Origin of the sequence: Psychroflexus salarius (assembly GCF_900129035.1) — a bacterium.
Classification (GTDB): domain Bacteria; phylum Bacteroidota; class Bacteroidia; order Flavobacteriales; family Flavobacteriaceae; genus Psychroflexus; species Psychroflexus salarius.
On record NZ_FQTW01000006.1, the window covers coordinates 115,344 to 173,014 of the forward strand.

The following is a 57,671-nucleotide window of genomic DNA, read 5'->3' on the forward strand; positions in this document are numbered from 1 at the left end:
TGTTAAATTTAAAGATTTAGGCTTATTGATTATTGATGAAGAACAAAAGTTTGGCGTCTCTGTTAAAGACAAACTTAAAACCATTAAAGCTAATGTAGATACTTTAACCTTAACCGCTACACCTATTCCGCGGACGCTTCAATTTAGTTTAATGGCCGCTAGAGATTTATCGACTATTAAAACACCACCACCTAATCGCTACCCGATTGAAACCCATGTAATTCGCTTTACAGAAGACCAAATACGGGATGCGGTAGCTTATGAAATTCAACGTGGCGGTCAAGTGTTTTTTATCAATAACCGCATCGAAAATATTAAAGAAGTCGCTGGGATGATTCAACGACTTGTACCTGATGCCAAAATTGGTGTCGGGCATGGCCAAATGGATGGTAAAAAACTCGAAAAACTCATGCTGGCGTTTATGAATAATGAGTTTGATGTATTGGTCTCTACCACTATCATAGAAAGCGGTTTAGACGTGACCAATGCCAACACCATTTTAATCAATGATGCGCATAATTTTGGAATTTCAGACCTGCACCAGATGCGTGGTCGTGTAGGCCGAAGTAATAAAAAGGCCTTTTGTTACTTAATTACGCCACCAACAAGCTTAATGACGCCAGATGCCCGTAAACGCATTACTGCTTTAGAACAATTTTCAGAATTGGGTAGCGGCTTTAATATTGCCATGAAAGATTTAGAAATTCGTGGTGCTGGCGATTTATTAGGTGGTGAACAAAGTGGCTTTATTGCAGATATTGGCTTTGATACCTACCAGAAAATCTTAAATGAAGCCATTGAAGAATTGAAAGAAAACGAGTTTAAAGAGGTGTATGAAGATGAAGCAAATGAAGTTGACCGCGTATTTGTAAAAGATGCCCAAATAGATACTGATTTTGAAATTTTGTTTCCTGACGATTACATCAATAGCGTTAAAGAACGCTTAAGCCTTTACACCAAGCTTAATAAAATTACAACTGAAGCCGACTTACAAGCTTTTGAAGCCGAACTTACCGACCGTTTTGGTGCGCTTCCAGTACCAACCCAAGATTTACTCGATTCGGTAAGATTAAAATGGATTGCTGCTAGTATGGGCTTAGAAAAGTTAATTTTAAAACAAAACCAGTTAATCGGGTATTTTATCGCCGACCAACAATCGCCTTTTTACCAAACCTCACGCTTTAGAGAAGTCTTACAGCATGTGCAAACGCATCCTCAACAATTTGTCTTAAAGGAAAAAGAAACCCGACAAGGTTTACGTTTATTACTCAAAAGCAAAGGGATGGACAGTATTAAAAAAGTGTACGAACTTTTACAGGTTTTTGAAACTGATTCCGCTACGCTTAAGGCATAAATGCTGAAACACCAAACACATGATTATAAATGTATTTAATTTGAAAAGCAGCAATTTTCGTTTCTAAAACAGGATAAAAAAAGCTTTGTTTTTTAAAAAACAAAGCTTTTGATTTTAGATATAGGCTTTACTTATTTGAAGCCGGCGTAACGGTTTGATTATCATTAACCATAAGCGGCGTTTTACCATCGGTTATAATTACTTTGGCGTTGTTAGATTTAGATAATTCTCTAAAAGCTTCAATGGCTTTGATGCGTATAATGCCATTGGTTAATCCTTCTGCAATAATTAATTGGGCATCTCGTTCGCCTTTAGCATTAATAATTTTTCTTTGAGCTTCTAAGGTTTCTTGCTTCAGTACAAACTCCATTCGCATGGCATCTTGCTCGGCTTGCAGTTTACGTTCAATAGAACTCGCTAAGCCTGGTGGCAGCTGTATTTGCTTCATTAATACCGCTATTAATTCAATTCCATCAGCTTGTTTTTCAAGATTAGTTCTCATCTTATTTAAAATTTCATCTTCTATCACGGCACGCATCCCTGAGTGCATATCTTTCGCAAAAAATTTAGCACATACATCTGAAGCAGCTGAACGGAATACACTGGTAATAACCGACTCATAATCTTGACCTAAGTTTTTAAGTACCGAGGCTACTTTGTTACCATCTAGACGATAAAGAATAGAAATTTCAGAATTAACACTTAAGCCTTCTTTACTAGGTAAGCTTAAAAAGAGTTTAATGTTTTTAGTTTGGGTAGACTCTTTAATCACCCGACTTGTGAGCGGATTAAAATAAACGGTTCCTTCAGTGTTGACCTCATCAGATAATTGACCTAATTTTTGTTTAATCCCAACTTCTCCAGGCCTGATGACCGCACAACTGCTCGTTAGTACAACGGCTAATTCTGCTAAAAAAATGTGTTTTGTTTTCATGATCTAATTTTTTTAGCTAAAAATAAACCAGAAACACAGTTGCTAATTTCTGATTTACAAATAGTTAACTATTAATAATTTAAATATAGTTTATAAGTATTTTTTTGGGATGAGGAATAAGTAAACTTTTAAAACAAGTTTTTCTTGTAACTGAAGGCTTAGCCTTAACCGATGTATCATTGAGATTGTAATGATGATGTGATGATATATGCTAGCTTCAAAAGTCTGAGCTAATTTGAGTACAGTTGAGTTACAAAAACGTTTTCTCAAAAAAACAAGCACAAACCTAGGAAAAGCCCTTGTAATCACTTATTTTGCTAAGACTTTTAAATAGCCTTCAAATGCAACTTGAACCCTTTATAGCCAATTCAGATTTAAAGCTTGACCAATATCCTACGCTACCCGAGCAGCAAATACGTAAAAAAACACTCAAAAAGCAATTGCGGAAAGAACGCCGACAACTTGGTGAGATGCAAAATACACTGTATGCGCATGGCAAATATTCGGTCTTAGTTTGTATTCAAGGTATGGATACGTCTGGAAAAGACAGCTTAATTAGAGAGGTGTTTAAAGATTTTAATGTGCGCGGTGTGGTGTCTCATAGCTTTAAAAAACCTTCAAGCCAAGAACTTCAGCATGACTTTTTATGGCGACACTATAAAGCCTTGCCTGCGCGCGGTAAATATGCGGTGTTTAACCGTTCGCATTACGAAAATGTTTTAATTTCAAGGGTAAAACCCCAAATTGTACTACATGAAAACTTACCACATATTAACAGCTTAGGCGATATAACACCAGATTTTTGGGAAACGCGTTTACAACAAATCAATCATTTTGAGCAAAACATTCATCAAAATGGCTGTATTATCTTTAAGTTTTTTCTGCACATCTCTAAAGATGAGCAAAAACACCGACTGCTCAGACGCCTCAACAATCCGAATAAACAATGGAAGTTTTCGCCAGAAGACTTAAAAGACCGCGCGCTATGGGACGATTATATCAGCTGTTATGAAGAAGCCATATCGGCCACCTCAACACCACATGCGCCTTGGTATATCATTCCTTCAGACTCTAAGCATCATGCGCGCTTACTCGTGGCTCAAATTATCAAAGCAAAGATGCAAACCTATACTGATATTAAAAACCCGCGTTTACCGCAAGAGCTTCAGCAGCAGATTGATCATTACAAAGCCGAGTTGCATCAATCTTAAGCATTTGCCCTCTTATTGGTCAGGTTTAAACAGGGCAAAACCATTAACTTCAACTGGGTTGATCTTCATAAATAAAAATCGCTTCAATGTCCGTTTTAAACAATCGGGCCAGTTTAATGGCCAAGACTAAACTGGGGTCAAATTTTCCTTTTTCAATGGCATTAATGGTTTGTCGAGAAACTTCAACCGCTTTAGCCAATTGGTCTTGGGTGTAGTCGTGTTCAGCCCGTAAGACTTTCAATTTGTTTTTCATGCGTAGCGTTTTCTGTTAATGAGTAGCGCCAGCATATAAGTAATGCCAATAAAACCAACTAAAAAGCCAATTTCTGCATTAAAGCTAATGAGGTTGGTTTGGTCGAGTAACGAAAAGCTTAAGCCTACAATCACGCTTAAACCTAAGGTAATGGCTAGGGCTTCTGTGTGTATTTTTCGCTGTAGCTCGTCCATGGCATTAAAATAACGGCGGTTAGCAATAATCATCATCACGCCATTCACTAAATTAACCGCAATGGCTAAGGTGGTGAGAACTTGATGCTCGTCCCAAATAAATTTTGGACCAAAGGTCGCTAAAGCTAAGGTAGCCACCCAAGACCAGGTCCAGCCGGCTAATTTTAAAGTGTGTTGTTTTAAATTCTTCATCATCAGTTGAGATTAAATGTGTAAAAATGTAAATAAGACTTTACAAATATACAATAAAACTTTACAATGTCAAGTTTATTTTACATTTTTATAGAATTAAGGCTTTTTGTAAACCCTGTTTTAATACACTCTTAATACATTAGCTATACTTTAGCTATACTGAAGCCCTACTGAAGCTTTAAAAACAAATAGATTAAAGTTTAGGCTAAAAATAATTTATACCATTTTTGTTAAAATTTAAATTTTATTTTCTTGAAACACCCATTATAACAGAGATTTCGCGATTGTTAATAACTATTTGTCTATCATAAGCTAGTATACGTCAATAAGGCTTATTATAGTGAGCACACTTTTTATAAGTGTAGATGGTAACAGGATGCTAGCTGACTGCTATTCTTTATCAACCAAGACCTTGCTAGCGGGCAAAATAATTTAATAATATGGTTAATTTAAAAGTTAACAGCAGAAAGAACCCTCAGGACAATCAGGCGCCTGAGTTGTTTTACTTACGAGCTATTAAAAAAGGGCTTGTTGATTTTGAACGCCTGGCCTATTTAATTTCTAACCAGTCTACGGTGCGAGAGCCCGACTGTTTAGCGGTGTTGCGTGCTTTAGAGCATAATATGCTAGACCAGTTAGGCCAAGGTCATGTGGTGCAGTTAGGAAGTTTAGGTAATTTTCAAGTGGGTGTACGTTCTGAAGGCACAGCAACCGCCGAAGAACAAAGCCCTGCTAATGTACGCAGTGTGCATTTAAACTACCGCGCTGGTAAGCGCATAAAAAAAGCGCTTAAATCGCTAGATTATACTTTGATTACGACCCAAAGCTAGCAGTTTAAAGCACTTTTTTAAGTTTGTTATGGCCCGAAGATACACATCTTCGGGCTTTTTTTGTCATTTTTTTAAAAAAAATTTGTCTTGTTGTTGGCTTAAAACATAACCTAAGTTTTTAAAAACTTATGCTATGTTTGGCCAAACTTATGATAAGTCTACGAATACTTATGCTAAGTTTTTAGGTTAGCGCCGCTTATTCATAAAAATGCCCTTGATGTGGACACTCATCGGGTTTTTTGTTTTGCCATTGCCAATTATCAATGTACTCTACCAAGTTAGGGTACTTTACACTGCTTTCGTCATTATCAAAATAAAGTTTAATACCGTCTTCCCTATCTGTTTGCCCATTCATTTCGGCTAACAATTCATAAAAATCTTTACCACCAAACATACCGTAACCGTTGTAATTTGACTCTTCCCAGATATTGCCTTTATCGTCTAGCATAAAAACAGTAAAAGCGCTCCCAGAGTAGCAATTAGCAATACTTTTGTTTGTGTCTTGTGTCATCCAACTAAAAAATCCCATAATTTTATTATTTTTAAAAAATGAGAGACCTTTCGGTCCCTCAAGTTTTGGCAATTAAATTAGCGTACAAGTAATATGATCATTATCTTGCATAACTGAATTTTGTATTGCCTTCTTAACGTGTCGATACAAATATATATCATTATTGATATATAAACAAATAATTTTTATCAAAAATGATAGATTTTTTTGAAAGATTAGATAAATACATGATTTACAAAGGTTTAAATGATAATAAATTATCTAAAGAAACTGGTATATCTAATGGTCTTATTGGTAAAGCAAGAAAAAGAGGGTCGCTTTCAGGTCAAAATATATCAAAATTGATAAACACTTATCAAGATTTGTCAGCCGACTGGTTGTTTCGTGGTGAAGGAGAAATGATTAAGGTAAATGAAAAAAACGACAATCATATTGAGGACAAAGACTATGTGATAAAATTACAAAAGAAAACTATTGAAGCCTTAGAAGATAAAATTAAACGATTGGAAAAAGGTAAGAAATAGAAAACCATTAACGTGTCATGTCAAAAATAAAATTAAAAAAAGCTGAAGAAATTATTGATGAAATAATTGATCAGTATGCTTATAGTGGCGACTCTAATAGACCATGGATAATTGGTTTTAGTGGTGGCAAAGACTCTACCGTTTTATTAACCTTAGTTTGGACAGCCTTAAAACGGTTCAAAAAGCAAGCACCAATGCCATTTCAATTAAAAAGGCCTGTGCATGTGGTTTGTAATGATACTATGGTAGAGAATCCTATTATTTCTAATTACGTTGATGATGTTTTATCAAAAATAGATCATGAAGCTCGTGAACAAGGACTCCCCATTTTTGTTCAAAAAACAACACCTAAATTAGAAGAATCGTTTTGGATCAATGTTTTAGGAAAAGGTTATCCCGTCCCAAATAATACGTTTAGATGGTGTACAGATCGGTTAAAAATTAAGCCTACTTCAAACTTTCTTTTAGAGCAAATTGATAAAATGGGTGAAGCTATCGTTTTACTCGGTACACGATATGAAGAAAGTGCCACGCGTGAGCGTTCTATGAAAAAGCATGAAGTAGAAGGAAGCCGTTTATCTAAGCACGGAACCACACCAAACACCTATGTTTATGCACCAATAAAAAGCTTAATGCTTGAAGAAGTTTGGTATATCATTAATGCTGTGCCTTCGCCTTGGGGTTTTGATAATTCAATTTTATTTCAAATTTATGCGGACGCTAGTGCTGATGACTATGAATGTCCGACAGTAGTGACCAATAAAAAACATTCTTCTTGTGGTCAATCACGTTTTGGTTGTTGGACATGTACCGTTGTAAAACAAGATAAATCTATGTCTGCTCTTATAGAAAACGGACAAGAATGGATGGCACCACTTTTAAAATTTAGAAACAATTTAGTTGACAATAGAAATATAGGCGAGAACCGAATGCCTAAAAGAAGAAACGGTGCTCCTGCAGTAGATGATGATGGACGAAACTTTGGACCTTATACTCCAAAATATCGTGCAGATACTTTAAAAGAACTTTTAAAAACACAAAAAGAAGTACAAAAAGACCGACCACATATTACCTTAATTAATAACCAAGAATTAATTGCCATTCAAGTCATCTGGAATAGAGATATGATTTTTGAATATAGCGTTTCTGAGATTTACAAAGAGGTGTACGGTAAAAATATAAGCACAAACAACATTAAATCTTTAGATGATACTGAGCGAAGAATCCTTAAAGAAACTTGTGAAGATGATGCCAATTACTATCATTTGATTGATAATTTAATTTCCCTGCAAGAATCAAAAACTTTAATGCTTTCTAAATACGGATTGCATAATGATGTAGAACGAAGAATCGAAGAGTTTGTAAACAAAAGCTTATAATGCGAATTGACCAGATTGAAATAAAAAACTTTAGAATTTACAAAGGGAGCAATCTTATAGATTTTAAGAAAAAAAAGAAATCAAATATTTACTTGATTGCAGGTAAGAATGGCTTTGGTAAAACCAGTTTTTTAACTTCCTTAGTCTGGGTTTTTTACGGTAAGCTAATCGCTCAAGTAGAAGATAAATACCGCAAAGACATCAAAAAAGCAGGTGGTTATCAAGATTACCTTGATACACAGTTCAATAATGAAATAAAACTAAGCTCAGCGCCTAAAATCATGGAAGTGAATGTCACTTTAAGTGATGTAGTTATACCGTCAGTACCCTGCAAAAAGGTGGAAATAAAAAGAACTTACAATTTTGAAACCAAGGAAGAAACTTTACAATTGCTTATAGATGGTAGCGAAAATGAATTAACAAAAGATGTGGGTTATGAAGTTTTTATTAATGATTTTCTTCTACCTAGAGAAATTGCTAAGTTTTTCTTTTTCGATGCCGAAAAAATTGTTTCGTTAGCAGAAGCTAAATCTAAATCCGAATTAAGAAGTTTAAGTAAAGCTTATTCTGAGGTACTTGGGATCAAAAAATACGAAGAGCTCAAACGCAACTTAGAAGTGCTACTTTCTAACTTAAGAAGACGCGGTGTTTCTGAACAAGAAAAAGAGAAACTCAACCAACTTATTGCTAAAGATCAAGAGCTTAGCAAGCTCATTGATTACAATCAGGAACAGCAAGATGACCTTGACATTAGAGCGTCTAATTTAAAAGCAAAATCTGATGCACTTCAAGAAAAATTAATTAGAGAAGGAAACGCTATTACTTTAGAAGAACTCAAAGCTTTAAAAAAGGAACGTGAAGACCTTAAAAAAGCAATTGAAGTCACTAAACAAAAGCTTAAAAAACATTACGAACTTTTACCATTCTTAATCGCAAGTGAACAAGTAGAACAACTTAAAAATCAATTAGAGCTTGAAAGTAAGGTACAGAACCACCATTTTAGTTTAAGTATTTATAAGTCTAAACTGGAAACATTCAGCCAAGAATTAATTAAAGATTTATCTGGAATAACAGATGATAAAAAGGTACAGCAACAACTCGAAGAGCTCACAAAAAAAGCCTATAAACGTGAACTTAAAAAGGAAGAAAAAGCAAATGCTTTAGATCAATCTAAAGTATTACTTGACTTTACAGAAGAAGAACACCGTGAATTTTTAGCTTTATATAAGCATTTGCAAACCAGTTTTAAGTCACAGATTGAGCAATTAGTTCAAGAAGAAAAAAACAACCGAATTAATTACAGCCGTGTTAGCCGAAAAATAAAACAAGGTGAAGCTAGAAAAGATAATCACTTAGCCAAAAAACTGAGAGATGAGAAACAAAAAATTGACCAAGCTTTAAACCAAATTAAAGAAGATAAAAATAAGTTAGCTGAAGAGTTTGGCAGTTTAAATTCTCAACACACATCCCACAAAAAAGTTTTATCTGAATTTGAGAAGAACTTTAATTTAATTGAACAAGACCTTAAAAAGTATCAAGTCACAGAGAAGTTACTTAATAAAATTAAAACGGTTATTGGTCGTATAAAAGAAGAAAAAAAGTTTGCCCTACAAAAAACTATTGTGTTAGGCTTAAAGCGTTTGATGCACAAAGACAATTTTGTAAAAGATGTACAAGTAAACATCCGAGAAGATGTGATGGATATTGATTTAATTGGTGAAAACAACAATATTATTGATAAAGATAACTTGTCTAAAGGTGAGCAACAATTATATGCTACTGCTTTACTAAAAGCTTTGGTAGATGAATCTGGCATTGAATTCCCCGTATTTATAGATAGTCCATTGCAAAAATTTGATAAAGACCACTCTAAAAATATTATAGAAGAGTTTTACCCTAATATTTCTAATCAGGTAGTTTTATTCCCACTGCTTGAAAAAGAGTTGACAGAAAAAGAATATAACTTGATGAAACCAAACTTAAGCCAAGTATATATGATCCAGCATAACGAAACTGGCTCAGCCTTCCAGCAATACAAATTAAACCAATTGTTTAAAGCTTTTAAAGAAGAAGACCATGTTTACGCACGTTAGAACTAGTAAAGCCAATAAAGAAGTGGTATCTCAATTGACCAGAAAACTTAATTTGGGTGCAGAAAACGTGATTGCCCGCATTGCTTTGGCTTACTCTTTAAAAACCAATAAAAAACTTGATTTAAGCGACATCCAAGATTCTGGTGGTAAAGAATATTCTCGAAAAGTTTTATTTGGCGATTATGATAAATACTATTTAGCTTTAGTGGCTCAACATTATCAATTACATATTAGCAATCAAGATTTGGGGAAATATGTGAAGATGCATGTTGATGATGGGTTGGATTTAATAAAAGATAAAAATCATTTTAAAGATACGCTTAACCTTTTTACTTAAAAACAATTATGGATAAAGAAAATAAATTTAGAAAGATAAATTATTCTAAGATAAAACTAGATCCTGAAAACCCGAGACTACCTGGTTCATTTAGAAGAGGTAGGAAAGAAGAAAAAGATCTAATTAACTGGATGTTATTAGAGGCAGCTACAGTTGAGCTCATGTACGCAATCGGACAAAATGGTTACTTTATTGGAGAACAACTATTAGTCGTTGAAGATAAAGAAAACCCTGAAAATTATATAGTAATTGAAGGGAACAGAAGATTGACTGCGGTGAAGCTTCTTAACGAACCTGAGTTAGCAAATGTTAAGAAATCTGCTATTAGTGAGGTTATTGAAAATACTGAAGAAAGACCACAAGACATACCTTGTCTTGTTTTTGAAGATAAAAGTGAAATTTTAAAATATCTAGGCTTCAGGCACATAACTGGTATTAAGTCGTGGAAACTTCTGCAAAAGGCAAGTTATTTGTATGATGTTTATCATAATGAGTTTGATGATAAAAACTTTATTACTAAATGTAGAAATATTGCAAAAAATATTGGAAGTTCATCAAACTATGTTAGGAGGTTAATCACAGCCTTTAATATTTTCAAAAAGGTAGAAGACGAAGGGTTTTATTCAATTTCAGGATTAGATGACACTAAGTTTCACCTTAATTATCTCGTAGATGCTCTTAATAAAAAGAATATCAAAGAACATATTGGAGTTAACATCAATTCTAATACTCCTTTGAAAGATTTAAATCAGAAAAATTTAAAAGAATTAATTTTTTGGTGGTTTGAAAAAACTGAAGGGCTTCCTAGAGTAATTGGAGATAGTGATGGTTTAAAAAAATTGGATTTAATTTTAGGAAGTGAAAAAGCACTAGAAGCATTTAGAGATGGTAAAAGTATAGACGATTCGGTTGAACTAACTAAGGATATAGATTCAATATTTAGGACAGAAATAATAAAATCACTTGAAAGACTTGAAAGTGCTGATAATTTAACTCATAAGGTAGAAGATTTTTATTCAAATCTATATGAAGATTTAAAAATGATAAGAAAGCTAGCACTTAAAATAAAAGAATACAAAGACCAAATTGAAGATTCAAAAGATGAGTTTTAAAAGTAATATTAATGAAGCATACACCAACTATAAGGGTATCGACAAGCCAGATTACAAAAGACATGACTTAACTGCTTATACTGATTTTTTGGAGCTGATGTCTCTTTTTTCAAATTCAGATGGTGTCACAAGAGGAGATTTTCAAGATAGATTATTTGGAACAGATGATTATGATAAAGCCGAAATTAGGGATAAAGATGAAATCTTTGTGAATAATATTTTTGAAAAGGCTATTCAAAGGTCAGTATTATACTCTGATAACTACCCATTCTATATTGAAAAAAATCAATCTGAAATATTGAGATTAAAAAATGGATTAAATGACTCGAGAAAGTTATATCTTTTATTACTGGTTTGCTCTAACTTAAACATTTTCAATTCATTTCAAAACCTCCTTACTAGTGAATTTGAGAAATTATCTGCAATAACTTTAAAAGACTTTTTACCAAAAAATGCTGTCGTAAAAGAATTTGGGGAAAACTCTGATTATAGAGGTAATACAATTACAAAAATCACAAATCTTGCTAATGATGCTGGGCTAAAACTAAATGATGAAGAAATTGAAGATATTAGTCCTTATAATTCTAAAGAAAAAGGATGTGACATTTTTTCATGGATTAATTTCGATGATTCGAATAAAAACAAATTGGTCTTTATTACACAATGTACTTGTCAAAAAATATTTGAGTCAAAGCTATCGGAAGTAAATAGATTCGCAGAATATTTTAACTTTTATAAAAAAGAGCCAATTCAGTTATTTTTTATACCCTTCAGTTACGTAAATCGTGAAAAAAAATTTGAGAACACTAATAAATTCATAAAAGACTACCTATACTTCGAAAGATTCAGAATCATAACTACTTGCAAAAGCTTGAATTTTTCCGAATTTCAAGCTTCCAAAATAATAGATGAACTTATTGAATATCAAGAAAATTATATTGAATGAATCTTACTCATTCATCAAATCCACAAACAAATAACTAGAATTAATCAAGTTATCATTTTCCCATTCTTCTTGGAGATATTGTAAACCACCATTAGCATAGCTTTCAATAAACTCCACAATATTGCTAACAACAACGTTAAGTTCTTTTTCGTCCATATCTTCCAAATCATTCCAGTCAAACCCAATTTCTTCACTATGACTAAAAACAATCATCAATAAAAAATCGACCAGACTAGAATCACGTTTCCATTTGCCTATTTCTACAAAATCTTTGGTTGAGTTTCTGGGTGGTAAGGGTAGTTTTAAACCTTTTTTTAAGCCCAACCTAAAGGCATAAATATAGAGCTCATAAATAGGTCCAAATTGACTGTATTCTGATTTTGATTGTCCTTTGTTAGCAAAAGCTTCAATAACAGGAATCTTACTTTTTGCGTATCTTGGTTTTTTTACTAATATATTATTCCTAAATTCTTGTGCTGTCATAACTTCTTATTTCAACTTTGTTTTTGTGGTTACTAATTCAATTTGTTCGGCATTTTCAGGAACGTGATTTACATACATGGTTTTTACTCTTTCGTCTTTTAATAGTCGTTTACCAAGTTCATTAATTTTCATATCGTCTTCTTGCTTGTATAATTCTTTGACTAATACAATACTTTGCGGAAAGACATCTCCGATAGCTTCAAAAAAGCCTTCCGTAAAGCCTTCACCAAAAGCAGAAATAGGGGCATCAGCTAATAAAGGATAATTATATTCGGCATTATTAGCAGAGATAATTGCCATAACCACAGAGAATTTTTTCATGCGTTGGAAACCTTCAGAACTTCCATATACAGAATTACCTTTACTATCTAAGTAATTAAAATTAATTGAGCCATTAGGATTTTTCTCAAATTTTAAAATCCCACCAGATAAATCGTTGTTCTTGATAAGATTTTTGAAGTGAATATTAGCATGTTCTTCCAGCAAATTAATCATCCCATCAAAAACTTTATCCTTTGCTTTACTTGCTGCTTCTTCTAAGTCGCTAAGTACTTCGTAATTTTCATTATATCCATCTGGAATATTATTAGATTTATTTAAGCTCTTAACTTCTTCATTAATCAATTTTAAATCTTTCTTTAGCTGATTTATTTTAGGTATAATAATGTCATTAATTTTATTTTCTGCACTAGAAATTCTACGGACAGCGCCATTATAGCTACTTATGACATCTTTTGCTGATTGATCCTGATCATGCCCAGCAATCATTATAGAATTACGATCATCTTCTAAAGACTTTATTCTCTTTTTTAAACGTTCAATACTATCTTTTAATTCAACCTCTTTTTCTTTGGTTTTAATAATCGAATCTTTAATACCATCAAGTTTATTATAAAAGGGCTGAGCATTAATTTGTAAGTCACCAAAGAAATTTTTTAAATCATTTTTTACAAATGGTTTCTCACTTTGTTTATCTTTAGTTCTATTCTTTAACTTTACTAAGTTTTTATATTCAGGAGTCCCTTCTTTTGCCTCTCTATTACAAACATAACAATGCTCATCATCTATCATATTTTGAAGTGATACCGAATCGGGAGAATTTTCAGGTAAGAAATGGAAATACTCGTTTGGATTCTCTTCTACATTCTTAAGTGCTTTTTTCTCGTATCGCTTCTCAATAAACTCATCATTAAGTTCTCTAAACTTTTCAACTTCTTGCTCAAACCCTAAAGCAATCCAAGCAAAATTTCCGTCAAAAAAACGATTATTAATTCGATCTAAAAAGGTTTCAAATTCTTCTTGTTTTTCCCGTAACCTTTTTCTTAAGGGCTTTAATTTATCGTCAAATTCTTTCCTTTTCTCTGCATTTGCATATAGCTTGTCTAATTCATTTTTTTCAGCTTCTGCATTAGCTAAAGTCTCATTAAACTGTTTGAGTTTTAATTGTTCTTGCTCGAGCGCTTGTTCAATTTTTTCTTTTTCTTCAACTGCATTGTTGAAGCGTTCATTTTGGGAGTCGTTCGCTTTTATTTGTTTTTGCACATCTTTAAAAGCCTTTTCTTTAAACTCTTCTAGGAGTTTATGTATTTGCTCGTATTTCTTTATATCGGTTAGATTCTCAACAGCCTTTTCTATACTTTCTTTTTTACTGAAATCTATAATATCGTCAACTTCTTCACCTTGTAGAAAAGAATATTGCCTAAATGCAGGCATGATCAGTTTGTCTATGATTTTTTTCTTTTCATTTTCATCATAGACAGGTTTGTACTTATGTAAAACTAACTCAGTTCTATTGACTTCTAATTCGTTCATCACGAACTGCCAACTGTTTTCATCTGTTATATTCTCATCTAAGCGTGTTGCCGTAAATGATTTTATGATTTGATATTTATATCTTGTTCCACTTGTATATTCTACACAAACACCACAAGTTAGATAATCATTTACAGCGGTTTCGTTCTTTGCTTTATCGGAGATGATTTTTACTCCAGCATTTTTAATATTTATTTTCTGTTTTGTATCAGAATCTAAAATTTGATCGTAAAACAGCCATAAAAAAGCATTGAAAAATTTTGATTTACCAGCACCATTATCTGCTACTATTATATTTATGCCTTCTTCAAGTTTATAAGTATTGTCTTCAAAATCACCATAGTAATTGAAGAAGTTCTTAAAACTAATACTATTAATAATTGATGCCATAGCTAAATTTTATGAATATTTTTAATTGTTGGGTAGATTTGTCTAGCTGTTCTACCATTATCATTTTCATTAATAATGGTTTCTAGTACATCAACTATTTTTTTACGATGCATACCTGATAAGTCATCTTCTGTTAGTTTATACTTTTTTTGAATTTCCGGCTCAAATAAAATGTCCTTGATTATTTTGGTTCTTTTGTTTAGCATAATTCATTTATAATTTGGTCAATGTTCAATTCATATTTTTCACAAATTGAATTGAGTTCATTTTTAGTGTCATAGTAATTCATAGATAAGCTTGAAAAATGTGCAACACGTTGTAATTCTGTTTTAACTTGGCTTCTTTCCATTCGGTAGGTATCTGCGCTAGCATCATTTAATGGCGGCACTACTACCATATCATAAATAATAGCATTAGCTTTATCTTTGTGCTTTCTCAAAAGACGTCCTCTACGTTGTATAAATTGTCTAGGATTACCTGTACTACTTGCAAAAACACCTACCTCAGCTCTAGGTACATCTACACCTTCATCGAGCATTTTCATAGCGAAAAGCATTTCAATTTTTCCTTCAGAAAAGCCTTTTAAAATTCCGTTTAAATCTTCATCATCGGCAGTGTAGGAATTGAGCTTTAAATTTGGTTTAACATCTATTGAAGCGCGTATAAAGTCATTTAGCATTCTTTCGCCATCACCAGATTCATCGTACACAAAACCTTCAGGCACATAGGTAAACACATATTTTAATTTTTCTTTATTGTTCAGCTCTTCAACAATTTCTTTAAAACACTCTATTTTATTTTGGGCTTTATGAATAATATTTTTCCTTGATAAAAGTAGTTTTTCAACCATAGGGTCATTTTTAAATTGCCCTTTATCAAAATCAAAATAGATCAATAACTTCTTAGAGATTTCTATGTATTTCTCTAGTTCTTCACTCTGTAGCTCAACAATCTTAGGGTAATATTTATATTCAGTGAGTCGTTCTTCTTCAAGTGCGCGCTCCATACTAAATGAATAAATGTAAGGTGGCTTATCCTCAAAAAATAAATCGATTGCATCAGTACCTTCTGGATCATAAACTCGTTTAGGTGTTGCAGACAGGCCGATTTTTTTCTTAACGCCTACATCTTGTAAGATTTTTTTTATTTGACTTGCACCCATATTATGAGCCTCATCAGCAATCAATAAAAATTGTTCTTGTATTTTATTAAAATACTTTTGGAAACGCTTTGTAACAAAACTGCCATAGGTAGCAATCATTACTATATCTTTATTAATGCCCCAAGAAAGGTTACTTGTAAAATTAGCGACATCTTTTTCCCATTTGTTGCCTCCGCCAATTTTGATGATATTTTTAAAATTAAATGCTTTAACTTCTTGTTCCCACTGGTTTAATAAAGCAATTGAAGGCACTAAAACAATAAATTGGTAGGTTTTGTTTTTTTTATATTCTTCTAAGGCACAATTAAGCGACGTTATGGTCTTCCCTGTACCTGTCGCCATAGCAAAAATCCCTTTATAGTCGTTTTCAACCCAATTTTTATAAGCCTGCTTTTGATAATCTCTTGGCTCGTCAAATGGAAAACGAGGCTCGTTTTCTATTTTCTCAATGATAATTTCAAATCGTTCTTTTTTGGTTTGATAAATTTCTTTAAGTTTTTTGGTATAACTCTCAGAGCTTAAATTAATGCTTATTTGCAGTAATTCAGTTATGGGCCTTTCAACACCTACTTCATCAATAGCTTGTTGAATTTCATTTTTGCTTAAATAGGTATATTCAGAGTGTTGTTGGTTAAATACTTTTTCAAATCGTTTTCTTTGCTCTTCGATTCTAACTTGACTAACAGGAGAATTCCATGGGACTTCCACCTGAAAGCTTTCTGCATTTTTTACAATTCCCGCCAAGGTAAAATTCATGCTACCTTGGGTTAAAATGTAGTCTTCACCATCAAAAAATAACATTTCTTTGCTGTGGCTTAAACTCTGCTTACCGAAGCTTACAGGTTGTATTTGTAGTCTATTTTCTTTAATGAGATATTTTAAACAATCAAAAAAGTGTTGCCCATATTCATCTAAGCTTTCTTTTAATTTACGTAAATCCTTAACCAATTTAGAAACTTCACCGTAGTCGTTTAACTCTGGCTCAGCTATTAAGTTGTCAAAATCTAATTTTGTGTAATAATGGTTGGTAATCATTCGCATTGTACCACCATTATAGATAAACTCCGCGAAACTTTCTGACAACACCCGAAAAGCGCCTGTATTAAAGTATCCCAAAAACAAATCTACTGTTTTTGAAACCGGGAAAACTTCATTATAGAACTCCAATGGTATATGCTCAGAATCTGAGCTATAGGTATAGGAATCAGGAAATTTGATTGACTTAAATGACACGTTAAGTTATTGACTTGGTTAAGAAGCTTAAAACTAACGAATATAACTTTAACCATCAAATTTTTTTAAAATTTCCAGTTCAGTTAAAACCAAATAACAGCTTAAGGGATTACTTTTACATCACTAATCGGAATCTTAAAACCCCATAAACGGCGTTCTTCAGGTAAAGGAAAACCAGCTTTGGTCGGTTGCCAGTTAAGCCATTCGGCTGTAATCCCATCAAACGGAATAATACGCACCCAAAGTTGCATACTTACAGGAATGTGTTGTTCATTAAGCGTCCAAAGATAGCTGTCGCCTGGCGTACTACCGCCCGAAGTGTAAGTTACCAATAACTTGTCTTGCCCATCTGCCCGGATTAATTGTCGTTTGGTGCCAGGGTCAAACAGCTTATGTGGGGCTATTAACCAAAAGCTATCGTTATTAAAATTTTTTTCAGCATAAGCAATCGCCTCGGTTTTGGCTTGGCCTGTTAATTCGGTATCGCCTTTGTAAGCTTGGCTTTGCTGGGGCGACTTGGTTTGCAAATTAACTTGATAATCCTTCCATGAGACCTGAACTTGATGTTCTTGTTTAAACCATTTATAATGGTTAGTCTCACGAAAGCTCCAATGTATGACTTTGGCTTCGGTAAAGGCGTTATGATTAATGGCTTCTAGCATCTGCTGTGCTAACATATCAGCAGCTTGTCCGCTTTTGCCAGATGGCACAGGCGCGTTGTAAACCAATTTTAAAACGACGAAGCTAATGAGTAATAAGCCTACTAGACCAGCCAAAACTTTTAATAAGCCGCGCAAAAAGGTTTTAAGCATTTGGTGGTCGTTTTGTTATGAATTGTTAGTTGAAGTTTTGGCTTTAAATCTGTAAATCGATCGCACCAAGGTATAAGCCAGAAAACCCACAGGACCAAACATAAAGCACAAGAGCAAACAGGGAATCATCCAAGCATGCGGAATATTGTGTTTTTGCGACTGCTGCAACAGCCAATGCCCCACTAATAAGTCAAACACTAAATAATGAATCCATCCCGTTAGTATGGCTTGATCGGTGGCAAATAAAGCTTTAACACCCGCTAAAGTCGAAAAAGCTTCTGCGTTAAATTGGTCTAAGCCGGATAGTACACAAACGGCATACACCAAAGCCATAAGCACCGCAATGATGTAGACCACTAATGGCCGCCATGACTTCTTCGGAAAAAACACCAAACTTATCCAGGCGGGCAAAACCAAGGCATTAACCAACTGAAAAACAAATGCTGCTGTCATGCTAAATTTTTGGGTTGAAGTTACAATAAAAACAAGTAAAACCCAATGGCTCTATTTAAAGCCTATTGAAGCTATGACGCAAAATCTACAAGGTGAATTAAATACAACTAAAAGAACAGCAAGCGAACTAAAATTTACACTTTAATTTAGGCATCAGTTGAAGCATCTCACTAAAGAGATCCTTGGGGGATACTTAGGGGATACTTAGGGGTAACTAGGGCTTTAGTCAATTTAAAAAAACAGATTTAAAACACAACCAAGCAAAGCTTATTACAGTCCTAAATATCTGGAAGTATGTTAAAAATAAAACAGCTTTACAACACAACAAATAACTTAAAAAGCAGCTCGCTTTATTAAAGTCATAAAAAGTCAAGTTAGAATTTATATTTTTTAGTATATTTCAATTAAAATAAGCTAGATGATATGAAATTAACAAAATTAAAATGGGCAGGCGCACTACTTTTTATGATGTTGGTCATTATTGCCACAAATTTTGTAGACCGCCATAACTTCGAAAAGGTGCAAGACAGCATTAATAGTATTTATAAAGATCGTTTAGTGGTCAACGATATTATTTTTGAAATTAACCTGTTACTGCAAGAAAAAGAACTGGCTATTTTAGAACAAGATGAAGCTTTTTATGGCCGTAGAAATAAAGAAATTAATACTGAAATTAATCAACTACTTGAAGACTTTAAGGCTACAAAACTCGTCCCGGTTGAAGCAACGACGCTTAACGATTTAGAGCAGAATTTAGACCAACTTTACCGCCTAGAAAACAAGTTAGGTCAAGCACCTCAACCTTATAAAGAACTACAAATAAAAATTAATACACTCGAAACCAACTTACACAGTTTAGCCAAAATTCAGTTAGAAGAAGGCCGCCGCCAATTATTTATCGGTAAAAAAGCCATCGCCTCGGTAGATTTATACACCAAGATGGAAGTTTATATTTTGATTTTTTTAGCATTACTACTTTTAGTGACCTTATTCTATAGACCTAAAAAAACCAAGACAACCAACTAATACTACTTTATATAAAACACTTAAATTATACACTAAATAAACCCACTGCTAATTCTACCCAAACTAGAAGTAGCATAACAAATAACAAGACTATTAAGCCATACTTAAACCACTTGCGCTTTGCAAATTGTATAATAAAGAATACACCATAACTAAAGCTTAATAGTAAAGCACCCATAACTATAAAATCTAGAATAGACCAATTGACTTCTGGTGTTAGTTGCGTGGCCACAAAGGGAATAAGCAGAAGGCTTAAAGCCAATAGAGGAAAGAAAGAATTTATTTTTCGTTTTGTTTTCATAACCAATCAAAATTAATCTAATATACCCAGATAATTTTAATCTGATTACATTAAGCCAGTTGTGTTATTTTGTTTTTTAATTTAACTAAAAAGCAAAAAATAACGTATAAGACTATTAGGGCAAACCCTCCTAATAGCAGTCTAACATACCACTTATAATGATTGTTAACCAACGGAGGTATCGGTTGATCTATCACTTGTATAAATGGCTTAATTGACCTAAGATGTACTTTTGCAAATTCAGTTTGCCTGATAAGCTCGTTTAGCATTATTGTATTAGATTTTACATCAACTCGCTCCTTAATAGATGGAAGACGTTTAGCTGTTAAAGCGGGATTTAAAGCGAAATTATTATCATTTTGTACAGCTACCGCTGTAAGATTTTTATTAAGAATATCTTTTATAGAGTCTCTTTGTCTTTGTAAAATAGCTAAGTTATTTTTTGATCGTTTAATCTTAGTTTTCGTATAAAAGTCTTCGACTGTTTTTAGAAGGTTTAATGCTAGTTGCTGGGCAAACCATTCATTTTGATGTGTAACCGTTAATTTTCCTAGTGACTCGTCTTGAGTGATATCTATATTAGATTCTACTAAAGACAAGTATATAGAGTTAAGCAAGCTATCCTTTTTTCGTGTGAATGAAAGGCTATCTTTAGAGTGTTTCAGCGTTTTTAACACATCATCCTTCAGGTATATTTCATCTAGCAGTGTGGTGGTATCATTGTTAAACACTACTGGTTGCTCTATTGCATTTACAATCATTTTTCTTGATGTAAAAAGTGTGCTTAAATTTTCATCTAAGAAGGTTCGGCCAGGATTAACAATTAACCACGGGTATTCTGAAGAGTTTATTTTTTCAGGAAAGTCTAAAACTTCATTCTCAACAACATAGCTAATCGTGGCTGTGTAAGTTAGCGGATTATACAACGGATACATTAAGCCTAAAAATGCGCCGATTAAAAAGCTTAACAATAATTGTTTTTTTTTAGTTTTTAAATAGCCTACAAATGCCAAGAGCTTTCGAAGAAGTTCTATTAAATCTATTTCGTCATTTTGTATTAGTGGTTGATTAGTTTGCATCTTGTTGATCTGAAATTTTATCGAATAAAAATTCCAAGTAAAACAGCACCTAATGTTGCAAGTGTTGAAGCCACACCTATCACTTCGTTAAGGTTGAGCTTATCTCGTTCTGGCTTTGTAGGAACCATAATTGTACTACCAGGTTTAATTTTAGGATAAAACTTAAATCCTAAAAAGCTTGAAGTATTTGCAGCCGACCCATTACTATAGGTCACAAATATTTTATTTTTAGCACCAAGACTGTTAGTGCCTCCTGCATTTTTAAGATAATATCTCAAAGTTTTTCCTTTTTCATAAACTAGTTCAGTTTCAAGCATGACTTGACCTTGTACAGAAACTGTTTGATTTTTTTCTGGAACCTCAATCACATCGTCAGGTTCTATTCTAAGCATTTCTGAAGCGCTTAAACGCTTCAATGATGACCAATTAATAGGAATTATTTTTTCAGCTCTTACTATTTTGATGGCATTTAAATTGGCTTCATCATTAAAACCTCCAGCTCTTTCAATAATGTTAGTTATATTATCAATCCCTTTTATCAAGGCATATTTCCCAGGATAAGATACTTGACCCTTAACCGTGACGATAGAAGGAGTCTCTGAAGTAATTACTCTTCTAACAATTACATAGTCTAAAGGTGATAATAAAAATGACTCTGCTACATCAGGGTTTTGAGGGTCTATCGTTAAGTTAAAGGTTTTGATTTGATCTTGGTCTTGAGGTATATACTCATCAACTATCAATCGTCGATAAACATCTACACGTTTTGAAGCTTTATCTGTAAAATAGCCCGCCTCTAGCAGTAAATCGTAAAGGGTTTTACCCTTAAAGAAGTTGTAATTCCCGGGAAATCTTACCTCACCCTCTATAAAGTTTTTATAGGTATCTAGTAGTTTTTCGTCATAATAAATCACGAGTACATCTTCTTTTTGAAGAATGAGATTAGCTTCTTGGTCTCCATTAAGCAAATCCTTAAGATTAACACTGATATATTCTTTGGTAAGATTATCAGTTTGCCTGATTAAAGATGCCCTTGGTAGAAAAACATTTTCTTTTAAACCATCAGCCTTCTCAATGAGGTCTTTTACTCTTAAGGTGTCTTGTATTGACAGACTGTAATTACCCGGACGATACACAGCTCCTTTAATTTGTACACGATTTCGGTATCTATTTAAAATTTTATCAACCCTTATAACATCACCAGATTTTGGTTGATAAAATTTATAGTTAGATTGGTTTAAATCGATTATTTTTAATTCTTTGTCGGTTTTTTGAGTAACTAAGATTCTATTTTTGTAAGCCTCTTCTGTGAATCCAGATGCATAATTAACAATGTCTTCAAGAGTTTCTCCTGGGAGGATTTCATAGATAGCAGGTGTTTTAACTTGACCTGCTAAATAAACCCTAGAATTATAAGTCGGTATTCGAATCAGGTCATTGTCCTTTAATGCTAAATTAGCAGATTGATCGCCTTTAACTAGAAAGTCATACAAATCAATTTTTTTTATTATTTGGTTATTTCTAATCAGTTCTATAATTCTGTAAGAGCCTAGATTATTTGGACCGCCTGCTACAAAAAGTGCATTAAATACTGTACTCATAGAGCTTAGGTTGTAATTTCCTGGCTGCGCTGAACCAATTATAGTTACATTGATAGTTCTGTATTTAGATATTGATACTGAAAGTTGACTTCCTCCTGTTTTTAAGGACTTAAAAATAGTTGCTACACGCTGTTTAATTCTAGATATTGCAGGCTCAAGCTGAAGTCCGCTCAGGTGTATTGAGCCAATATTAGGTAAAATTAGCTTTCCATTTTTTGAAATGATGAGTGACTGATTAAATTGTTGTTCCCCGAACAATACAATCTCTAGCTGATCTCCAGGGCCAAGGATATAGTTGGCTGGTGTAGGTTGATTTTGATTAGGCTCGAAGCTTAATGCCATATCATTAAACATTTCAGAGCCAAAGACGTTGTTACTAACAATTAATGTGTCTAAGGTTTTGTAAATTGAATCTCGCTGCCTGTATGAATAATAGGTATTTAAATTTTTAGATACTTCTGTGCTATCTTCAATATTAAAATCTTGATTAGAATAGATATGCTTAGTATTTTTTAATCTCAATTTTATTTTATCAAACTCACTTTCATCAATCCCTTTAGATTGAGTAATCAAGGCTAATTGATCTATTGTTAAATCGCGCTTTTCGAGCTGATATTTTAAATTTTGTATTTGAGAATCGCTAAATTGAGATGCCTTAATAGAGCTTAAATCTTTTTGCAAGAACAAGTCTTGTGAGTAAGTGGTACACCAAGAGCAAATTAAAAAAAAAATTAGGGCAAGTGTATATCTCATTATTATTTTAATATTAGAAAGGTTATAAACTAGGTGCCTGTATTTAAAACAGGCACCTAGAATTAGAAACTATGGGGAAGCTTACTAACTCACACTATAAGATTAAAGGATATTTTAATCTCAAGTAAATTTTATTTTTTTAAAACCATATACTACACCTATAATCAATCCAAAAGTTACATAGTTCGATATTGGTGCTGCTGGCTCATCATTGACATCATCTTCGAAACCAAATTCATCCTCAAGGGACTGACTGTTTGCTATTTGAAATGAAAATAAAAATAACAGTATTACTGAAGCTTGTTTTAAGAATTTCATTATTTATTGATTATTAATTTATTAATGCTTTTATTTCCTTGTTTATCTTTTAACTGGATAAAATAAACCCCTGAATTAAGTTGGTTTAGGACTAAATTTATTTTTCCTGACTCAATTATTTCTGTTTTTGAATAAACAACTTGACCTAAGTTGTTATAAACTTTAACTTCTGCAGAATTACTTTTAAGTGATGTATTAATTAAAACATTACCGGAAGTTGGATTTGGTGATATTGAAGATATATTGAAGTCTTCTTGATTTGTCATATCTAAAGTTTGCGAAACCAACAGCAAACTAAAACGTGTATTGCTATGAGAATCGGGTATATTAGGATCTACAGTAAAACTATAAGTGTTAGAGTTATTTAACAGTGTTTGAGTAGCTAAGTAAGCATCTGAAATGTACACCTGAGTATTAGGCATGTTGTTTAAATTAATAGTAAAACTGTAATTTTCATTACGCCAGTTATTTGTAAACAATGGTATTTCTTCTTCAAAAGACGGTAAATTTCGCTGTTCTACAGTAAATAGTTTTTGAGAATTAATAATTGCTAAATTTTCGTCAACATTACCAAGCTTAGGTACATCAAACTGATCTATTGCATGATTAAAGCTTTCAGAAAACTCTATGTGCGTGGCATCTATTTCTTCTCCATCATGATTATTAAGTTTTAACTCAATACGAGGTTCAATAATTTGATTTACAGACCTACCTACCCCAACAATAGTTTCAACATCTTTATCGAGCTCATTAAACGTAATATCACTAACTGAATTATCTGTTAATTCAACAAAAAAAGCTTGACCAGGTTCTAAAAATTTGGTTGCTGAACTAGAAGGTATAGTTTCACCTTCTCCTGAATCTATATTATTTATTAATACAAATGCACCTCTTTCATTAACTGAAGGATCCCAAACCCATAGCCTAGTAGCTAAGGTATTAGCGTTGTTTGATAAAATAGAGCTTACATCTACTCTTGACGGGTAAGGATTAGCTAAAAACATGTAGCTTGTATTAGCTGAGTTAGCTATTGGGAAACTTAAAGTTTGGTTTCCGTAAAGAATATCTCCTGCACTACTAATTGTTGTTGAGGAAGATGCTAAATTATCAGTTAAGTCTACACCTCTATCTCCACGAATAAATAAGCGATAAGGCTTACCAGCAACTAAGTTTGTTGATTTTGTATTAGATACACTTTGCCAACCATTATCAGTATCAAACTCAAATAGTGAATGGTTTCCAGATAAAGTATAATCTATTCCAGTTTCAGTGTTAAAACTTCCGACTGTTCCTTGTTCTCCAGTTATATGTGTTCCAACACCTGGTTCATAAATTCCCGAATTTTGCCAATTATCAAAAATACTAGAAGAATTAACTGGACTTGTAACCATCCTAAAGGCGCGTTTATCATTAAAATATTGCTGAAATGTGAATGTACCTGACCCAGAAATAGTACCAGAAAATTCATTAAGGTAAGCTGAGCCATTTAAATCACTCTCAAATAGAATATTACCATTATTTAAAATATTACCACTAACACTAAGTATTTTACCTGAACTAATCGCCAATGTTGAACCGGCATCTAACTCTAAATTTTTAATAGATAAATCACTGTTAACTTTGGGCATATGAGTTGCAGTCTCTAAAATGTGAATATCTGAACCTGCTGAAGGTACTACCTCTTTAGACCAATTACTTGTGTTGTTCCAATCATCGTTTTGTGAACCATTCCACTCGAAAGCGGCGTTATTGAATTTGAGAACAACTACACCATTGCCACCGTTACCACCATTCTGCATACAATCATCATTAAAACCATCGCAGGTTGAATCACCGTCAATATCAGATGTTCCACCGCCGCCGCCGCCGCCATAGCCATCTAACGCATTTTTCCAGGACATATTAACGTTATCTGCTGCAGATTGATGCCAAAAACCACCATTACCACCACCGGCAGTACCTAAACCTTTAGCCGTATTATAACCACTAAATACTTGTGTACCACCGCCGCCGCCGCCGCCAACGACTATGGTTTTACCAGTTATACTTGTCTCAAAACCAGGGCCGCCATTACCTGCTGAACTTGAAATTGCATTAAAACCATTACCAGAAGTACCAGCACCACCGCCACCAGAGTAAATACGAATACCACCGCCATCATAACCGCTTCCTCCAGAAAATGATGTAAAGCCCTCATGCGAAGCGTAAGCAGCACCTGAGCCTCCGCCATGATAATTGCCACCTCCATTTTCTGGACTATCCGAGATACGACCTCCATTTCCGCCGCCTGGAGCAAAAGCTAGAGTTGCACCATCTTCATCTAGTATAGAAGAGGCTTCTCCACTTTCGGCGTTTCGGCCCCACTTACCATAGACGCCTCCAGCCCCGACATGTATATTTAAGACTTGTCCGGGCGAAACAGACATGCTACCTTCAAGGACTCGCCCACCAGCACCACCGCCAGCTGAACGATCACGAGCGAATCCACCGCCACCACCGCCACCAACGACTAAATACTCTATTTGAGTAACATTGTTGGGAAGTGTATATGTAGACTCTCCTTCTGGAAAAACAACAATTGTGTTTCCTTCAAGATTTTCTACGACTGTAATTTCATTAACGTCTAAATTTGGAATTTTAGGAGTATATCTTAGGATTACCACACCATTACCACCGTCGCCACCGCGCTGAACACAATTGCCAGAACAACCGGTTACTCCATCCCAGTCAGAACGGCCACCTCCACCGCCGCCACCGCGACCATCAATACCATTAGTAGTATTCATTTTAGGAATCCTTTCTACAACAGTATTTCTATCATTTGTGCAAAGACTGCCGAGTTTCAAATAGTAAGTACCTCCGTTTCCACCACCATCCTTACCAAAACCTTCTGCCCATGGATACTCAGTAGGTTGCATCTGATATTGATATGATCCACCACCACCACCACCATAACCCTGAGTAGTGCCAGTAATGCTAGAAGTTATACCGCTACCACCATCACCAGATGAATGATCGTCCCAATCGTTATAGTAACCATTACCGCCAGAACCGGCAGAACCTGCACCACCTCCTGCAAAAAAAGACATTCTATTCTGAACCCCGAAACAATTATACTGATATGAATGCTCACCACCGCTACCACCATTAAATTGCGGGAAGCTTGAAGGGCTATAGCTAGCGGAAGGACTATTATGGGATGCCCCGCCACCATTTACTGCGCTGTAATTAAGTTGTGCCCCACGACCACCCCCTGGAACTGTAATAGTGTCTCCATTATAGACCAAAATAGAATTATCACCGCTAAGACCGGGACTATCAGGACCTGTACCGCCACTTCCGCCAGCACCAACTGTTACTGTGATTAGATCACCTGGCGAGACTTCAAACGCGTCGGATACAACACGCCCTCCAGCACCACCACCAGCAGTGCGATCTGTAGCAAAACCACCACCACCGCCACCACCAACAATGAGGTAGCTTATTTCATCAACTTCATCAGGGACTTCGAAAGTCTGATTTTCTCCTACAGGAAAAACAACCACTACAGAGCCATCATCCATTTCTGTTTCAGTGATTGTTGTGACATCAACATTTACAGAACCACCTTCAACTGGGGTTGCAATCTGAGCAAAACTAACATAACTTAAGAATAAAATAAAAAAAGTAAAATAAGTCGATAATTCTTTCATAACATAATTCTTCATAATAATGAACAATAATAAATAAAACAGGAAGTTGACATTAAAAATCAATATCGACAAACTCTAAACTTAGCTTTTAGAGCTGATAAAATAAGGGGTGTTTATTTACAAAAAATATAGACAATTTAATAAACTTAATTTTATATTATTGATTTTAAGCTATTTAAAATTTATAGACGTGATCATATTTAAATCAATAAACAGGGCTGAACAGTATAAAAAATTATGAGTAAGAAGAGATTAAATCTATATCATTACTACCTTTTTACGAAGAAGCCAAGTATTAACTTACCAAGCTTTTCCTTACAGGACACTAGTGATAATTAGCATGTATTTTTAATAAATGCATTAAACATGTTGAAAAGTGAAATACAATCAAGTAAGCTCCTCTAAGTATTTAGTAAAATCGACTTTTGGATCTAGTTTGAACTTCTTTTTTAAACGGCTTTTATTGGTAAGTACCGTCTCGTAGGAAATATTTAATGCCGAGGCAATAATTCTATTTTCAATCCCAAGATGCACAAGGATACAAAAGTTAATATTTCGATTAGATATTTCTGGATCGAGTTCTTTTAAACGTTTAATAAATGTAAAATTGTAGCGTTTGAATTTATCAATCAACAAATCCCAATACTGGTGATTAAGTTGTTGTTCAGAAATCTTCTTCAATGCTTTATCGTCTGGTCTATTTTTAACTAAATAACTTTTTAATTGGTCTTTAAATTCTTGTGATTCTATAGCTAAGCTAATTAACCTGTTTTTATATTCTTTGATCTCATCTTCTTTAAAGTTGGAGAGCTCCTGTTCAGCCTTTAATTTCTGGGTAAGTGAATGTTCTTTCAAAATAAGCAAATTATTTTGTTTTGCTTTTGCATCATTGAGAGATTTATAATAGTTAATAAATAAAATACTAAAAATAATAAGTACACAAGCTATTATAAGTATAGACGCAAGAAGTTGTTTCTCTTTACTGAGTTGTTGGTCTAAAATTTTATTTTTTTGCTCTAAAAGCTCTTTATCTTTTTCAATGATTTTCTTTTCAAATTCAGATTTAATTTGACTTCTAACATTAAATTCTGCCAAATTAACTATAGTATCTTGAATTGCAAATAGTTTAGATTTTACATAACCAAAATTATCTGGGTATTGTGATTGAGATATTTGATTTAATAAGAATTTGTAAATTTTTAATCGATCGTAAACACCAAATTCATAATCTTCAACTTTTTTATCATATTTTATGAATTGATTAATTGCTTTGGTTAATTTTAACTGGTTGTTTAAGACATCTAAGACTTCAAAATTGTTGAGTAACAAATTATACAACCTCTCATTTCTAGTTTTGTAAGATTGGTTAACTAAGGAATCATATAACAAACTAGACTCAACAAATTTCTTTTGTTCAAATAAGATTTTTGCTTTTGTTTCTTTTGCATAACTAACATAATTACTAATGTCAAAATGTTTAAGCCCTGAAATTGCAGACTTTATTAAACTATCAGCCTGATTTAACTTTTTAAGTTTTATGCATGTATTAGCTAAGTTTATTGTAGCTAAAAAAGCAGTTGGATTTCTGCCTATATCGGTGAATCTCTTGATTGATTCTTTAAATAAAGTTTCTGACTTTGAATAATCTCCTAGTTTAAAATAAAGGTCTGCGAGGTTATGATTGGCATAGACTAAGCTAATACTATCTATTGGTTGTGTATTTTCGATTAAATTAATAGCATTTAATTTATAATCTAATGCCATTTGATAATTTTGCAAGCGTGTAAATACACTTGATAATTCATCTGTAACTAAACATAAAGCTCTATTGTTGTTGGTTTGCTTAGCTATAATTTGAGCTTCATTTAAAATCTTTAGTGCCTTTTTGTATTCTCTTTTCTTTTTTAGCGTTATTGCTAAGTTATACAAATTAAAGGGACTTAACTCTAATCTATCTTTTTCAAATTCAATTACTTTTTCTAAAAAATACTCTGATGAATCAAGCATGAAGACACGCTGATAATAAATTCCTTTAAGTTTTAAATTTCCCACAATTAAACTATCTGGCCAAGTTGAAGTATTTAGACTTGTTAAGCTATCTAACTGTAGTTTTGATTCTTCTAAATCAGAATAGAAGCCTGAAAAAATTCGTTTTTGTGTTTGATAGATGTTTTGCGCATCATTTTTGTTTAGCGATTGAGCGCTTGCATAAGGAATAATAAAAATCAAAAGAAAAATGTGGGTCAAAGTCTTAATTTTAAAACTATACTTAAATGAGTAGTTCTTATAAGCTAAACCGAGTTTAATTATGCTGTCTTTGAGACTGATTTTCATTGTTATTTTGTGTATGGCTTTAAAAAAACTTTTATAATTTGTAGTGCTAATTCGAAATTATAAGCTGACTTTATAATTCTACATTTATTAATGCAATTAAAAAGCAGATACATACTTAATCATTTAATAAAGCAATAATTTTAAAATACAAGCAAAAATAATAAATTTAATTTCAATGTATTATTTAATTTATGAATCTTGAGATAAAAAGGTAGCATTGTAATTGACGAAATTACATCTGATAGCATTTTTATGAATTATTTTGATAACCTTTATAAAAACCTATACCAAAATCGACCAACCATTTAATCCCCAAAAAACTTAACCACAACAAGTTGATGGTTATATGCCAAATAAGCTGTATTAAAGCCAATGCCAGCTGAAAAAACATAAATATAAGCTGTAAAGTAGCGGCATTTTTACCTCTGACTTGAACACCACCCATTTTGAAACTAGAATAGTTGGGCTTAAATAAATTATACGAACCTCTTTTGTTTTTTATCGAGGTACTTACACCTGATTTAGAGATATTGAAATTAAAAGGGCCACTTTTATATCTTCCAATAAATTGAAAGTTACCATTTTGTAAGCCTAGCCTTGCGCCTTTAAAAAGTCGTTTATGAAACCTTACACCATGATTGGTATTAATGGTAGCCCCATAACCGTCTTTAGAATGCGTTTTAGTGGCAGATACACCACTTGTTCTTGAAACACGTATATTTTCACCACGGTATTCAATTCGTTTTCTTGGCTGTTGATCTTTATAGGGCATTATAAATGCGTCTTTCAATTATAAATTTTAAATATAAATAAATGCTATTTATTTAGAACGAAAAAACCAATACTTTTGGATCAGGCTTTGTTTGCTCCTCCTCAAATCCCGACGTTTCGGGAGAACTTTGGACTTTAATTACAACTGAGTTTAGATATTACACCTTTAATTCAATCATCAAAACATTCATCACCACTGCTCAACAAAAAAGCCTAACATTTTCATGCTAGGCTTAGTTTGCTCCTCCTCAAATCCCGACGTTTCGGGAGAACTTTGGACTTCAATTAAAAACTGAGTTTGGTTATTACATTTTTAATTTAACCTTCTAAACATTCATCAATACTACTCAACAAAAAAGCCCAATACTTTCGTATCAGGCTTTATTTGCTCCTCCTCAAATCCCGATGCTTCGGGAGAACTTTGGACTTCAATTAAAAACTGAGTTTGGTTATTACATTTTTAATTTAACCTTCTAAACATTCATCAATACTACTCAACAAAAAAGCCCAATACTTTCGTATCAGGCTTTATTTGCTCCTCCTCAAATCCCGATGCTTCGGGAGAACTTTGGACTTTAATTACAACTAAGTTTAGCTTTTACATCTTTAATTCAATCATCAAAACATTCATCACCACTACTCAACAAAAAAGCCCGATACTTTCGTATCAGGCTTTATTTGCTCCTCCTCAAATCCCGACGCTTCGGGAGAACTTTGGACTTCAATTAAAACGGAGTTTAGCTTTTACATCTTTAATTCAATCACCAAAACATTCATCACCACTACTCAACAAAAAAGCCCGATACTTTCGTATCAGGCTTTGTTTGCTCCTCCTCAAATCCCGACGCTTCGGGAGAACTTTGGACTTCAATTACAACTAAATTTAGCTATTACATCTTTAATTCAATCATCAAAACATTCATCAATACTACTCAACAAAAAAGCCCAATACTTTCGTATCAGGCTTTGTTTGCTCCTCCTCAAAGACTCGAACTTTGGACCCTCTGATTAACAGTCAGATGCTCTAACCAACTGAGCTAAGGAGGAATTTATATGTTAAGAACGTTTTTTCTGTTTTGCGAGTGCAAATATAAACCCTTTTTTAGTTTTGCAAAACATTTTTTTAAAATTTTTTATTCAAAAAAGTATCGGTAAACATCATTACCATTAGCATATAAAACAAGGGCTATGATGATGAAAAATCCGATCATTTGGGCGTACTCCATTACCTTCTCATTGGGTTTGCGACCTGAAACCATTTCGTATAGTAAAAACATCACATGGCCACCGTCTAAAGCTGGGATTGGCAAAATATTCATAAAAGCTAAGATAATTGAAATAAAGGCTGTTGTTTCCCAAAACGAAACCCAATCCCAAGTATCTGGAAATAAACCACCAATAGCACCAAAACCACCGACCTGCGAAGCGCCTTTTTCAGTGAAGATATACTTAAATTGTGCCGCATAATTAGTAAGTTGACGCATACCAAATGAAAAGCCACCAACTAAACTTTCAGTAAAGCTATAGTCGCGATGTCCACGTTCTAGATTAGCATCAACATAAATACCGATGACAGCCTCTTTAGGAACGCTTACTTCTACGCTATCAATAGCATTGTCGCGTTGATACTTTATTAACAATTCTTGACCAACACTATTTTTAACCACCGAGGTTAACTCATGCCAAAATTGTATCGGTTGATTGTCAACACCAATAACCTGATCGCCAGGCTGCAAGCCAGCTAAACCGGCTGGACTTTCTGGCACGATACTATCTAATTTAGCCTCAAAAACAGGTGTAAACGGTATTTGGTAACCCGCTTTAAAAAGCTCTACACCTACATCTTCTGGTACTTGTAAAACTTCAATAGAGCCATCAGCATGTTGTACTTCAACCTTTTCAAAATCTCTAAGCATAAAGACTTCGTTGATATTCATCGGATTTTCTAAAGCTTCACCATCAACACTTAAAAAGTTATCGCCATCTTCAAATCCGTAAGCTTTTAGAGGTTCTGCAACGGTAAATCCATTCGATAAACTTTCTGGTTTGACATAATCTCTTCCGAAAACTAAAAGAATCATCATGTAAATCACAAAACCTAGAATAATATTAACGGTTACACCACCTAACATAATAATGAGTCGTTGCCAAGCTGGCTTACTTCTAAACTCCCAAGGTTGCGGTGGTTTTGCCATTTGCTCTTTATCCATACTTTCATCTATCATGCCTGAAATTTTCACATAACCTCCAAGCGGCAACCAACCGATGCCGTAAACAGTTTCACCTATTTTTTTCTTAAACAGTGAAAACTTCAAATCGAAAAACAAATAGAATTTTTCAACGCGTGTTTTAAATAATTTGGCGGGAATAAAATGCCCTAATTCGTGTAACACAATTAAAAGCGATAAGCTTAAAAGTAATTGAATGGCTTTTATATAAAATGGATCCATAATTTATTCTAAAATTTAAATTGCAAAAGTAAGGTTTTAGCGCACTAATTAAAATGCCGATTTCATTATTTATTAAATGTTTATCATTCCTGCTTGGCTTTAAGGAAAAGTAAATACCTTACTTAGCCTTTTCAGCATACTAAATAGGCTAAAAATGACAAGACCTGATTAACAAATAATTGTAACTTTAATCACGCAAAATCAACTCATGAAACCTTATTTTTGTTTAAAATTAAATCATGCTTAAATTTTTCGCGAAATACAAGTTTTTTGCCGTAGTTATGCTACTATTGTCGGCCGTCATTGTTACCATTATTTATAACCTATACAAACCTACACCTAAGCTACCTGTTTACCAGCCAGATATGGTTACAGCCGATTTAGTAGACACAAGCGTACAGCACATTCGAAAATTTCATAAAGTTGGTGATTTTGCCCTCACCAATCAATTAGGCGATACGATTACACAAACTAGGTTTAAAGATAAAATTTACGTGGCCGATTTCTTTTTTACGACTTGTCAAAGTATTTGCATCGACATGGCTAAGAGCATGCAAACTTTACAAAAGGAATATCTTAACGACCCCGAAATCATGTTACTTTCGCATTCGGTAACACCAGAGATTGATGACGTTAAGCAACTACAAAAATATGCCAAAGAAAAAGGGGTTAAACCTGAAAAATGGCAGTTAGTCACAGGCGATAAAAAGCAAATTTACAAGCTTGCGCGCAAGCATTATTTAGCCTCTAAAACCGAAGGTGATGGCGGCCCATACGATTTAGTACACACTGAAAATTTTGTATTAGTAGATAAAGAAAAGCGTATTCGCGGCTTTTACGACGGAACAAATCCTGAAGAAATTGAAGACCTTATTGAAGATATTTCAATTTTAAAGCTTGAATATCAACCTGAAGAATAATCCTATTTAAATATCTGTTGAAGTTACTCCGATACGTTTCATGGGTTCATTTCAGATGTTAATAATTCAAAAAAACTGAGCCTTATCATCTCTAAAAATTAAATCTTTAGTAATTTTGTTTAAAATAAATCTAAATAAACAATGCCAACCATAGCCGATTTAAAAAAAGGTCAAAAAGCTAAAATAACCCATATGTCATCTAAAGCTATACCGCTTAAACTTTTTGAAATGGGTTGCCTTCCTGGAAATGAGGTACAGTTGGTACAAAATACACCGTTTAAAGACCCGCTTTATTTAAACGTCAACGACACCTATTTAGCCATACGTCAAGAAACGGCTCAACAAATTGAAATTGAAATTTTGCTATAGTTATGGGTAAACAAATCAATGTGGCTTTAGTTGGGAATCCCAACACAGGTAAAACCTCTGTTTTTAATCAACTAACAGGACTCAATCAAAAAGTGGGTAATTATCCAGGGATAACCGTCGAAAAAAAAGAAGGCACTGCAAAATTATCACGAGTTTTAAAAGCGCATATTTTAGATTTACCTGGCACTTATAGTTTAAATGCAACTTCACTTGATGAAAGTGTTGTCATTGAATTATTACTCAACAAAAACGATAAAGATTTTCCTGATGTAATTGTTGTGGTTAGTGATATTGAAAACTTAAAACGTAATTTATTACTATTCACTCAAATTAAAGACCTAGGTATTCCCTGTATATTAGCCATTAACATGGCTGATCGTATGGAGCGTAAAGGCATTAGTTTAGATGTTGAAGCGCTAGAAACAAAACTACAAACTAAAATTGCATTATTAAGCGCACGAAAAAACACTGGTTTTGATCGTTTAAGACAACTCATTGAAAACTATAAATCATTACCAACTCAACCATGTGTAAATGCTTCAGAAATAGATCCTGAGTATTTTAAGTCACTTCAAAAAACTTACCCAAACCAAGATTTATACAAGTTATGGTTAGTCATTACCCAAGATGTTAACTTTGGTAACCTCAACCGAAATCGTATTCAAGGTGATGGCTTAGAGCCTAAAAGCAATGCAGAGCTTAAGCGCTTACAGCACAAAGAAACGATTGCTCGTTATAAATTTATTAATGAAACTTTACGAGAAACATTAACCAAAGACATTAACCAAGCCAAGGGTTTACGTGCTAGTTTAGACCGGTTATTGATTCATAAATTTTGGGGATATGTCATTTTTGGTGCTATATTATTTCTAATTTTTCAAGCGATATACGATTGGTCGTCTTACCCTATGGATCTTATTGATGCTTTATTTGCTTCATTAAGCGAACTTACCAAACAAAACCTTCCTACTGGTGCCTTTACAAATTTAATTGCCGAAGGTATTATTCCTGGCATTGGTGGTATTGTGATTTTTATTCCTCAAATTGCATTTCTATTTCTCTTTATTAGTATTTTAGAAGAAACGGGGTATATGAGCCGGGTTGTTTTCTTAATGGATCGCATCATGCGCCGATTTGGCCTAAGCGGTAAAAGTGTTGTCCCTCTTATTTCTGGTACGGCTTGTGCTATTCCTGCTGTTATGGCTGCCAGAAATATTGAAAGCTGGAAAGAACGACTCATTACCATTTTAGTGGTACCATTTACGACCTGTTCAGCTCGATTACCCGTTTATTTAATCATTATTGCTTTAGTAATTCCTGATGAACGTTTATTTGGGCTTTTTAATTATCAAGGCATCACTTTAATGCTATTGTATCTGTTAGGATTTATAACGGCGATTGGTTCAGCTTGGGTAGCCAATAAGTTTTTAAAAATGAATTCTAAAACTTATTTTGTGGTTGAAATGCCCGATTATAAATTGCCCATGTTTAAAAATGTAGCGTTTACAGTTATTGAAAAAACAAAATCATTTGTCTTTGGCGCAGGTAAAATTATCTTAGCCATTTCAATCGTGTTATGGGTTTTAGCAAGTTATGGTCCTGGAGACGATTTTAATCAAGCTGAAGAAATTGTAACCACTGAAGTTCAACAAAGTGGAGAGCAACTCACCAGTCAAGAACTCGATACAAAAATTGCATCTTATAAGTTGAAGCATTCCTACATTGGTATTATGGGAAGAGCTATTGAGCCTGCTGTAACACCATTAGGCTATGACTGGAAAATCGGTATTGCTATTATTAGTTCATTTGCAGCAAGAGAAGTTTTTGTTGGTACGCTTGCCACCATTTATAGTGTTGGCAGCGAAGAAGAAGAAACGATTAAAAACCGTATGGCACAAGAGGTTAATCCTATTTTGGGCGGTCCTTTATTTACTTTTGCCAGTGGTGTGAGCTTGCTCTTATTCTACGCATTTGCCATGCAGTGCATGAGTACGCTAGCTATTGTTAGACGCGAAACAGGTACTTGGAAATGGGCTATGATACAATTATTTGGCATGACACTTTTAGCTTATGTTGTCGCTTTAATTGCTTTTCAAACTTTAAATTAAGATTAGTATGATACAAACAATTTTAGTCATCATCGCATTTATAGCAGCACTTGCTTACTTAATTAGAAAGTTTTTTTGGTCAACTAAAAAAACCTCTAAGGCTTGTGGTATGAGTAATTGTGGCTGCGAATAATTTAAGCATGCTATTTAAAACTAAAGTGATTACAACTTTGGTTTTTGGCGAAGGCTTTTCTTTTCAGATTGCTTCTGTTTAGCTTTTAGCCTTTTTAATTTAGCTAATTTAGAGGGTTTGGTTTTCTTTCGCTTTTTTCGTGTCTTTAAAGCTTCATTAATTAATTGCTCTAATTTTAAAATTGCATCAGCTTTATTTTTGTGTTGAGACCTTGTTTTAGCGCTACTTACTTTTATAAGATTGGCATTGGTAATATGTGAACTTAAGGCTTTAGAAAGTTGTTGCTTTTGATTTTGGTTAATTGCTTGAGAGTTTAAAAAGTCCCAACTTATAATAACTTTGGTTTCAGTTTTGTTTACATGTTGACCACCAGGACCGCCACTTAAAGCAGTTTGAATTTCAATTTCGCTTAACAGCTGCTTTTTATTAAACTTCAACACATTCTTGATGATGAGGTTTTAATAAATCGGCTATACTTTTTACAGGGTTAAAACTTTGTTGTGGTACTTCTACAAATAAGGTATGCCAATGCGCCATTCCACCATTCCATAATCCTGGCAATTCAAGTCCTTTAATCGGATGGCCGTCAACCGATTTATTAGCTATAAAACCTTGATTATCGTCTACAAAATCTTGAAGGTTAAAGGTTTTACCTTCAGCATTTTTAATGGAACAAACAATATCTACAGGGTTGAAATGCGTTGAATCCTCAAAGTGTTTAGTTTGTTTACTACAATCTAAGTTGATTTGAGATTTTTCAACAATTTGAAGTTTTTCGTCACCATTTTTAAACTGAACCCAAAATGGGCCACCACCAGGATCACCTTCATTTTTTACCATACCACAAACACGCAAAGGCTTATCAAGTATTGAAATGAGCTCCTCAGGATTTTCTGTTGAAATGTTAAGGTTAAAACTGTCATTTAAAAACTGCTTCGCTTCTCTGATAACTTCCTGATTTGGATGTTGATTTAAAGCTTTACAAAAATGATTAATTTTAGTTTTAAAAGAAATACAAAGCCCTGCGAGTGCCTTTTTATAATCATTGTTTGTTTGCTGGGTTTGTTGCTCAGGATTATAACAAACGTTATCGATATTTTTTATAAAAATTAAATCTGTAGTTAATTGATTAAGATTTTCGAGCAAAGCGCCATGACCTGCAGGTCTAAACAAGAGTTTACCGTTTTTATCACGATAAAGGCTGTGATCTAAATTGATAGCAATGGTATCGGTAGAATTGGATTGATAACTAAAATCAACTTCAAATTTAACATTAGTTTCCGCTTCTAGTTCATTGATTATTTCATTTAAAACAACATCAAATTTAGATTGATGCTCTTCAGAAATCGTAAAATGTAGCTTAGCTGTTTGCTGATGTTTAGCGTAAGCCGCAGCTTCGTATAAATGTTCTTCAAAGGCTGTTAAGCACTTGTCTTGATAAGTATGAAAAGGAATTAATGCTTTTGGTGTTTGCGATAAATGAAGACCATTTTCGTCAAGAGCGTAAGTGATAAACTCAACTTTATGTTCATCATGATGCAAATCTTCTTCGGTTAAGTTCAGTTGATTGCAGATGCTTTTAGCAAAAGGAAGTCGACTTAGATTTTCAAAAAACGAATGCCATTGTTCGAGACCTTGAAGTATGAGGTTTTCTACTAAACTTTTTTTATGATCGTAGGCTTTCAATAAATTATGCAAATCTTTAAACATGCGTGTTGCAGCACCACTAGCAGGTACAAATTTACAACGACTTAATGTTGAATTGTTATAAACATCAATAAAGTGCTTGAGTTGATTTGCATCTAGGGTAAGAATTCCATCATTTATAGTGGCTGGCCTTGAAATGTTTATAGTACCAAAACCCTCTTCGAATTTTTTTAAATCGTTTTCAACTTTTTCAGGGGTTAAGCGGTGATTTTTAATTTGTTTAAGGTCTTCTGTTAGGAATTTTGTCATCATTATTTGGTTAGAATAATTTATCTATGTAGGTTATAGCTTGCTGTAAACGCTGATTTTCATTTCCTGAAAGCATTATAAAATTTAAGTTTCTAGCTTTTAATTCATCTGAAAATAATTTCAGCATTTTATGGCGTTCAGTTGGTTTATCTCTTAAATCATCTTCTACCCAAGGCGTATCGATATTGGTTAAGAAGTAAAGTTGATAATCAAGCTGATTTAGGATGGTTTTAAGTCTTTTATTTTCATAATTGGTATAATAAGCATTTGCATAAACATAGGTTTGCAAAGGGTTAGTATCGCAAAATAAGAATTTTTTTGCGTTTAAAGCTTTCTTTTTTTCTAATTTCAATTGGCCTTCTACAATTGGCATAATATCTTTTGGTTCGCAAATCAGGCCTGAATCATCATATTTTTTCTGTAAATAATCACGTGCAAACTCTTCTACCCAATTGGTTTGGTAATAGTTTGCAAGCGATTGAGCGAGTGTGGTTTTGCCAGTTGATTCGGGCCCAAAAAGTACTATTTTAATAAGTTGGTTTTGGGCGTGTTCAGTTGTTTTTGCCATGCTTTATAACCGTAAATTGCGATAATTGTAAATAATATATATTGCAGAGCCGTTAAGGCTAAGCCTTTGTAAAAATAAAGCGGTATTGAAATTAAGTCACCGATAATCCAATACACCCAATTTTCTAGTCGTTTTTTGGCCATCAGCCACATCCCAACAAAAAACAAAGCGGTTGTAAATGTGTCTACATAAGCCGTCCAAGAATTCCATTTATCAAACAGACTATAAACTATAAGTATAAACCCGATTGTTCCTACAAACAGAAGTACGCTATTAAAGTGTTCTTCTTTAGTTGTCTTTTTAATAGGAATATAATGGTCTTTATCTTGTTTTCTCGTCCAAACGTACCAGCCATAAATACTCATAATAAAATAATAGGCATTAATCATCATATCACCTAACAAGCCATATACTAACAAGATATAAACAAAAATCGATGTACTAATTAAGCCTGTTGGAAACACTAAAATGTTATCTTTTTTTGAGTACCAAACACTCAAAAAACCAAAAACAACACCGATTACTTCTAAAACAATTAAATAGTTTGGTGTCTCGAAATAGGGCTCAAACAACCAATTAAAAATGTGGCTCATAATCGTAACGATCACTTTTAACAATTTTCATGTATAATAAGCCACGATCTACAGCTTCCATAGCAATTTTTATTTCTTTGTTAAGCACTGTCATGACCTCATCATAATCACCATAAACTTGCGTACTCAACGGATTTTCTAACACCTTTAAACCTGAGTTTCGTAAGTTTTGAATGAGCTGAATAATCGCTGGCTCATAATTATCTTGAATGGGCGTTAAGGTTAATTCTACTGATATATTCATAAATGAAAATTTAAAAATTAAATGAATTGTTGTTCAAATGCGGTTCCAACAACAACTAAACTTGCGCCAGCTTGATAGGCTTGCTCTATTTGGTGCTGAGTTTTTAAACCGCCTCCAACAATAATTGGTAAACGGCAAGCTTTATGCACTGCAGAAATAACTTCAGTTGAAACAGGATAAAGCGCGCCACTACCTGCCTCGAGATAAATCAGTTGCTTACCCATAAATTCGGCTGCTAAAGCGGTGTTCACAATCAATTCAACTTCAGTTTGTGCAATAGCTGAAGTCTGACTAACACGCTCTACACTTGATGGCCTTCCACCATCGATTAAAAGATAAGCTGTGGGCAATATTTCTAACTTAGACGCACGTAAATGTGGTACTGATGCCACTTGATGATGCACTAAATAGTCAGGATTGTTACCAGACAGCAAGCTTAAAAACAAAATAGCATCGGCGGCTTGGCATACTTGCTGATAATGCCCTGGAAACAAAATAATGGGTAAATCAGTTTGCTGCTTTAAACTTTTAATGCAGGCTTCGGTTTGTTGTCCTGTAGCTGTGCTTCCACCAACAAATAGGTAATCAGTTTTGCTTGGCAAGGCTTTGACCATAGCCTCAGTTTGATGTAATTTAAACTTATCGGGGTCTATTAATATCGCTAGTTGCTCACCAACTAACTGCAGTTGTTTTAGTAGTTGTTGGGTATGCGTCTTCATAAAGCTAAGGCATAAACACAAGTATAAGACTCAAATTCTAAAAAATTTAAGCGGTAAGTTGTGGTTAAATTATTTTGATAAACTTCAGCTGTTGTGGTAAAATTTTGAAAATCGAAATCACGCACAAAAATATCTTCTAAAAATCGTAAGCCCTTTTTGCCATACAACTTATAAAGCGCTTCTTTTGCACCCCAAACCATGGTTAATTTTCTTATTAAATCGGTTTCGCCAAGCGATTGATATTCTTCTATTGGTGTAAATTTAGGAGCAATCCGCTTAATTTTATCCCGTTGTTTTTCAATATCAATACCGACTTTTCGGTTAGAAACGATCACTGCTGAAAATTGAAAAGAGTGACTAATTGAAATCTCTGTACCATCATTTAAGTGCGGTTTGCCTTTAGCATCATAAGTTAAATCGAAATCAGTATACCCAAGTAACTTCAGTAGTTGACGCACACTCATAAAGCCTTTTCGATGAATTTCAGAAGACATGTTCTGGTAGCGTTTTGCGCAATAATCACTAAGTTCTATTGATTCTTCTAAAGCCTCAATGGGTTCTTCAATCTTCCAAATCAGTGCTTTAGTATATTGATCTATTGTTATTGTTTTGTAAATCGGCATAAAATTCTGCTCGTATTGCTTAGTTTTGCAGTTCAAAAATAGATAAATTATTACTTATGAGTACGAAAACTCCAACTTATACACCTTACAAAGTTAAAGATATTAGCTTAGCCGAATGGGGAAGACGCGAAATAGAACTTGCTGAAGCCGAAATGCCTGGTCTTATGGCTTTACGTGAAGAATATGGCGACGCACAACCTTTAAAAGGCGCTCGAATTGCTGGCTGCTTACACATGACCATACAAACAGCGGTTTTAATTGAAACTTTAGTTGCGCTTGGTGCTGAAGTGACTTGGAGTTCTTGTAACATATTCTCTACACAAGACCATGCCGCCGCTGCTATCGCTGCTGCTGGTGTTTCAGTTTATGCATGGAAAGGCATGACTGAAGAAGAGTTTAACTGGTGCATTGAGCAAACTTTATTTTTTGGTGAAGACCGACAAGCGCTAAATATGATTTTAGATGATGGTGGCGATTTAACCAATATGGTACTTGATGACTATCCTGAACTGGCCGAAAACATTAAAGGACTTTCTGAAGAAACCACTACAGGCGTTCATCGCTTATATGAGCGCATGAAAAACGGTACTTTACCAATGCCAGCCATCAACGTAAATGATAGTGTTACCAAATCTAAATTTGACAATAAATACGGTTGCCGTGAAAGCGCTGTTGATGCAATTAGACGTGCCACTGATGTCATGCTAGCAGGAAAACGTGTTGTTGTTTGTGGTTATGGCGATGTCGGTAAAGGTACAGCCGCTTCATTTAAAGGCGCTGGCTCAATAGTTACAATTACTGAAATTGACCCAATTTGTGCTTTACAAGCCGCCATGGATGGTTTTGAGGTGAAACAACTTGAAAGCGTTGTTGGCAATGCTGATATAGTCATTACAACTACTGGAAATCGTGATATTGTGCGTGGTGAACATTTTGAAGCCATGAAAGACAAAACCATTGTTTGCAACATCGGCCACTTCGATAATGAAATTGATGTCGCTTGGTTAAAGCAAAACCACGGTAGTACACATGTTGAAATTAAACCACAAGTTGACAAGTATACTGTTAACGGCAAAGATATTATTTTACTTGCTGAAGGCCGATTAGTCAACTTAGGCTGCGCTACAGGTCACCCAAGTTTTGTAATGAGTAACTCATTTACAAACCAAACGCTAGCACAATTAGAGCTATGGCAAAACACAGATCGCTACAAAAATGAAGTTTATATGTTACCTAAACATCTTGATGAAAAAGTAGCCAAACTTCATTTAGAGCGTATCGGTGCCGAATTAACAGAATTAAAACAAGACCAAGCCGAATATATTGGCGTTACAGTTGAAGGACCATTCAAGCCTGAATATTACAGATATTAAACCATCAACTTAAAGTTATTTAAACTTAAAAAAAGCCTGTATCAGTTGATGCAGGCTTTTTAATTAACCTTAAAACGGTAACCTTAACTGTTCGTGTTTTCTTGAAGCTGCCGCAGCTTCTTTGGCTGATAATTCACTTGAATTTTGCTCGCTATTAAGCTTATGCAAACTTATGCCCAACAAACGCACTGAGTTTTTTAAGCGTTCCTGATACAGCAAGGCTTTAGATTCTTCTAAAATTAATTCTTTTGAGGCTATAAACAAGCCTAAAGTTTTACTTCGCGTTTGAACCGAAAAGTCACTATACTTAATTTTAAGCGTAATCGTTTTGCCCGCTAAACCATGCTTTTTTAGTCGTTTTTCTAACTCTTCAGCAATTGCTTCAAGTCGAGAAATCATATAAATTTCAGAAGAAATATTATCATTAAAAGTGCGCTCAGCACCAACCGATTTTCGTTGGCGTTCGGTTTTAACTTCGCTTAAATGAATCCCTCGAACCACCTGATAATAAAAAGCACCACTTTTTCCAAAATGCTGTTGTAATTCATCTAAAGACTTAGATTTTAAATCAGCACCAGTAAAAATACCAAGTTGATACATTTTATCTTTAGTCACTTTTCCAACGCCATAAAACTTTCTAACATCAAGTGTTTCTAAAAATCCTAAAACCTCATCTGGAGCAATTGTTTTTTGACCATTAGGTTTATTAATATCACTGGCAATTTTAGCTAAAAACTTATTAATCGAAATTCCTGCTGAAGCATTTAAGCCTGTTTTTTCTCTTATTTTTTGCCGAATTTCTTTGGCTAATAAGGTTGCACTTGGTGCTTTTTTACGGTTAACAGTCACATCTAAATAGGCTTCATCTAGAGACAATGGCTCGACCAAAGCTGTGTATTCAAAAAAAATATCACGTATACGTTTAGAGATCTCTTGGTAGCGTTCAAATCTTGGCTTTACAAAAACCAAATCTGGACATAATTTTGCCGCAAGCCTGCCACTCATAGCACTTTTAACGCCATATTTTCTAGCTTCGTAACTTGCCGCAGCAACCACGCCGCGCTTTGAACTACCACCAACAGCAATAGGCAAATAGCGCAAATTTGGGTCGTCTAACTGCTCTACCGATGCATAAAACGCATCCATATCTACATGAATAATTTTTCTAATATACGCCTTAAAATCGTCTACTGCCATACTACAAATATAAGTTGATTTGTTGTGCCTTAATCCAGCTTTGCGTTGCAAATCCGCGTTAAAAAGCCAAGTCCTAATAACCTTTTAGCAAGAGCTCCTAAAGTCGCTTTGCACAAGACTTTAGGCTAAGGCTTTTTCACTGTGGGTTTTTCACTACAATCTGGGGCAAGTTTTAAGTAATGTTAAAGCTAAATCATAAACTTCACCTGTAAATAGATATTTTGTAAATTTAATTTTCAATTTAAACAGCTATTTCATTGAGTCGAGATCAATTTATAAAACAATGGGAGCAGAAAAAGAAAAAGGGTATTTTAAAATTTATCTATACCGAAGGTCTTGTTTTTGCTGTTATTGTAATTGGTTTTCAAGAAATTTATTTTTTTAGCACAAACCAATCTGGCCTATTCAACTGGAGTTTAAAAGGTTTGTTACAAGTTACAGCTGTATGTTTATTAACAGCAATTATTTACACCGCTTTATTTTGGCCTCTAAACACTTATCTTTACCAAAAATATAAGCGTCAATGCAAGAAGTAGAACGTAAATTTTTAGTCAAATCGACTCATTTTATCAACCAAGCAGAGTCACATTATTACATTAAGCAAGCCTATTTAAACACACATCCCAAACGAAGTGTGCGTGTACGAATTTTAGCACAAACCGCTTTTTTAACCGTTAAAGGCCAATCCAGTCAAGATGGTACCAGCCGGTTTGAGTGGGAAAAACCAATTAGTATTTTAGATGCCCAACAACTACTTCAATTATGTGAAGATTATCCTATTGAGAAAACGCGTTATATAATCCCAGTTGGACCACATCAATATGAAGTTGATGTCTTTGAAGGAGAAAATAAAGGACTTATTATTGCCGAGATAGAACTCAACCATCCTAATGAAGTTTTTGAAAAACCGCACTGGCTTAATGAAGAAGTGACAGGAGAAGCTAAATACTACAATTCAAGCCTGAGTAAAAAGCCTTTCAAAAAATGGTAATACCAGATTAAATGACATTTTTAATCTGGTATTAAAACAATTACTGCTTATTCTTAGCCTCAATACTTAAAGTGGCATGAGGGACTAATTTTAAACGCTCTTTGTTAATTAATTTACCCGTTACACGGCAAATACCATAAGTTTTGTTTTCAATACGGATAAGTGCGTTTTTTAAGTCGCGGATAAACTTTTCTTGTCTAATGGCCAGTTGAGAATTAGCTTCTTTACTTAAAGTGCTACTGCCTTCATCAAAAGATTTAAAGGTTGGTGAAGTATCTTCTGTATCGTTAGAGCTTCCATTTTTATAAGCATCTACATATTGCTGTAATTGGTGTTGCGCTTTTTCAATTTTGTCTTCAATTAAAGCTTTAAACTCTTCTAGCTCTTGGTCAGAATAGCGCTCTTTTGTATTTACATCTGTCATTTTAATTATAATTTAGTAATGTTTAAAATGGTGCTCACATCGTCAAATTCTAATTCAACGCCATTATCAACATCGGTGTTTATATTTAATTCGTTTGCTAAAGTTTCTTTTTTGATATATTCTAAATTAGCTTCAACAGCTTGTTTTAGATTAGCAGTTTCTTTTAGGTCTATTTTAATACGATCGGTCACTTCAAAACCAGAATCTTTTCGTAAATTTTGAATACGATTCACCAATTCACGGGCGATACCTTCAAATTTTAACTCATCATTAAGGCTAACATCTAAAGCTACAGTTAAACCGTTTGCAGATGCAACCAACCAACCTTCAATATCTTGTGAGATGATTTCAACTTCGTCACGTGTTATTGTTGTAGGCTCATTATTAATACTAATCTCTAACTGTCCTTCAGCTTCAATTTCAGTAATAGCTTTAGCATCAAGCTGATTAATTGCTTGAACAGCTAACTTCATGTTTTTGCCAAATCGAGGTCCGAGAACTTTAAAATTAGGTTTAATTTCTTTGATTAAAATACCTGAAGTATCATCAATAAATTCTATAGCTTTGACGTTAACTTCTGATTTAATCAAATCGGCTACTTCACTAATTTGAGACTTAATATTTGAGTCAAGCACAGGAATCATAATACGCTTAAGCGGCTGTCTTACCTTGATCATTTCTTTTTTACGCAATGAAAGCGCTAATGAAGATATGGTTTGTGCCATTTGCATTTTATGTTCTAAATCGGCATCGATTAATGATTCATCTGCCTTTGGAAACTCGGCCAAATGTACACTTTCAAATCCTTCAGTTTGTGTACTAGAAGTTAAGTCTTTGTAAAGCCGATCTGAATAAAATGGTGCTACTGGTGCCGATAATTGAGCTATGGTTTTTAGGCAAGTAAACAAGGTTTGATAGGCTGAAATTTTATCAGTTTTATACTCGCCTTTCCAGAAACGTCTTCGGCTTAAGCGCACGTACCAGTTACTTAAATTCTCTTGAACAAATTCTGAAATGGCTCGTGTTGCCTTGGTTGGTTCATATTCAGCATAAAAACTATCCACTGTTTTTATGAGTGTATTTAATTCAGATAAAATCCAGCGATCAATTTCAGGTCGGTTTTTGATCTGAATCTCTTCTTCGCTATAATTGAATTCATCTAAATTGGCATAAAGTGCAAAAAATGAATAAGTATTATATAAAGTGCCGAATAATTTACGTTGTACTTCGCCAATACCTTCAAGGTCGAACTTTAAGTTATCCCAAGGATTGGCATTAGAAATCATATACCAACGTGTTGCGTCTGGACCATAAGTTTTTAAAGTTTCAAATGGGTCTACTGCATTACCTAATCGCTTAGACATTTTTTGACCATTTTTGTCAAGAACCAAGCCGTTAGAAACAACATTTTTATACGCAACATCGTCAAATATCATGGTGGCAATGGCATGAAGTGTGTAAAACCAACCACGTGTTTGGTCAACACCTTCAGCAATAAAGTCGGCTTTACGCCAAGTTTGCTCGACTTCTTCTTTTTTCTCAAACGGATAATGCCATTGTGCATAAGGCATAGAACCTGAATCAAACCAAACATCTATTAAATCGGCTTCTCTATGCATTGGTTGGCCTTCATCTGATACTAAAACGATATGATCAACTACATTTTTATGTAAGTCGACTTTATTATAGTTTTCGTCAGTCATGTTACCGACTTCAAATGCTTGATAAGGATTTTCCTTCATTAAGCCAGCCGCGACAGATTTATCTATTTCGGCTTTAAGTTGCTCGATAGAGCTTATTATTTTGGTTGCTGATTTATCTTCAGTTCGCCAAATAGGAAGCGGAATTCCCCAATATCGCGATCGTGATAAATTCCAATCATTAGCGTTGGCTAACCAGTTACCAAAACGGCCTTCTCCAGTTGATTTAGGTTTCCAATTGATGCCTTGATTAAGTTCGTGCATGCGATCTTTAAACTCGGTAACTTTAATAAACCAAGAATCTAATGGATAGTATAAAATTGGCTTATCTGTTCGCCAGCAGTTGGGATAACTGTGCAGATATTTTTCAACAATAAAGGCTTTATTTTCTTCTTTTAATTTTATGGCAATTTCTACATCAACTGATTTTTCAGGCGCTTCGCCATCAGCGTAATATTCATTTTTAACATACTTACCACCAAGCTCTCCTAACTCTGGTCTAAATCGTCCTTTCAAATCGACTGTTGGTACCAAGTTACCGTGTTCATCTTCTAATAACATGGCTGGCACTTCTGGTTGAGCCTGTTTTGCAACCATGGCATCATCAGCACCAAATGTTGGTGAGGTATGAACAATTCCTGTACCATCTTCAGTGGTTACAAAATCTCCAGCTATGACTCTAAATGCATTTTCAGGATGATGATAAGGTTTAACATAATCTAAAAGTTGCTCATAGCGTGCTTCGACTAAATCGGCACCTAAAACGCTTTCTGAAATAAAATAAGGAATTTTTTTATCGCCAGGCTGATAACTTTTAAGTTCAGCTTCGGCTTCGACTTGTGTATATTTCTTTTTGAAAAGTTTAGAAACTAAAGCTTTTGCAGCAATTACATTAATCGGTAAGTGTGTATACTGGTTAAATGATTTAACTAAAACATATTCAATTTTTTTACCAACTGTTAACGCAGTGTTACTAGGCAAAGTCCATGGTGTGGTTGTCCAAGCTAAAAAGTGGACGTCACCTTCAACCTTTTGAAAAGCCTCAGGCAAGGTATTTTTAACCGCTTTAAATTGTGCTGTTACCGTTGTATCTGAAACATCTTGGTAAGTTCCTGGCTGGTTTAACTCGTGTGAACTCAAACCAGTACCAGCTTTTGGCGAATACGGCTGAATGGTATAGCCTTTATAAATGAGGCCTTTATCATAAATTTGGCCTAATAACCACCAAACCGATTCCATATATTTCGAGGTATAAGTTACATAAGGTTGTTCCATATCAACCCAATAGCCTATTTTTTTGGTAAGATCATTCCAAACATCAGTATAACGCATCACGGCATTTTTACAAGCTTTGTTATACGCTTCTACTGAAATTTTACCTCCAATATCTTCTTTAGTGATGCCTAGTTCTTTTTCAACTCCAAGCTCAACAGGTAAACCGTGCGTATCCCAGCCAGCTTTTCGTTTAACTTGAAATCCTTTTTGTGTTTTATATCGGCAAAAAATATCTTTTATAGAACGCGCCATGACGTGGTGAATACCAGGCAAACCATTAGCCGATGGTGGACCTTCAAAAAAAACGAAAGGTGCTTGACCTTCACGCGTTGTTACACTTTTCTCGAATATATTGTTGTCTTCCCAAAATTGTAGAATTTCTTCGGCAACTTTTGGGAGATTTAAACCCTTGTATTGTGGGAATTTTTTGCTCATTTTAACACAGATTTCAAATGATTTGCGAAAATAATGAATTTTACTCAACTCAATATGAGAAACTAAGCCGATATTCAAATAAGTTTCTAAACTCAGGTAAATTTGTTGTTATATGTTGAAAGGCAAAAAATTTTAATCGCTTAGTTCCTAATTAAAACACTAAACTGAATTGGTTTTAGAATTAATACAACATATTTAAATTTGAATTTTGATGACAGACTGAAGTGTGAAAGTTTCAAATTTTTTTTAAGTCAACTTCAAAAACCGTAATTTTGTAAAAATTTAATGCTGTGGCAAAAATAGGACCGATTGATGTAGGCGACTTTCCGTTACTACTAGCACCGATGGAAGATGTTAGTGATCCACCATTTAGAGCCTTGTGCAAAGAACAAGGCGCCGATGTGGTTTATACAGAGTTTGTCTCTTCTGAAGGTTTAATTCGAGACGCCGCAAAGAGTGTTCAAAAACTTGACATTTACGAAAAGGAACGTCCGGTTGGTATTCAAATTTTTGGTGCCAATCTTGAATCGATGTTACGCTCCGTTGAAATTGTTGAGAAAACCAAGCCTGATATTATAGATATCAATTTTGGTTGCCCTGTTAAAAAGGTGGTTTCTAAAGGTGCTGGCGCTGGTATTTTAAAAGACGTTGATTTGATGGTTAAATTAACAGAAGCCATGGTCAAACACACTAATTTACCGATTACAGTTAAAACGCGTTTAGGCTGGGATCACGATTCTATTAAAATTATTGAAGTTGCTGAGCGACTGCAAGACGTCGGCTGCCAAGCTATTTCAATTCATGGCAGAACACGAGCGCAAATGTATAAAGGTGATGCCGACTGGCGTCCAATTGCTGAAGTTAAAAACAATCCGCGCATGCATATTCCTGTTTTTGGTAATGGCGATGTAAACACACCCGAACGCGCTGTCGAAATGCGTGACCAATATGGACTAGATGGTGCCATGATTGGCCGAGCAAGCATTGGTTATCCTTGGTTTTTTAGAGAAGTAAAGCACTTTTTTGAAACTGGTGAGCATCTAGCACCACCAACGCTTCAAGAACGCGTTGAAGTAGCTAGAAGACATTTAGAAATGTCGATTGATTGGAAAGGCGAAAAATTAGGCGTGTTTGAAACTAGACGCCATTATACCAATTACTTTAAAGGAATTCCGCATTTTAAAGAATACCGCATGAAAATGGTAACCTCTGACCGTGCTGAAGATGTTTTTGATACCTTTAATGAAGTTGAAAAAAAATTTGGTGATTTTAATTTTGCAGTTTAATCTTCAAGTATTTAAATAATTTTCTTGACCCGACTCGCCGCAATCCTAGATGCTAATGCGCCTAATAATGAAATTGTAATAAGTACGATAAGTATATTTACCACTTCTATTTTAACCGGATAGGCTAAGTTAGGTGTAAACATAATAAGACTAAATTGTTGTTGTAGAAATACTAAGATTAAACCTAAAATTAAACCGATTATTCCACCAAGTACACTCATAAGTGCGCCTTGATAAAAAAAGATATTCATAAGTTTTCCTTTGGTAAAACCTAAATTATACAACACCTTAACATGTTCGCGCTTATCGAGAATTGCCATCGAAATAGAACCTATAACATTAAACAAAGCAATGATAATAACCAAAGTGAAAATAAGGTAAACCGCTAAATTTTCTGTATTAAGCATTTTATGAAGACTATCATTCAAAGAAATGCGATTTTTTACTTCAATTGGTGCCTGAATAATTTCTGTAATTGCTTCAACTAAGTTAGCCTCATTAGCTTTTGATGAAAGCTTCAACTCAACTGCGCTAACTTCACCTGTTCTTGTATTCAACAAATCCTTTGCAATAGTAATATCGCCAATAATGTAATTTTGATTAAGCTCTTCTGTTAAATTAAATACACCGACAACGCTTGTACTAGCCTTTTTAAAAGCTTGATTAATATCTAAAATTTGTCCTTTCCCTGGTTTTGGCACATAAATATTAAGTAGGCCAGCATAATCGCGGATTCCTACTGATAAGTCTCGTTGTAAACGTGTGCCAATAACCACTTGATAAAGGTTTTCACCAAACCATTCGCCGTAAATTACTTGGTTTGAAACTGTATTAATTTTAGTGTAGTTAGAGTCGACTGCCTTAAAATAAGCGGGCGCGGTTTTGTCTTTAAATTGAAGTAAAACACGTTCTTGAAGCACTCTAGAAACCACCGCAACACCAGGTAAATCTGAAATTTCTTGAGCTTGATTTTCGGTTAAGTTGAAGCGTTTATTTTGGGTAGGCATAACTTTTAAATCTGGGTCGTAGGCGTTGGTAAAAGACAAGCTAAACTCTTTTAAACCAGAAAAAACAGATAATACCACAAATAATGCAAATGTACTTGCTACAACACCTAAAGCAGCAATGCTACTAATAATATTAATGGCATTATGCTTGCTTTTTGAAAATAAATAGCGCTTGGCAATGTACAGAGAAACCTTCACCTTTTTTTAGAATCGTCTAGTAAATCTGGATTTTTAATGGGATTGTTTTTACCTTTAAAAGCTTCTTCTATGTCATTAATATATTCGATTGAATCATCATTAAATAATAATAAATCTGGCATACGTCGCAATTGTTGTTTTGTACGTAAAGCAATGGCATGTTTAATGCTTTTACGAAGCGATTGAATTTCAGTCATCACTGGCTCAGCTTTAGAAGGCGGAAAAATACTAAGATAAGCTTTAGCTTGGAGCAAATCTGGTGTTACTCGAACTTTGGTGACTGAAACTACAATATTATGTGTCCCTGCATCTCGTAAAATTTGTTGTATAACTTCAGCCAAATCTTGTTGAAGTAAACCACTAATTTTTTTCTGTCTGTTTGTTTCCATACTGCAAAGGTAAGTTTTTATACTTTTGTAAGATACAAAACTGAATTAAGGCATGAAAAAAATTGAACATATTGGCATTGCAGTTTCAAATTTAGAAGAAGCCGCTAAAACATACGAGGTTTTAATGCAAGAAAAACCATATAAGACTGAAAATGTTGAAAGTGAAGGTGTTACCACCCTATTTTTTAAATCTGGCGAAAGTAAAATTGAATTGCTTGCTGCTACTAACGATAATAGTCCAATTGCTAAGTTTATCGCTAAAAAAGGTGAAGGCATACACCATATAGCATTTTCAGTTGAAGATATCGACACCGAGATTGAGCGCTTAAAAAGCGAAGGTTACCAACTTATCAGCGACCAACCTAAGAATGGTGCTGACAATAAGCGTATTGTTTTTTTACATCCAAAATCTAATCATGGTGTTTTAGTTGAATTATGCCAAGAGCGCACAGATTAAATATCGATTAATAAAAAATAGTTTGGCTGTAATTAAACTTATGTTTATTTTTGCGATTCTTTAAAGTCAATATTTTGACTTGGGCCTATAACTCAGCTGGTTAGAGTATCTGACTCATAATCAGAAAGTCCCTGGTTCGAGCCCAGGTGGGCCCACCAAGCTGGACAAATCATTTATTTTTGATTTGTCCTTTTTTTTTATCCTCTGCAAACCCTTGTTAACACTCATTATCTTCAGTAAAGCTGGATTAATATCAGCGGTTCGAACTTTTTCATCTTGAAATGTGAATTTTTCAGGAAAAATCGAACCTATCATTAATCTTTTATGCTCTATATCGCTATTTAAGTAGTGTTTATCAAAGTCTTGAAGCCCTTTCAAGCCCTCTTTATAAACCTTTTCAACAGAAGCTTTATTAGCAAATTGCTTTTCTTTTTCCTCTAATTCCTTTATTAATTTTTGAATACGGTTCTTTGCTTGTTTAAATTCGTCTTTGGTCAAATCTCCATCTATATATAACTCTTGGATGCGCTCTAATTTTGTTTCTAAGTTTCTCTTTTTTTCATAATGCTTTGGGCCAATTCCTCTTTTTTTAGCCAATTGCTTGAACTCCTTTTCAATCAGTTCACTAAGTAACTGATAAGCATTTTCATCTAAGCTTATGGACTTTAAATAAGATTCAAACCACGCATGGACATCTTCCTTCTTCAACCTCACACCACATGAAGTTGAACAATGATAATATGAATACCGCTTGCTTCTCCCTTTTGATGTGCTTGCCGTTAAGACTTTATCACACTTTGGACATAATACAAATCCTCGTAAAGGAAAACTTGAGTTTACCTTTAATTGAGGCTTACTACTTTGTCGTCTTCTACCTTTTAAAATAGATTGTACTTTATCAAAATCAGATTTGGTAATTAGTGGTTCATGAATCCCTTCAATATAATCTTCTGGCTCATCTTTATACGCCTTTATATGCACCCAACCACAATACAATGAATTACGCAGAATGCCGTAGAAAGCTGTTGAGCTTGTTTCAAACCCTTCTGCCTTTAGTGCTCGATAGACGTCTTTTTGATTATACACATTAGTCAGCATCATTTCAAATCCTTTTTGGATGTACTTCGCATCTTTATTAGGTGTTAATACAGGACGATTTGAGCTATCCCTTCCCATAAAATAGCCCTTGGGCGGCGAACCCACATAGCGGCCTTCTTTTAATGCTCTGCGCATGCCTGCAATAACATTTTGCGATCGCCTCATATTCTCTACCTCTGGTACTGACAAATAGACCGCAAGCATTAAACCTTGTTCTGGTATACTCAAATCAAGCGGTTGCTCTATAGCATTAGGTCGTATCCCCAAACTTGTAAATAAATTAATCGTATTGTAAGATTCACTGGTGTTTCTCGAAAAACGATCCCACTTGACAAAAAGTAACTCATCAACTAATTCTTGGTGCTGCTTACAATAAGCTATGAGCTTTTTCATTTCAGGTCGCTCGAATGTTTTTGCTGAATAATCCTCCCGATAGACCTTTAATACTGATAAATGATTGGTTTTACAATAGGCCTTTAACTTCTCTTCCTGGTCTCTTAATGAAAATCCCTTGTCGGCTTGTTCATCAGTTGAGACTCTTACATACAATATGACATTTTTCATTTACTATGCTTTAATAAGGTTATGTTTAATAACTTAAGTGTAAACTCTTAAAAACTGAAGTATTTCTTCTACTTCTGTTTGAGTTAAGTGTTTTGTTCTTTTGTGGTTCAATAATTCACTAGCTCTTTTAATGTCCATGATAATCTTGGGCAAGGGTAAGGCTGTCCATCTCTTGCGCTATATTGATCAGGCTGGATTTTCAGGGACTGATGTGGTGATACTTCTTCTCTATTTATTCTCATATCATTTCGTTAAGATGGTGAGTTTATAGTTATCTTGAGCTCTCTTTTCAACTACAATTTTGCCTGTTTTTGGGAATTTATTGTTCAATATAAATTCTGCTAAAGCCTCAGCACTTTTGTGCTGCTCACGAATGATTAATGGTTGTAATTTGTTGTGATCTATGATAACCTCAATAAATTTTGGAGAACGTGTCTTAATTATGTTTCTTAGCTTGTTTTCAACCGTATTAAGATAAGCAAGGTCTTGATCGATTAATTCAAACTCAACGCTTACGATTTTACTGATAAAGGGCATTAATGGAATACAGATATAGGTTTGATCGGTTATGTAAGACAGGCTTTCTTCAGTTAATGCTTTTATGCCGCTATTAATGAACCATTCTTCTTTTTTAGGAAGGTAGTAAAATGAAATGGGTTTATAGTTAACCAATATGCTATCTACAATAGCATCAACAAAGAAGTTTTGCTCTTGCGCTAGTTGAAGTTGAAGCAAAGGATCATTAAGTATCTGATTTAAACCTTCGATTCGTTGCTGATTTGGAGATTTCTTTCTTTGCTCTGCTTTTATAGCGGTATTTAACTTTCGGTCAAAAAAGCCGTCTTCTATGGGTTGTTGCCAAATGCTATAAGCTAATTGACTCAAGTGCTTTGTCGATATACCGACTTCACTGAGTTCGTTAACTAGATGCAACCAAACGGCTTGAGGAATATTCATTCGTCCGTGTTGATCTTTTTGAAAAAACGGTAAGACTTGTTTCGATTTCCAATAGCTTACCATCCGAGTACTAAACCCGAAGTGTTTGGGAAGCACATATTTCTGCGCCAATAACTCGCTTTTGAAGTTTTCTAGTTCTGTCATTTCCATAAACTCTTGTAATTAGTTTACACAAATGTAATCTTTATTTGTTTAACTAGCAAATTGATTTGAAATTCAAATAATTAAGGCGTTTATCAAAATATTATTTTTTAAAATAATATTTATTTTTAAAGTATTTTAAGATGTAATCGATTACAAACAGTTGCAAATGGAAACAAGGTGAATTTGATCAATTTTCATTAAAATTGGAATTATTATTCTTAAGAATAATTTTCTAAGTCTTTATCATAATTTTTGCTTGTTCTATTTGTTAGTTATTTTATTAGCTATATTTATAGTAAATCAACTTTGTTTTAAACTTATAATTAATAGGGTAAAATACCTTAATGATAGAGTTCTAATTACATGATTAGAGAGTTGTATAATGAAGCTTCATTTTATACTTATTAATTGTCGATTTAAAACTTAAAGAAAAAACCTGTTAACAATAGTAAAATCAATAGCTCAATTGTCATTTCAATAACCTGTTTTTTAGAGTTTAGAACATTATATAGCTTGTAGGTAATTTTAATCAAGTTTAAAGGCATTATTACTAAGCAATTTTGATCTTTAGTAGCTTAAAATATAAGCGATGGATCTTGTTATGTTTACCTTATGATTTATTGCTAATCATTAAGCGTTCAATAGGCATAATCTAAGCAAAAAATATAGTGTGGTTTTAAAGACTGCCAAATTTGACACCCAGTTATAATTTTGATGCAAATTTCTTAGTTATATTACTATAGTATATAAGTAAAAAAAGGTCTTTATTTTTAAGATCATAATTCTTCTTAAAATAACATAACTATTTTAAAGCTCAGTAACAGTAAAATCAATAGTTGGCAAGCTATAACCAAGCCTTATTTATAAGGGTATTTTTATAAAGGTTCATAGTATTGCTTATAATAAAAAAATAGACCTCGATTCAATAAGTTTTATGAAGCTTTTTCATAATTTAAATTGATGTTCTCTAAATTTCCTTGATTTATAAAAACATAGCTTCAAATAATAAGCGGAATGGAATTGAAATTATTTTTTAAAATAAAATTGTTCATTTGAAATAATAATTATTCGCTAAAATAATTTTTTCAATGTTTTTTACCTTAAATATCAATTTAATCATTTAAATGGCTCGCTTAGATTCCAATCATTATTTCTATGTTTTAAAGGATTTTTATCTAAGTTAATGTCTGTTCAAATTTTAAAATTATATTATATTATTGAACAGTTTGGTTTTGGGGGAAGCTTAAAAAGACCTTAAATACAACATAAAGAAATTAAAAAGCATTGATAAACTATTAATTCAACGCTATAAACCCTATAATTCAAGATAAATTCTAATATGTCAAGTTTTTAGTACCATAAAACTGACATTTGTAAAAAGTAAGTATCTTTGCATTATGGCATTAGCAACAGAAATACGCAAAAAAATAAAATCCTTCCCCGAAGGAAAAACCTTTGGTTATGACGATTTGCACATCGCTAAAAACGACTACATCACTGCTGCAAAAGCATTGGAACGCCTAAAGAACCAAGGCGCAATAAAAAAACTTTCAAAAGGAGTGTTTTATAAACCTGAAAAAACAGTGTTTGGCGAGTTAAAGCCAGATTACAGCGAATTGCTACGTCCCTATTTATTTGAAAATGGTAAACGTGTGGCATACGAAACAGGCACTTCACTATACAATCGTTTAGGCTTGACTACTCAAATGGCTTTCCGCACAAAAATTGCCAGTCGTAAAAAGCGCATCAACATCAATCGGGAGAATTTAAAAGCAGATGCCGTAAAAAGCTATGCAGAAGTTACGGATAGTAATTATGAGATTTTGGGCTTGTTAGATGCCTTCAAAGACATTAAAACTATTCCCGATTGTTCTATTGCTCAGGCGATAAAAAGACTAAGTAGCATAGTTAACGAACTCAACACCAAACAAACCGAGGTATTTATTAAATATGCCTTAATGTATCCGCCAAGAGTAAGAGCATTGGCAGGCGCAGTTCTTGAAAATTTGGGTAAAACTCCCAAAGGCATTGAACAACTAAAAGAGAGTCTCAATCCACTTACAACCATAAACTTGGGCGTAAAGAAAGAAGAATTACCTAACCAATCAAATTGGTATATCAAATGAAGTTACACGAAAACACAGCTTTATATAGAGATGCTATTCGGTTTACCGCTCAACAGATGAAGCTAAAACCTGAATATATTGAAAAAGACTATTGGGTAACCTATGCTTTGTTTAGCATTTTTAAAAGCAAAATAGGAAAAGAAACTATTTTTAAAGGTGGTACAGCATTATCTAAGTGTTTCCAGCTTATCGACCGATTTTCAGAAGATATTGACTTGGTTGTTTTAAGGCGTGAAGGAGAAACAAATAGTAAATTAAAATCAAAATTAAAAACAATAAGCCAAGAGATAGAAACCGTATTACCTGAAATTTCCATAGAAGGAATTACCCATAAAATGGGAATGAATCGCAAAACTGCACACGCCTATAATAAAGAATTTAAAGGCAATTACGGTCAGGTTAGAGATGCCATAATTTTAGAATCTACTTGGCTAGGCTATTATGAGCCATTTACCACAAAAAACATCATTTCATTTGTTGGACAAATGATGTTAGAGAATAAGCAGTCTGATATTGCAGAAGAAAACGGCTTACTCCCTTTTGAGTTATTAGCACTAAAACCTATAAGAACCATCTGCGAAAAAATAATGAGCTTGGTTCGTTTTTCTTATAGCCAATATGCTATTGAAGATTTGAAGAAAAAAATAAGGCACATCTACGATTTGCATCAGCTTTTAAAACAAGATGAATTTTTAGAGTTTTTTCATTCAAGTGCTTTTGATGAAATGCTGATAAAAGTTGCCAATGATGATGTGGTTAGCTTTAAAAACAACAACCAATGGCTTACTCATCATCCAAACGAAGCACTTGTTTTTAAGGATTTAGAAAAGGTCTGGAATACGATATCAACCACCTATTCCAATGATTTTAAAGATTTAGTTTATGGTGATTTACCAAACCAAGACGATGTCTTAAATACCTTAAAAATGATTCAATCAAGATTAAAAGGCATTTCTTGGACAGTGAAAATAGAAGAAATATAGAGTTTACTTATAAACTAAAATTACCCGTAATAAAAAAAACCGCCTTTTACAGCGGGTCTCTAATAAGCTATTATTTTTTGAAGTAGGGCATTTTTTTACTTGCTTTTCGCATAAGTTTGTTTACAATTCTTGATGGACTACTACCTATCCCTCCAGATATTTTATGCTCGTAGTTCCATATCAATTTATTGTTTGCGCAATCATTTATGCTTAGAGTGGTTCTTACCTCATTTGTGCTACCGCCACCGCCAAACAATAGTGCAACAGCTATCGCACCTCCAGTAGACATTGGTT

55 protein-coding genes and 2 tRNA genes (2 of these 57 cut by a window edge) are annotated in these 57,671 nt (G+C 33.9%); 23 read left to right on the forward strand and 34 right to left on the reverse strand.

All coding sequences use genetic code 11. From position 1 onward, the window contains the following. Window positions 1-1,354: the 3' portion of a transcription-repair coupling factor gene (gene mfd, locus BUB82_RS08595; protein ID WP_073193211.1), read on the forward strand. The gene continues 2,024 nt to the left of window position 1, outside the view; only the last 1,354 of its 3,378 coding nucleotides appear in the window; the start codon falls outside the window, past its left edge; it ends in the stop codon at window positions 1,352-1,354. 127 nt (window positions 1,355-1,481) lie between these two features. Here mfd and BUB82_RS08600 read toward each other — a convergent pair whose 3' ends face one another. Then, complete coding sequence (locus tag BUB82_RS08600) at window positions 1,482-2,288, reverse strand: prohibitin family protein (protein ID WP_073193212.1); 807 nt, start codon at window positions 2,286-2,288, stop codon at window positions 1,482-1,484. A 341-nt stretch (window positions 2,289-2,629) separates the two neighbouring features. Between BUB82_RS08600 and BUB82_RS08605 the strand changes: the two genes are divergently transcribed. Continuing rightward, window positions 2,630-3,499, forward strand: a complete 870-nt coding sequence (locus BUB82_RS08605) for a polyphosphate kinase 2 family protein (RefSeq protein ID WP_073193213.1) — start codon at window positions 2,630-2,632, stop codon at window positions 3,497-3,499. A gap of 49 nt (window positions 3,500-3,548) precedes the next feature. On the opposite strand, the gene BUB82_RS08610 is transcribed toward BUB82_RS08605, so the two are convergent. Next, window positions 3,549-3,752, reverse strand: a complete 204-nt coding sequence (locus tag BUB82_RS08610) for a helix-turn-helix transcriptional regulator (protein ID WP_073193214.1) — start codon at window positions 3,750-3,752, stop codon at window positions 3,549-3,551. Then, window positions 3,749-4,141, reverse strand: a complete 393-nt coding sequence (locus tag BUB82_RS08615; protein ID WP_317041054.1) for a hypothetical protein — start codon at window positions 4,139-4,141, stop codon at window positions 3,749-3,751. Before BUB82_RS08615 ends, BUB82_RS08610 begins: the two co-directional genes overlap by 4 nt. Before the next feature lie 437 nt (window positions 4,142-4,578). Here BUB82_RS08615 and BUB82_RS08620 point away from each other — a divergent pair, with 437 nt between their 5' ends. After that, complete coding sequence (locus BUB82_RS08620; RefSeq protein ID WP_073193215.1) at window positions 4,579-4,968, forward strand: HU family DNA-binding protein; 390 nt, start codon at window positions 4,579-4,581, stop codon at window positions 4,966-4,968. A gap of 196 nt (window positions 4,969-5,164) precedes the next feature. On the opposite strand, the gene BUB82_RS08625 is transcribed toward BUB82_RS08620, so the two are convergent. After that, window positions 5,165-5,497: a hypothetical protein gene (locus tag BUB82_RS08625; protein ID WP_073193216.1), complete on the reverse strand. Its 333-nt coding sequence runs from the start codon at window positions 5,495-5,497 to the stop codon at window positions 5,165-5,167. 209 nt (window positions 5,498-5,706) lie between these two features. Here BUB82_RS08625 and BUB82_RS08630 point away from each other — a divergent pair, with 209 nt between their 5' ends. From BUB82_RS08630 to BUB82_RS08655, 6 genes are read left to right on the forward strand one after another with little or no spacing between them, the layout of a single operon-like run. Continuing rightward, window positions 5,707-6,003, forward strand: coding sequence for a hypothetical protein (locus tag BUB82_RS08630; protein WP_073193217.1), 297 nt, complete (start codon window positions 5,707-5,709; stop codon window positions 6,001-6,003). Window positions 6,004-6,020: 17 nt separating this feature from the next. After that, complete coding sequence (dndC, locus tag BUB82_RS08635) at window positions 6,021-7,382, forward strand: DNA phosphorothioation system sulfurtransferase DndC (RefSeq protein WP_200796295.1); 1,362 nt, start codon at window positions 6,021-6,023, stop codon at window positions 7,380-7,382. Next, window positions 7,382-9,475, forward strand: a complete 2,094-nt coding sequence (dndD, locus tag BUB82_RS08640; protein WP_073193218.1) for a DNA sulfur modification protein DndD — start codon at window positions 7,382-7,384, stop codon at window positions 9,473-9,475. Before dndC ends, dndD begins: the two co-directional genes overlap by 1 nt. Next, the gene (locus BUB82_RS08645) at window positions 9,459-9,812 is read left to right on the forward strand and encodes a DndE family protein (protein WP_073193219.1); all 354 of its coding nucleotides are present in this window, start codon (window positions 9,459-9,461) and stop codon (window positions 9,810-9,812) included. The genes dndD and BUB82_RS08645 overlap by 17 nt, the downstream gene beginning before the upstream one ends. 8 nt (window positions 9,813-9,820) lie before the next feature. Next, on the forward strand, window positions 9,821-10,924 hold the full coding sequence (locus tag BUB82_RS08650; protein WP_073193220.1) for a hypothetical protein: 1,104 nt from the start codon (window positions 9,821-9,823) through the stop codon (window positions 10,922-10,924). Beyond that, the gene (locus BUB82_RS08655) at window positions 10,914-11,870 is read left to right on the forward strand and encodes a hypothetical protein (protein WP_073193221.1); all 957 of its coding nucleotides are present in this window, start codon (window positions 10,914-10,916) and stop codon (window positions 11,868-11,870) included. The genes BUB82_RS08650 and BUB82_RS08655 overlap by 11 nt, the downstream gene beginning before the upstream one ends. 3 nt (window positions 11,871-11,873) lie before the next feature. Here BUB82_RS08655 and BUB82_RS08660 read toward each other — a convergent pair whose 3' ends face one another. The 6 genes from BUB82_RS08660 to BUB82_RS08685 form a co-directional block, all read right to left on the reverse strand. Next, the gene (locus tag BUB82_RS08660) at window positions 11,874-12,353 is read right to left on the reverse strand and encodes a hypothetical protein (protein WP_073193222.1); all 480 of its coding nucleotides are present in this window, start codon (window positions 12,351-12,353) and stop codon (window positions 11,874-11,876) included. Between the two features lie 6 nt (window positions 12,354-12,359). Then, window positions 12,360-14,555: an AAA family ATPase gene (locus tag BUB82_RS08665; RefSeq protein ID WP_073193223.1), complete on the reverse strand. Its 2,196-nt coding sequence runs from the start codon at window positions 14,553-14,555 to the stop codon at window positions 12,360-12,362. A 2-nt stretch (window positions 14,556-14,557) separates the two neighbouring features. Continuing rightward, on the reverse strand, window positions 14,558-14,761 hold the full coding sequence (locus BUB82_RS08670; RefSeq protein ID WP_073193224.1) for a hypothetical protein: 204 nt from the start codon (window positions 14,759-14,761) through the stop codon (window positions 14,558-14,560). After that, entirely contained in the window at window positions 14,755-16,950 is a 2,196-nt protein-coding gene (locus BUB82_RS08675) for a DEAD/DEAH box helicase family protein (RefSeq protein ID WP_143185667.1), read from the reverse strand. The genes BUB82_RS08670 and BUB82_RS08675 overlap by 7 nt, the downstream gene beginning before the upstream one ends. A gap of 101 nt (window positions 16,951-17,051) precedes the next feature. Further along, complete coding sequence (locus tag BUB82_RS08680) at window positions 17,052-17,762, reverse strand: hypothetical protein (protein WP_073193225.1); 711 nt, start codon at window positions 17,760-17,762, stop codon at window positions 17,052-17,054. 15 nt (window positions 17,763-17,777) lie between these two features. Then, a complete protein-coding gene (locus BUB82_RS08685; RefSeq protein WP_073193226.1) occupies window positions 17,778-18,215 on the reverse strand; it encodes an ABA4-like family protein in 438 nt (145 codons plus the stop codon). Here BUB82_RS08685 and BUB82_RS11775 point away from each other — a divergent pair. Together BUB82_RS11775 and BUB82_RS08690 are read left to right on the forward strand one after the other, a co-directional pair. Further along, a complete protein-coding gene (locus tag BUB82_RS11775; protein ID WP_159432031.1) occupies window positions 18,214-18,360 on the forward strand; it encodes a hypothetical protein in 147 nt (48 codons plus the stop codon). The genes BUB82_RS08685 and BUB82_RS11775 overlap by 2 nt on opposite strands. A gap of 278 nt (window positions 18,361-18,638) precedes the next feature. Continuing rightward, window positions 18,639-19,241 carry an MCP four helix bundle domain-containing protein gene (locus BUB82_RS08690; protein WP_073193227.1) on the forward strand — a complete coding sequence of 201 codons (603 nt, stop codon included), beginning with the start codon at window positions 18,639-18,641 and terminating at the stop codon, window positions 19,239-19,241. A 25-nt stretch (window positions 19,242-19,266) separates the two neighbouring features. Here BUB82_RS08690 and BUB82_RS08695 read toward each other — a convergent pair whose 3' ends face one another. The 9 genes from BUB82_RS08695 to rseP form a co-directional block, all read right to left on the reverse strand. Further along, a complete protein-coding gene (locus tag BUB82_RS08695; protein ID WP_073193228.1) occupies window positions 19,267-19,542 on the reverse strand; it encodes a hypothetical protein in 276 nt (91 codons plus the stop codon). Window positions 19,543-19,592: 50 nt separating this feature from the next. After that, window positions 19,593-20,621 carry a hypothetical protein gene (locus BUB82_RS08700; protein ID WP_073193229.1) on the reverse strand — a complete coding sequence of 343 codons (1,029 nt, stop codon included), beginning with the start codon at window positions 20,619-20,621 and terminating at the stop codon, window positions 19,593-19,595. Window positions 20,622-20,638: 17 nt separating this feature from the next. Then, window positions 20,639-22,975, reverse strand: coding sequence for an SLBB domain-containing protein (locus BUB82_RS08705; RefSeq protein WP_073193230.1), 2,337 nt, complete (start codon window positions 22,973-22,975; stop codon window positions 20,639-20,641). Window positions 22,976-23,095: 120 nt separating this feature from the next. Beyond that, window positions 23,096-23,293, reverse strand: coding sequence for a hypothetical protein (locus BUB82_RS08710; protein WP_073193231.1), 198 nt, complete (start codon window positions 23,291-23,293; stop codon window positions 23,096-23,098). Next, window positions 23,293-26,985: a T9SS type A sorting domain-containing protein gene (locus BUB82_RS08715; protein ID WP_073193232.1), complete on the reverse strand. Its 3,693-nt coding sequence runs from the start codon at window positions 26,983-26,985 to the stop codon at window positions 23,293-23,295. The genes BUB82_RS08710 and BUB82_RS08715 overlap by 1 nt, the downstream gene beginning before the upstream one ends. 387 nt (window positions 26,986-27,372) lie before the next feature. Continuing rightward, the gene (locus BUB82_RS08720) at window positions 27,373-29,232 is read right to left on the reverse strand and encodes a tetratricopeptide repeat protein (RefSeq protein WP_159432032.1); all 1,860 of its coding nucleotides are present in this window, start codon (window positions 29,230-29,232) and stop codon (window positions 27,373-27,375) included. A gap of 337 nt (window positions 29,233-29,569) precedes the next feature. Further along, complete coding sequence (locus BUB82_RS08725; RefSeq protein ID WP_234949778.1) at window positions 29,570-30,109, reverse strand: hypothetical protein; 540 nt, start codon at window positions 30,107-30,109, stop codon at window positions 29,570-29,572. Between the two features lie 954 nt (window positions 30,110-31,063). Next, window positions 31,064-31,137: transfer RNA gene (locus tag BUB82_RS08730), tRNA-Asn, on the reverse strand. Between the two features lie 86 nt (window positions 31,138-31,223). Next, on the reverse strand, window positions 31,224-32,540 hold the full coding sequence (gene rseP, locus BUB82_RS08735; RefSeq protein WP_073193235.1) for an RIP metalloprotease RseP: 1,317 nt from the start codon (window positions 32,538-32,540) through the stop codon (window positions 31,224-31,226). Between the two features lie 239 nt (window positions 32,541-32,779). Here rseP and BUB82_RS08740 point away from each other — a divergent pair, with 239 nt between their 5' ends. From BUB82_RS08740 to BUB82_RS08755, 4 genes are all read left to right on the forward strand, one after another. After that, window positions 32,780-33,460: an SCO family protein gene (locus BUB82_RS08740; protein WP_073193236.1), complete on the forward strand. Its 681-nt coding sequence runs from the start codon at window positions 32,780-32,782 to the stop codon at window positions 33,458-33,460. Between the two features lie 141 nt (window positions 33,461-33,601). Beyond that, window positions 33,602-33,829, forward strand: coding sequence for a FeoA family protein (locus BUB82_RS08745; RefSeq protein WP_073193237.1), 228 nt, complete (start codon window positions 33,602-33,604; stop codon window positions 33,827-33,829). 2 nt (window positions 33,830-33,831) lie between these two features. Then, the gene (feoB, locus tag BUB82_RS08750; RefSeq protein ID WP_073193238.1) at window positions 33,832-35,937 is read left to right on the forward strand and encodes a ferrous iron transport protein B; all 2,106 of its coding nucleotides are present in this window, start codon (window positions 33,832-33,834) and stop codon (window positions 35,935-35,937) included. 7 nt (window positions 35,938-35,944) lie between these two features. After that, on the forward strand, window positions 35,945-36,070 hold the full coding sequence (locus BUB82_RS08755) for a FeoB-associated Cys-rich membrane protein (RefSeq protein ID WP_073193239.1): 126 nt from the start codon (window positions 35,945-35,947) through the stop codon (window positions 36,068-36,070). 29 nt (window positions 36,071-36,099) lie between these two features. On the opposite strand, the gene arfB is transcribed toward BUB82_RS08755, so the two are convergent. From arfB to BUB82_RS08790, 7 genes are read right to left on the reverse strand one after another with little or no spacing between them, the layout of a single operon-like run. Beyond that, window positions 36,100-36,507, reverse strand: coding sequence for an alternative ribosome rescue aminoacyl-tRNA hydrolase ArfB (arfB, locus tag BUB82_RS08760; RefSeq protein ID WP_073193240.1), 408 nt, complete (start codon window positions 36,505-36,507; stop codon window positions 36,100-36,102). Further along, window positions 36,497-38,029 carry a DUF4301 family protein gene (locus BUB82_RS08765; RefSeq protein WP_073193241.1) on the reverse strand — a complete coding sequence of 511 codons (1,533 nt, stop codon included), beginning with the start codon at window positions 38,027-38,029 and terminating at the stop codon, window positions 36,497-36,499. The genes arfB and BUB82_RS08765 overlap by 11 nt, the downstream gene beginning before the upstream one ends. 7 nt (window positions 38,030-38,036) lie before the next feature. Then, on the reverse strand, window positions 38,037-38,594 hold the full coding sequence (locus BUB82_RS08770) for an AAA family ATPase (protein ID WP_073193242.1): 558 nt from the start codon (window positions 38,592-38,594) through the stop codon (window positions 38,037-38,039). Next, window positions 38,549-39,187: a nicotinamide riboside transporter PnuC gene (pnuC, locus tag BUB82_RS08775; protein ID WP_073193243.1), complete on the reverse strand. Its 639-nt coding sequence runs from the start codon at window positions 39,185-39,187 to the stop codon at window positions 38,549-38,551. Before pnuC ends, BUB82_RS08770 begins: the two co-directional genes overlap by 46 nt. Further along, a complete protein-coding gene (locus BUB82_RS08780; RefSeq protein WP_073193244.1) occupies window positions 39,171-39,431 on the reverse strand; it encodes a thiamine-binding protein in 261 nt (86 codons plus the stop codon). The genes pnuC and BUB82_RS08780 overlap by 17 nt, the downstream gene beginning before the upstream one ends. A gap of 17 nt (window positions 39,432-39,448) precedes the next feature. Then, window positions 39,449-40,150, reverse strand: coding sequence for a phosphoglycerol geranylgeranyltransferase (locus tag BUB82_RS08785; RefSeq protein ID WP_073193245.1), 702 nt, complete (start codon window positions 40,148-40,150; stop codon window positions 39,449-39,451). Beyond that, window positions 40,147-40,773: a 4'-phosphopantetheinyl transferase family protein gene (locus BUB82_RS08790; protein WP_073193246.1), complete on the reverse strand. Its 627-nt coding sequence runs from the start codon at window positions 40,771-40,773 to the stop codon at window positions 40,147-40,149. Before BUB82_RS08790 ends, BUB82_RS08785 begins: the two co-directional genes overlap by 4 nt. A gap of 56 nt (window positions 40,774-40,829) precedes the next feature. Between BUB82_RS08790 and ahcY the strand changes: the two genes are divergently transcribed. Then, the gene (gene ahcY / locus BUB82_RS08795; protein WP_073193247.1) at window positions 40,830-42,146 is read left to right on the forward strand and encodes an adenosylhomocysteinase; all 1,317 of its coding nucleotides are present in this window, start codon (window positions 40,830-40,832) and stop codon (window positions 42,144-42,146) included. A 69-nt stretch (window positions 42,147-42,215) separates the two neighbouring features. On the opposite strand, the gene dinB is transcribed toward ahcY, so the two are convergent. Further along, window positions 42,216-43,343 carry a DNA polymerase IV gene (gene dinB, locus BUB82_RS08800; RefSeq protein ID WP_073193248.1) on the reverse strand — a complete coding sequence of 376 codons (1,128 nt, stop codon included), beginning with the start codon at window positions 43,341-43,343 and terminating at the stop codon, window positions 42,216-42,218. Window positions 43,344-43,600: 257 nt separating this feature from the next. Here dinB and BUB82_RS08805 point away from each other — a divergent pair, with 257 nt between their 5' ends. Together BUB82_RS08805 and BUB82_RS08810 are read left to right on the forward strand one after the other, a co-directional pair. Then, window positions 43,601-43,879: a hypothetical protein gene (locus BUB82_RS08805; RefSeq protein ID WP_073193249.1), complete on the forward strand. Its 279-nt coding sequence runs from the start codon at window positions 43,601-43,603 to the stop codon at window positions 43,877-43,879. Next, the gene (locus BUB82_RS08810; protein WP_073193250.1) at window positions 43,867-44,334 is read left to right on the forward strand and encodes a CYTH domain-containing protein; all 468 of its coding nucleotides are present in this window, start codon (window positions 43,867-43,869) and stop codon (window positions 44,332-44,334) included. Before BUB82_RS08805 ends, BUB82_RS08810 begins: the two co-directional genes overlap by 13 nt. Before the next feature lie 40 nt (window positions 44,335-44,374). Here BUB82_RS08810 and BUB82_RS08815 read toward each other — a convergent pair whose 3' ends face one another. Continuing rightward, complete coding sequence (locus tag BUB82_RS08815; protein ID WP_073193251.1) at window positions 44,375-44,758, reverse strand: TraR/DksA family transcriptional regulator; 384 nt, start codon at window positions 44,756-44,758, stop codon at window positions 44,375-44,377. A gap of 5 nt (window positions 44,759-44,763) precedes the next feature. Further along, window positions 44,764-48,168, reverse strand: coding sequence for an isoleucine--tRNA ligase (gene ileS / locus BUB82_RS08820; protein WP_073193252.1), 3,405 nt, complete (start codon window positions 48,166-48,168; stop codon window positions 44,764-44,766). A 290-nt stretch (window positions 48,169-48,458) separates the two neighbouring features. Here ileS and dusB point away from each other — a divergent pair, with 290 nt between their 5' ends. Then, complete coding sequence (gene dusB / locus BUB82_RS08825) at window positions 48,459-49,454, forward strand: tRNA dihydrouridine synthase DusB (RefSeq protein WP_073193253.1); 996 nt, start codon at window positions 48,459-48,461, stop codon at window positions 49,452-49,454. Window positions 49,455-49,465: 11 nt separating this feature from the next. On the opposite strand, the gene BUB82_RS08830 is transcribed toward dusB, so the two are convergent. Together BUB82_RS08830 and BUB82_RS08835 are read right to left on the reverse strand one after the other, a co-directional pair. Beyond that, window positions 49,466-50,659, reverse strand: a complete 1,194-nt coding sequence (locus BUB82_RS08830) for an ABC transporter permease (protein WP_073193254.1) — start codon at window positions 50,657-50,659, stop codon at window positions 49,466-49,468. Beyond that, window positions 50,656-51,048: a ribosome-binding factor A gene (locus tag BUB82_RS08835; protein WP_073193255.1), complete on the reverse strand. Its 393-nt coding sequence runs from the start codon at window positions 51,046-51,048 to the stop codon at window positions 50,656-50,658. The genes BUB82_RS08830 and BUB82_RS08835 overlap by 4 nt, the downstream gene beginning before the upstream one ends. A 52-nt stretch (window positions 51,049-51,100) precedes the next feature. Here BUB82_RS08835 and mce point away from each other — a divergent pair, with 52 nt between their 5' ends. Both mce and BUB82_RS08845 read left to right on the forward strand, forming a co-directional pair. Continuing rightward, the gene (mce, locus tag BUB82_RS08840; RefSeq protein ID WP_073193256.1) at window positions 51,101-51,505 is read left to right on the forward strand and encodes a methylmalonyl-CoA epimerase; all 405 of its coding nucleotides are present in this window, start codon (window positions 51,101-51,103) and stop codon (window positions 51,503-51,505) included. Between the two features lie 81 nt (window positions 51,506-51,586). Further along, window positions 51,587-51,663: transfer RNA gene (locus tag BUB82_RS08845), tRNA-Ile, on the forward strand. Here the strand turns inward: BUB82_RS08845 and BUB82_RS08850 are convergent. Continuing rightward, window positions 51,626-53,167, reverse strand: a complete 1,542-nt coding sequence (locus tag BUB82_RS08850) for a recombinase family protein (RefSeq protein WP_073193257.1) — start codon at window positions 53,165-53,167, stop codon at window positions 51,626-51,628. The genes BUB82_RS08845 and BUB82_RS08850 overlap by 38 nt on opposite strands. Before the next feature lie 243 nt (window positions 53,168-53,410). Beyond that, window positions 53,411-54,274 (reverse strand): hypothetical protein, encoded by an 864-nt coding sequence (locus BUB82_RS08855; protein ID WP_073193258.1) that lies wholly within the window; start codon window positions 54,272-54,274, stop codon window positions 53,411-53,413. 1,391 nt (window positions 54,275-55,665) lie between these two features. Between BUB82_RS08855 and BUB82_RS08860 the strand changes: the two genes are divergently transcribed. After that, window positions 55,666-56,394 carry a DUF6088 family protein gene (locus tag BUB82_RS08860; RefSeq protein ID WP_073193259.1) on the forward strand — a complete coding sequence of 243 codons (729 nt, stop codon included), beginning with the start codon at window positions 55,666-55,668 and terminating at the stop codon, window positions 56,392-56,394. Continuing rightward, complete coding sequence (locus tag BUB82_RS08865; RefSeq protein ID WP_073193260.1) at window positions 56,391-57,377, forward strand: nucleotidyl transferase AbiEii/AbiGii toxin family protein; 987 nt, start codon at window positions 56,391-56,393, stop codon at window positions 57,375-57,377. The genes BUB82_RS08860 and BUB82_RS08865 overlap by 4 nt, the downstream gene beginning before the upstream one ends. A gap of 70 nt (window positions 57,378-57,447) precedes the next feature. Here the strand turns inward: BUB82_RS08865 and BUB82_RS08870 are convergent, their stop codons facing one another. Further along, a protein-coding gene (locus BUB82_RS08870) for a hypothetical protein (RefSeq protein ID WP_073193261.1) crosses the window boundary here: on the reverse strand, window positions 57,448-57,671 show its 3' end. 400 nt of this gene lie beyond the right edge of the window; the window shows 224 of its 624 coding nt (coding positions 401-624); its start codon lies off the right edge, out of view — the gene reads right to left on this strand; it ends in the stop codon at window positions 57,448-57,450.

Coding starts and splice junctions, on each gene's coding strand:
- BUB82_RS08680 (WP_073193225.1), bottom strand. CDS start 17,762: ATGCTTAAAACCTTTTTGCGCGGCTTATTAAAAGTTTTGGCTGGTCTA.
- BUB82_RS08605 (WP_073193213.1), top strand. CDS start 2,630: ATGCAACTTGAACCCTTTATAGCCAATTCAGATTTAAAGCTTGACCAA.
- BUB82_RS08695 (WP_073193228.1), bottom strand. CDS start 19,542: ATGAAAACAAAACGAAAAATAAATTCTTTCTTTCCTCTATTGGCTTTA.
- ileS (WP_073193252.1), bottom strand. CDS start 48,168: ATGAGCAAAAAATTCCCACAATACAAGGGTTTAAATCTCCCAAAAGTT.
- BUB82_RS08855 (WP_073193258.1), bottom strand. CDS start 54,274: ATGGAAATGACAGAACTAGAAAACTTCAAAAGCGAGTTATTGGCGCAG.
- BUB82_RS08835 (WP_073193255.1), bottom strand. CDS start 51,048: ATGGAAACAAACAGACAGAAAAAAATTAGTGGTTTACTTCAACAAGAT.
- BUB82_RS08625 (WP_073193216.1), bottom strand. CDS start 5,497: ATGGGATTTTTTAGTTGGATGACACAAGACACAAACAAAAGTATTGCT.
- dndC (WP_200796295.1), top strand. CDS start 6,021: ATGTCAAAAATAAAATTAAAAAAAGCTGAAGAAATTATTGATGAAATA.
- BUB82_RS08740 (WP_073193236.1), top strand. CDS start 32,780: ATGCTTAAATTTTTCGCGAAATACAAGTTTTTTGCCGTAGTTATGCTA.
- BUB82_RS08745 (WP_073193237.1), top strand. CDS start 33,602: ATGCCAACCATAGCCGATTTAAAAAAAGGTCAAAAAGCTAAAATAACC.
- BUB82_RS08790 (WP_073193246.1), bottom strand. CDS start 40,773: ATGCCGATTTACAAAACAATAACAATAGATCAATATACTAAAGCACTG.
- BUB82_RS08655 (WP_073193221.1), top strand. CDS start 10,914: ATGAGTTTTAAAAGTAATATTAATGAAGCATACACCAACTATAAGGGT.
- BUB82_RS08630 (WP_073193217.1), top strand. CDS start 5,707: ATGATTTACAAAGGTTTAAATGATAATAAATTATCTAAAGAAACTGGT.
- BUB82_RS08765 (WP_073193241.1), bottom strand. CDS start 38,029: ATGATGACAAAATTCCTAACAGAAGACCTTAAACAAATTAAAAATCAC.
- BUB82_RS08865 (WP_073193260.1), top strand. CDS start 56,391: ATGAAGTTACACGAAAACACAGCTTTATATAGAGATGCTATTCGGTTT.
- BUB82_RS08700 (WP_073193229.1), bottom strand. CDS start 20,621: ATGCAAACTAATCAACCACTAATACAAAATGACGAAATAGATTTAATA.
- BUB82_RS08620 (WP_073193215.1), top strand. CDS start 4,579: ATGGTTAATTTAAAAGTTAACAGCAGAAAGAACCCTCAGGACAATCAG.
- BUB82_RS08670 (WP_073193224.1), bottom strand. CDS start 14,761: ATGCTAAACAAAAGAACCAAAATAATCAAGGACATTTTATTTGAGCCG.
- pnuC (WP_073193243.1), bottom strand. CDS start 39,187: ATGAGCCACATTTTTAATTGGTTGTTTGAGCCCTATTTCGAGACACCA.
- feoB (WP_073193238.1), top strand. CDS start 33,832: ATGGGTAAACAAATCAATGTGGCTTTAGTTGGGAATCCCAACACAGGT.
- BUB82_RS08685 (WP_073193226.1), bottom strand. CDS start 18,215: ATGACAGCAGCATTTGTTTTTCAGTTGGTTAATGCCTTGGTTTTGCCC.
- BUB82_RS08860 (WP_073193259.1), top strand. CDS start 55,666: ATGGCATTAGCAACAGAAATACGCAAAAAAATAAAATCCTTCCCCGAA.
- BUB82_RS08665 (WP_073193223.1), bottom strand. CDS start 14,555: ATGGCATCAATTATTAATAGTATTAGTTTTAAGAACTTCTTCAATTAC.
- BUB82_RS08610 (WP_073193214.1), bottom strand. CDS start 3,752: ATGAAAAACAAATTGAAAGTCTTACGGGCTGAACACGACTACACCCAA.
- BUB82_RS08600 (WP_073193212.1), bottom strand. CDS start 2,288: ATGAAAACAAAACACATTTTTTTAGCAGAATTAGCCGTTGTACTAACG.
- mce (WP_073193256.1), top strand. CDS start 51,101: ATGAAAAAAATTGAACATATTGGCATTGCAGTTTCAAATTTAGAAGAA.
- dndD (WP_073193218.1), top strand. CDS start 7,382: ATGCGAATTGACCAGATTGAAATAAAAAACTTTAGAATTTACAAAGGG.
- BUB82_RS08615 (WP_317041054.1), bottom strand. CDS start 4,141: ATGATGAAGAATTTAAAACAACACACTTTAAAATTAGCCGGCTGGACC.
- BUB82_RS08660 (WP_073193222.1), bottom strand. CDS start 12,353: ATGACAGCACAAGAATTTAGGAATAATATATTAGTAAAAAAACCAAGA.
- dinB (WP_073193248.1), bottom strand. CDS start 43,343: ATGGCAGTAGACGATTTTAAGGCGTATATTAGAAAAATTATTCATGTA.
- BUB82_RS08715 (WP_073193232.1), bottom strand. CDS start 26,985: ATGAAAGAATTATCGACTTATTTTACTTTTTTTATTTTATTCTTAAGT.
- BUB82_RS08645 (WP_073193219.1), top strand. CDS start 9,459: ATGTTTACGCACGTTAGAACTAGTAAAGCCAATAAAGAAGTGGTATCT.
- BUB82_RS08785 (WP_073193245.1), bottom strand. CDS start 40,150: ATGAAGACGCATACCCAACAACTACTAAAACAACTGCAGTTAGTTGGT.
- BUB82_RS08690 (WP_073193227.1), top strand. CDS start 18,639: ATGAAATTAACAAAATTAAAATGGGCAGGCGCACTACTTTTTATGATG.
- BUB82_RS08650 (WP_073193220.1), top strand. CDS start 9,821: ATGGATAAAGAAAATAAATTTAGAAAGATAAATTATTCTAAGATAAAA.
- BUB82_RS08705 (WP_073193230.1), bottom strand. CDS start 22,975: ATGAGATATACACTTGCCCTAATTTTTTTTTTAATTTGCTCTTGGTGT.
- BUB82_RS11775 (WP_159432031.1), top strand. CDS start 18,214: ATGCTAAATTTTTGGGTTGAAGTTACAATAAAAACAAGTAAAACCCAA.
- BUB82_RS08710 (WP_073193231.1), bottom strand. CDS start 23,293: ATGAAATTCTTAAAACAAGCTTCAGTAATACTGTTATTTTTATTTTCA.
- rseP (WP_073193235.1), bottom strand. CDS start 32,540: ATGGATCCATTTTATATAAAAGCCATTCAATTACTTTTAAGCTTATCG.
- BUB82_RS08850 (WP_073193257.1), bottom strand. CDS start 53,167: ATGAAAAATGTCATATTGTATGTAAGAGTCTCAACTGATGAACAAGCC.
- BUB82_RS08780 (WP_073193244.1), bottom strand. CDS start 39,431: ATGAATATATCAGTAGAATTAACCTTAACGCCCATTCAAGATAATTAT.
- BUB82_RS08810 (WP_073193250.1), top strand. CDS start 43,867: ATGCAAGAAGTAGAACGTAAATTTTTAGTCAAATCGACTCATTTTATC.
- BUB82_RS08815 (WP_073193251.1), bottom strand. CDS start 44,758: ATGACAGATGTAAATACAAAAGAGCGCTATTCTGACCAAGAGCTAGAA.
- ahcY (WP_073193247.1), top strand. CDS start 40,830: ATGAGTACGAAAACTCCAACTTATACACCTTACAAAGTTAAAGATATT.
- BUB82_RS08770 (WP_073193242.1), bottom strand. CDS start 38,594: ATGGCAAAAACAACTGAACACGCCCAAAACCAACTTATTAAAATAGTA.
- BUB82_RS08755 (WP_073193239.1), top strand. CDS start 35,945: ATGATACAAACAATTTTAGTCATCATCGCATTTATAGCAGCACTTGCT.